Annotated in this window: 54 protein-coding genes and 1 other RNA gene (2 of these 55 only partly in view); 34 read left to right on the forward strand and 21 right to left on the reverse strand. The window is 65.1% G+C overall.

The window, feature by feature from the left end; all coding sequences use genetic code 11:
- Both EN857_RS12670 and EN857_RS12675 read left to right on the forward strand, forming a co-directional pair.
- On the forward strand, positions 1-518 hold the 3' portion of the coding sequence (locus EN857_RS12670) for an ATP-binding cassette domain-containing protein (protein WP_127286431.1). 280 nt of this gene lie to the left of the window's left edge; only the last 518 of its 798 coding nucleotides appear in the window; its start codon lies off the left edge, out of view; the stop codon is at positions 516-518.
- Entirely contained in the window at positions 515-1,561 is a 1,047-nt protein-coding gene (locus EN857_RS12675) for an ABC transporter permease (RefSeq protein ID WP_127286430.1), read from the forward strand. The genes EN857_RS12670 and EN857_RS12675 overlap by 4 nt, the downstream gene beginning before the upstream one ends.
- Before the next feature lie 9 nt (positions 1,562-1,570).
- Here the strand turns inward: EN857_RS12675 and EN857_RS12680 are convergent, their stop codons facing one another.
- From EN857_RS12680 to EN857_RS36155, 3 genes are all read right to left on the reverse strand, one after another.
- Complete coding sequence (locus EN857_RS12680) at positions 1,571-4,264, reverse strand: UvrD-helicase domain-containing protein (protein WP_135858700.1); 2,694 nt, start codon at positions 4,262-4,264, stop codon at positions 1,571-1,573.
- Between the two features lie 120 nt (positions 4,265-4,384).
- On the reverse strand, positions 4,385-5,671 hold the full coding sequence (locus EN857_RS12685) for an FAD-dependent oxidoreductase (protein ID WP_245493381.1): 1,287 nt from the start codon (positions 5,669-5,671) through the stop codon (positions 4,385-4,387).
- 236 nt (positions 5,672-5,907) lie between these two features.
- A complete protein-coding gene (locus EN857_RS36155; RefSeq protein ID WP_127393396.1) occupies positions 5,908-7,548 on the reverse strand; it encodes a helix-turn-helix transcriptional regulator in 1,641 nt (546 codons plus the stop codon).
- A gap of 251 nt (positions 7,549-7,799) precedes the next feature.
- On the opposite strand from EN857_RS36155, the gene EN857_RS12695 reads away from it, so the two are divergent.
- Positions 7,800-10,112, forward strand: coding sequence for a glucose/quinate/shikimate family membrane-bound PQQ-dependent dehydrogenase (locus EN857_RS12695; protein ID WP_128346394.1), 2,313 nt, complete (start codon positions 7,800-7,802; stop codon positions 10,110-10,112).
- 8 nt (positions 10,113-10,120) lie between these two features.
- On the opposite strand, the gene EN857_RS12700 is transcribed toward EN857_RS12695, so the two are convergent.
- Positions 10,121-10,558, reverse strand: a complete 438-nt coding sequence (locus tag EN857_RS12700; protein ID WP_127394066.1) for a hypothetical protein — start codon at positions 10,556-10,558, stop codon at positions 10,121-10,123.
- A 305-nt stretch (positions 10,559-10,863) separates the two neighbouring features.
- A complete protein-coding gene (locus EN857_RS12705; protein WP_187331273.1) occupies positions 10,864-11,094 on the reverse strand; it encodes a hypothetical protein in 231 nt (76 codons plus the stop codon).
- A 51-nt stretch (positions 11,095-11,145) separates the two neighbouring features.
- On the opposite strand from EN857_RS12705, the gene EN857_RS12710 reads away from it, so the two are divergent.
- Positions 11,146-12,033 carry a dienelactone hydrolase family protein gene (locus EN857_RS12710; protein WP_128346393.1) on the forward strand — a complete coding sequence of 296 codons (888 nt, stop codon included), beginning with the start codon at positions 11,146-11,148 and terminating at the stop codon, positions 12,031-12,033.
- Between the two features lie 2 nt (positions 12,034-12,035).
- Here EN857_RS12710 and EN857_RS12715 read toward each other — a convergent pair whose 3' ends face one another.
- Positions 12,036-12,980, reverse strand: a complete 945-nt coding sequence (locus EN857_RS12715) for a DMT family transporter (protein ID WP_128346392.1) — start codon at positions 12,978-12,980, stop codon at positions 12,036-12,038.
- A gap of 90 nt (positions 12,981-13,070) precedes the next feature.
- Between EN857_RS12715 and EN857_RS12720 the strand changes: the two genes are divergently transcribed.
- On the forward strand, positions 13,071-13,556 hold the full coding sequence (locus tag EN857_RS12720; RefSeq protein ID WP_127393619.1) for an Lrp/AsnC family transcriptional regulator: 486 nt from the start codon (positions 13,071-13,073) through the stop codon (positions 13,554-13,556).
- 100 nt (positions 13,557-13,656) lie between these two features.
- Here the strand turns inward: EN857_RS12720 and EN857_RS12725 are convergent, their stop codons facing one another.
- Both EN857_RS12725 and EN857_RS12730 read right to left on the reverse strand, forming a co-directional pair.
- Positions 13,657-13,854, reverse strand: a complete 198-nt coding sequence (locus tag EN857_RS12725) for a hypothetical protein (RefSeq protein WP_126053941.1) — start codon at positions 13,852-13,854, stop codon at positions 13,657-13,659.
- A 146-nt stretch (positions 13,855-14,000) separates the two neighbouring features.
- The gene (locus tag EN857_RS12730; RefSeq protein ID WP_127393620.1) at positions 14,001-14,486 is read right to left on the reverse strand and encodes a thioesterase family protein; all 486 of its coding nucleotides are present in this window, start codon (positions 14,484-14,486) and stop codon (positions 14,001-14,003) included.
- 102 nt (positions 14,487-14,588) lie between these two features.
- Between EN857_RS12730 and EN857_RS12735 the strand changes: the two genes are divergently transcribed.
- The 3 genes from EN857_RS12735 (at position 14,589) to EN857_RS12745 (ending at position 20,631) form a co-directional block, all read left to right on the forward strand.
- Entirely contained in the window at positions 14,589-16,007 is a 1,419-nt protein-coding gene (locus tag EN857_RS12735) for an FAD-linked oxidase C-terminal domain-containing protein (protein ID WP_127393621.1), read from the forward strand.
- A 2-nt stretch (positions 16,008-16,009) separates the two neighbouring features.
- Complete coding sequence (locus tag EN857_RS12740; protein ID WP_127393622.1) at positions 16,010-16,507, forward strand: hypothetical protein; 498 nt, start codon at positions 16,010-16,012, stop codon at positions 16,505-16,507.
- Between the two features lie 125 nt (positions 16,508-16,632).
- Positions 16,633-20,631, forward strand: coding sequence for an AsmA-like C-terminal region-containing protein (locus EN857_RS12745; RefSeq protein ID WP_135858739.1), 3,999 nt, complete (start codon positions 16,633-16,635; stop codon positions 20,629-20,631).
- 52 nt (positions 20,632-20,683) lie between these two features.
- Here EN857_RS12745 and EN857_RS12750 read toward each other — a convergent pair whose 3' ends face one another.
- Entirely contained in the window at positions 20,684-21,109 is a 426-nt protein-coding gene (locus EN857_RS12750) for a helix-turn-helix domain-containing protein (protein ID WP_127392570.1), read from the reverse strand.
- A 123-nt stretch (positions 21,110-21,232) separates the two neighbouring features.
- Between EN857_RS12750 and EN857_RS12755 the strand changes: the two genes are divergently transcribed.
- Positions 21,233-23,035 (forward strand): chloride channel protein, encoded by a 1,803-nt coding sequence (locus EN857_RS12755; protein ID WP_135858702.1) that lies wholly within the window; start codon positions 21,233-21,235, stop codon positions 23,033-23,035.
- Here EN857_RS12755 and EN857_RS12760 read toward each other — a convergent pair.
- The 4 genes from EN857_RS12760 to EN857_RS12775 form a co-directional block, all read right to left on the reverse strand.
- Entirely contained in the window at positions 23,032-23,259 is a 228-nt protein-coding gene (locus tag EN857_RS12760; protein ID WP_127283640.1) for a ribbon-helix-helix domain-containing protein, read from the reverse strand. The genes EN857_RS12755 and EN857_RS12760 overlap by 4 nt on opposite strands.
- Positions 23,260-23,268: 9 nt before the next feature.
- Entirely contained in the window at positions 23,269-23,466 is a 198-nt protein-coding gene (locus EN857_RS12765) for a DUF4169 family protein (protein WP_127392572.1), read from the reverse strand.
- Between the two features lie 18 nt (positions 23,467-23,484).
- On the reverse strand, positions 23,485-24,018 hold the full coding sequence (locus EN857_RS12770; RefSeq protein ID WP_127283642.1) for an SspB family protein: 534 nt from the start codon (positions 24,016-24,018) through the stop codon (positions 23,485-23,487).
- A 118-nt stretch (positions 24,019-24,136) separates the two neighbouring features.
- Positions 24,137-24,826: a TetR/AcrR family transcriptional regulator gene (locus EN857_RS12775; RefSeq protein ID WP_127392573.1), complete on the reverse strand. Its 690-nt coding sequence runs from the start codon at positions 24,824-24,826 to the stop codon at positions 24,137-24,139.
- 206 nt (positions 24,827-25,032) lie between these two features.
- Between EN857_RS12775 and EN857_RS12780 the strand changes: the two genes are divergently transcribed.
- Positions 25,033-26,238, forward strand: coding sequence for a multidrug effflux MFS transporter (locus EN857_RS12780; protein ID WP_127283644.1), 1,206 nt, complete (start codon positions 25,033-25,035; stop codon positions 26,236-26,238).
- Positions 26,239-26,421: 183 nt separating this feature from the next.
- On the opposite strand, the gene ssrA is transcribed toward EN857_RS12780, so the two are convergent.
- Positions 26,422-26,782: a transfer-messenger RNA gene (ssrA, locus tag EN857_RS12785) on the reverse strand.
- Between the two features lie 157 nt (positions 26,783-26,939).
- On the opposite strand from ssrA, the gene EN857_RS12790 reads away from it, so the two are divergent.
- Both EN857_RS12790 and EN857_RS12800 read left to right on the forward strand, forming a co-directional pair.
- Positions 26,940-27,251, forward strand: a complete 312-nt coding sequence (locus EN857_RS12790) for a DUF2853 family protein (protein WP_127283645.1) — start codon at positions 26,940-26,942, stop codon at positions 27,249-27,251.
- Positions 27,252-27,616: 365 nt separating this feature from the next.
- Positions 27,617-28,411, forward strand: coding sequence for a thymidylate synthase (locus EN857_RS12800; protein ID WP_127283646.1), 795 nt, complete (start codon positions 27,617-27,619; stop codon positions 28,409-28,411).
- A gap of 186 nt (positions 28,412-28,597) precedes the next feature.
- Here EN857_RS12800 and EN857_RS12805 read toward each other — a convergent pair whose 3' ends face one another.
- Positions 28,598-28,804 (reverse strand): molybdopterin-binding protein, encoded by a 207-nt coding sequence (locus EN857_RS12805; protein WP_127311556.1) that lies wholly within the window; start codon positions 28,802-28,804, stop codon positions 28,598-28,600.
- 166 nt (positions 28,805-28,970) lie between these two features.
- Here EN857_RS12805 and modA point away from each other — a divergent pair, with 166 nt between their 5' ends.
- From modA to EN857_RS12825, 4 genes are all read left to right on the forward strand, one after another.
- Positions 28,971-29,765: a molybdate ABC transporter substrate-binding protein gene (gene modA / locus EN857_RS12810; protein ID WP_128346612.1), complete on the forward strand. Its 795-nt coding sequence runs from the start codon at positions 28,971-28,973 to the stop codon at positions 29,763-29,765.
- Between the two features lie 16 nt (positions 29,766-29,781).
- Positions 29,782-30,486 carry a molybdate ABC transporter permease subunit gene (gene modB, locus EN857_RS12815; RefSeq protein ID WP_127394346.1) on the forward strand — a complete coding sequence of 235 codons (705 nt, stop codon included), beginning with the start codon at positions 29,782-29,784 and terminating at the stop codon, positions 30,484-30,486.
- Positions 30,483-31,595: a molybdenum ABC transporter ATP-binding protein gene (gene modC, locus EN857_RS12820; protein WP_135858704.1), complete on the forward strand. Its 1,113-nt coding sequence runs from the start codon at positions 30,483-30,485 to the stop codon at positions 31,593-31,595. Before modB ends, modC begins: the two co-directional genes overlap by 4 nt.
- Before the next feature lie 79 nt (positions 31,596-31,674).
- Complete coding sequence (locus EN857_RS12825; RefSeq protein WP_127283649.1) at positions 31,675-32,016, forward strand: winged helix-turn-helix domain-containing protein; 342 nt, start codon at positions 31,675-31,677, stop codon at positions 32,014-32,016.
- Positions 32,017-32,040: 24 nt separating this feature from the next.
- On the opposite strand, the gene cobF is transcribed toward EN857_RS12825, so the two are convergent.
- The gene (cobF, locus tag EN857_RS12830; RefSeq protein WP_127283650.1) at positions 32,041-32,814 is read right to left on the reverse strand and encodes a precorrin-6A synthase (deacetylating); all 774 of its coding nucleotides are present in this window, start codon (positions 32,812-32,814) and stop codon (positions 32,041-32,043) included.
- A 220-nt stretch (positions 32,815-33,034) separates the two neighbouring features.
- On the opposite strand from cobF, the gene EN857_RS12835 reads away from it, so the two are divergent.
- The 6 genes from EN857_RS12835 (at position 33,035) to EN857_RS12860 (ending at position 38,651) form a co-directional block, all read left to right on the forward strand.
- Entirely contained in the window at positions 33,035-34,063 is a 1,029-nt protein-coding gene (locus EN857_RS12835; RefSeq protein ID WP_127283651.1) for a DUF4424 domain-containing protein, read from the forward strand.
- A complete protein-coding gene (locus EN857_RS12840; protein WP_127283652.1) occupies positions 34,063-34,581 on the forward strand; it encodes a dihydrofolate reductase in 519 nt (172 codons plus the stop codon). The genes EN857_RS12835 and EN857_RS12840 overlap by 1 nt, the downstream gene beginning before the upstream one ends.
- Before the next feature lie 147 nt (positions 34,582-34,728).
- Positions 34,729-35,844 carry an FtsH protease activity modulator HflK gene (hflK, locus tag EN857_RS12845; RefSeq protein ID WP_127283653.1) on the forward strand — a complete coding sequence of 372 codons (1,116 nt, stop codon included), beginning with the start codon at positions 34,729-34,731 and terminating at the stop codon, positions 35,842-35,844.
- Positions 35,844-36,797: a protease modulator HflC gene (locus EN857_RS12850; protein ID WP_127283654.1), complete on the forward strand. Its 954-nt coding sequence runs from the start codon at positions 35,844-35,846 to the stop codon at positions 36,795-36,797. The genes hflK and EN857_RS12850 overlap by 1 nt, the downstream gene beginning before the upstream one ends.
- Positions 36,798-36,803: 6 nt before the next feature.
- Complete coding sequence (locus tag EN857_RS12855) at positions 36,804-36,989, forward strand: DUF2065 domain-containing protein (protein WP_127283655.1); 186 nt, start codon at positions 36,804-36,806, stop codon at positions 36,987-36,989.
- A 144-nt stretch (positions 36,990-37,133) separates the two neighbouring features.
- Positions 37,134-38,651 carry a DegQ family serine endoprotease gene (locus EN857_RS12860; protein WP_127283656.1) on the forward strand — a complete coding sequence of 506 codons (1,518 nt, stop codon included), beginning with the start codon at positions 37,134-37,136 and terminating at the stop codon, positions 38,649-38,651.
- Positions 38,652-38,696: 45 nt separating this feature from the next.
- On the opposite strand, the gene EN857_RS12865 is transcribed toward EN857_RS12860, so the two are convergent.
- Positions 38,697-39,269 (reverse strand): GNAT family N-acetyltransferase, encoded by a 573-nt coding sequence (locus tag EN857_RS12865; protein ID WP_135858707.1) that lies wholly within the window; start codon positions 39,267-39,269, stop codon positions 38,697-38,699.
- A complete protein-coding gene (gene serB / locus EN857_RS12870; RefSeq protein WP_127392108.1) occupies positions 39,266-40,153 on the reverse strand; it encodes a phosphoserine phosphatase SerB in 888 nt (295 codons plus the stop codon). The genes EN857_RS12865 and serB overlap by 4 nt, the downstream gene beginning before the upstream one ends.
- Between serB and miaA the strand changes: the two genes are divergently transcribed.
- Together miaA and EN857_RS12880 are read left to right on the forward strand one after the other, a co-directional pair.
- Positions 40,143-41,108 (forward strand): tRNA (adenosine(37)-N6)-dimethylallyltransferase MiaA, encoded by a 966-nt coding sequence (miaA, locus tag EN857_RS12875; RefSeq protein ID WP_127392110.1) that lies wholly within the window; start codon positions 40,143-40,145, stop codon positions 41,106-41,108. The two genes, serB and miaA, sit on opposite strands and share 11 nt — an antisense overlap.
- Positions 41,109-41,235: 127 nt before the next feature.
- Positions 41,236-42,027, forward strand: coding sequence for a GGDEF domain-containing protein (locus tag EN857_RS12880; protein ID WP_127392107.1), 792 nt, complete (start codon positions 41,236-41,238; stop codon positions 42,025-42,027).
- 161 nt (positions 42,028-42,188) lie between these two features.
- Here EN857_RS12880 and EN857_RS12885 read toward each other — a convergent pair whose 3' ends face one another.
- A complete protein-coding gene (locus EN857_RS12885) occupies positions 42,189-44,018 on the reverse strand; it encodes an ATP-binding protein (RefSeq protein ID WP_127392109.1) in 1,830 nt (609 codons plus the stop codon).
- Between the two features lie 152 nt (positions 44,019-44,170).
- Here EN857_RS12885 and EN857_RS12890 point away from each other — a divergent pair, with 152 nt between their 5' ends.
- The 3 genes from EN857_RS12890 to EN857_RS12900 are packed head-to-tail and all read left to right on the forward strand — an operon-like array spanning position 44,171 to position 45,654.
- Positions 44,171-44,737 (forward strand): XRE family transcriptional regulator, encoded by a 567-nt coding sequence (locus EN857_RS12890; RefSeq protein ID WP_127392106.1) that lies wholly within the window; start codon positions 44,171-44,173, stop codon positions 44,735-44,737.
- 4 nt (positions 44,738-44,741) lie between these two features.
- Positions 44,742-45,050, forward strand: a complete 309-nt coding sequence (locus EN857_RS12895) for a hypothetical protein (RefSeq protein WP_127392105.1) — start codon at positions 44,742-44,744, stop codon at positions 45,048-45,050.
- A 52-nt stretch (positions 45,051-45,102) separates the two neighbouring features.
- Positions 45,103-45,654 (forward strand): GNAT family N-acetyltransferase, encoded by a 552-nt coding sequence (locus EN857_RS12900; RefSeq protein ID WP_127392104.1) that lies wholly within the window; start codon positions 45,103-45,105, stop codon positions 45,652-45,654.
- On the opposite strand, the gene EN857_RS12905 is transcribed toward EN857_RS12900, so the two are convergent.
- Positions 45,625-46,512: a LysR family transcriptional regulator gene (locus EN857_RS12905; RefSeq protein WP_127392103.1), complete on the reverse strand. Its 888-nt coding sequence runs from the start codon at positions 46,510-46,512 to the stop codon at positions 45,625-45,627. The genes EN857_RS12900 and EN857_RS12905 overlap by 30 nt on opposite strands.
- 97 nt (positions 46,513-46,609) lie before the next feature.
- Here EN857_RS12905 and EN857_RS12910 point away from each other — a divergent pair, with 97 nt between their 5' ends.
- The 3 genes from EN857_RS12910 to EN857_RS12920 all read left to right on the forward strand — a co-directional run bounded on the left by EN857_RS12910 (position 46,610) and on the right by EN857_RS12920 (position 49,803).
- Complete coding sequence (locus tag EN857_RS12910) at positions 46,610-47,776, forward strand: gamma-butyrobetaine dioxygenase (RefSeq protein ID WP_245478194.1); 1,167 nt, start codon at positions 46,610-46,612, stop codon at positions 47,774-47,776.
- Positions 47,773-48,363 (forward strand): HD domain-containing protein, encoded by a 591-nt coding sequence (locus EN857_RS12915; protein WP_127285085.1) that lies wholly within the window; start codon positions 47,773-47,775, stop codon positions 48,361-48,363. Before EN857_RS12910 ends, EN857_RS12915 begins: the two co-directional genes overlap by 4 nt.
- A 294-nt stretch (positions 48,364-48,657) precedes the next feature.
- Entirely contained in the window at positions 48,658-49,803 is a 1,146-nt protein-coding gene (locus tag EN857_RS12920; protein WP_127392102.1) for a PcfJ domain-containing protein, read from the forward strand.
- A 69-nt stretch (positions 49,804-49,872) separates the two neighbouring features.
- Here the strand turns inward: EN857_RS12920 and EN857_RS12925 are convergent, their stop codons facing one another.
- Positions 49,873-51,675 (reverse strand): NAD(P)/FAD-dependent oxidoreductase, encoded by a 1,803-nt coding sequence (locus tag EN857_RS12925; protein WP_127392101.1) that lies wholly within the window; start codon positions 51,673-51,675, stop codon positions 49,873-49,875.
- 260 nt (positions 51,676-51,935) lie between these two features.
- Here EN857_RS12925 and EN857_RS12930 point away from each other — a divergent pair, with 260 nt between their 5' ends.
- The 4 genes from EN857_RS12930 to EN857_RS12945 all read left to right on the forward strand — a co-directional run.
- The gene (locus tag EN857_RS12930; protein ID WP_127392100.1) at positions 51,936-53,087 is read left to right on the forward strand and encodes a DUF6600 domain-containing protein; all 1,152 of its coding nucleotides are present in this window, start codon (positions 51,936-51,938) and stop codon (positions 53,085-53,087) included.
- A 259-nt stretch (positions 53,088-53,346) separates the two neighbouring features.
- On the forward strand, positions 53,347-55,128 hold the full coding sequence (locus tag EN857_RS12935; RefSeq protein ID WP_127285088.1) for an acetolactate synthase 3 large subunit: 1,782 nt from the start codon (positions 53,347-53,349) through the stop codon (positions 55,126-55,128).
- 84 nt (positions 55,129-55,212) lie between these two features.
- Positions 55,213-55,785 carry an acetolactate synthase small subunit gene (gene ilvN / locus EN857_RS12940; RefSeq protein WP_006204962.1) on the forward strand — a complete coding sequence of 191 codons (573 nt, stop codon included), beginning with the start codon at positions 55,213-55,215 and terminating at the stop codon, positions 55,783-55,785.
- 146 nt (positions 55,786-55,931) lie between these two features.
- On the forward strand, positions 55,932-56,215 hold the start of the coding sequence (locus tag EN857_RS12945; RefSeq protein ID WP_127392168.1) for a LysE family translocator. The gene runs 313 nt beyond the window's last position; only the first 284 of its 597 coding nucleotides appear in the window; the start codon lies at positions 55,932-55,934; its stop codon lies off the right edge, out of view.

The following is a 56,215-nucleotide window of genomic DNA, read 5'->3' on the forward strand; positions in this document are numbered from 1 at the left end:
AGCAGACGATCGTGCGCAACATCTTCATGGGTCGCGAACTGACCAGCTGGATGGGCTGGCTGAAGGTCAACAAGGAGATCGAGGAGGCGAGCCGGCTGATGCGGGAGATCGGCTTCACCTCGAAAGTGTTCACGCCGCACTCGATCGTCGGCCAGCTTTCGGGCGGCGAACGCCAGGGCGTGGCGATCGCGCGCGCCATCTACAAGCAGGCGGAGCTGATCATCCTCGACGAGCCGACGACGGCGCTGTCGCTGACCGAGACCGCCAAGGTCTTCCACTTCGTGCGCCAGGTGCGGGCGAGCGGCCGGTCGATCCTGTTCATCGGCCACAACATCCACCACGTCTTCGACATTGCCGACCGCTTCGTGGTGCTCGACCGCGGCAAGGTGGCGCTGACCGCCGACCGCAGCCAGATCAAGTCGGCGGAAGATCTCATCAACTTCATGGAAGACGTGGCGCATCCGGGCGGCCTGCCCGGACTGCACGAGGCGGGCGAAGCGGAGCAGGGAGCGCGATGAGCAAGGCCATGGAACCCGATCTGCAATCTCCCCTGGGAAGAACAAGCGGCCAGGCAGGCAAGGAATGGAGCCATCCATCCGACCACTGGCTGCGCGGCTTCGTCATCGACAACCGCGCCGCGCTCGGCACGCTCGGCGTGTTCATCTTCATGATGGCGGTGTTCATCATCGCCAATCCGACGGTGTTCACCACCTGGTATCTCTACAGCTCGGTACTGACGACGCTTCCCGTTGCGCTGTTCGTGGTGGTGCCGCTGGTCTTCGTCGTCACCTGCGACGAGATCGACCTGTCGTTCCCGGCAACGATGGGTTTTGCCTCATGGGTCTTCGCACTGGTCGTGCAGGCCGGCTATGATCCGTTCCTCGGCATCGCCGCCGCGCTGGTCACCGGCACGCTGCTCGGCTTCCTGGTCGGATCGCTGGTCGTCTATGGCGGACTGTCGTCGCTGATCGCCACGCTCGGCATGAATTTCCTGTTGCGCGGCCTGATCCAGATCATCAACGAGGGCAGGTCGATGGCGCTGACCGGCCTTGCCGACAGCTCAGCCTACAAGATCTTCTCGAGCCAGCTCTGGGGCATCCCGGTGCAGGTCTTCTGGGCCATCGCCTTCGTCGTTTTCTCGGCGCTGCTCTACAACCGCCACCGCTTCGGCGCGCAGGTGAGGGCAGTCGGCGACAATCCGGACAGCGCCAAGCAGATGGGCATCGACGTCAAGCGCGTCAAAGTCAAGGTGTTCGTCTTCACCGGCATCGGGGCGGCGATCGCCGGCACCTTCTCGGTGATGATCAACTTCACCTGGTGGCCGACGGCCGGCGACGGCTATCTGCTGCCGGTGCTGGCCTCGGTGTTCGTCGGCGGCACGCCGACCTGGGGCGGCATCGGCACGGTGGTCGGCGGCGCGATCGGCGCGGTGACCGTGTCGTTCATCCAGACCGGCGTGGTGGCGGCGGGGCTGAGCGGCTTCTACGTGCAGTTCTTCAACGGGCTGATCATCATCTTGTCGCTGCTCGGCCATAAGTGGAACCAGGCGAGGTATCGGTGAGGGAATTGCTCACACGCCGGTGACAAAGCCGTCCAGCACGCGTTTCTGGCCGGCCTTGTCGAAGTCGATGGTGAGCTTGTTGCCTTCGATTGCCGCAATGTTGCCGTTGCCGAATTTCTGGTGGAAGACGCGGTCGCCGACGCTGAAGGCCGACGGCTTGTCGGCGACGGACTTGGCGACCAGTTCGCCGTCGATGGTGCGACCTTTGACGCTGGTGCGGCCGGCGCCGTAGCCGCTGTCGGTCTCGCCATAGCCGATGCGCTCGACCTGGTGGCCGGAGCGCGTGCCCCAGTTGCGATCGGTGGCCTCGGTGCGGTTGGCCTGCGCGCGCTGCCAGCCCGGCGTCGAATAGGTGTTGGAGAAGGATTTTTCCTCGCCGATATTGTCGAAGCGCGAGGCGCCGTAGGGGTTCTGCCGGCTGCCGCGTCCGGAGGCGAACGAGCCGCCGCCGTAGCTGTTGCCGTAGCCGCCATATGAGTTGCCGCTCTCGGCGACCTCGACATGGGTTTCCGGCAATTCGTCGAGGAAGCGCGACGGGATGGTCGATTGCCACAGGCCGTGGATGAGGCGATTGGAGACGAACCAGATGTGCAGGTTCTTCTTGGCGCGTGTTAGGCCGACATAGGCGAGGCGGCGCTCCTCCTCGAGGCCGGAACGGCCGCCTTCGTCGAGCGCGCGCTGGTGCGGGAACAGGCCTTCTTCCCAGCCGGGGAGGAAGACGGTCTCGAACTCGAGACCCTTGGCCGAATGCAGCGTCATGATCGAGACCGCATCGAGCGACTCGCTCTGCTCGGCCTCCATGACCAGCGCGACATGCTCGAGGAAGGCGCGCAGCGATTCGTACTCCTCCATGGAGCGGATCAGCTCCTTGAGGTTTTCCAGCCGCCCGGGCGATTCGGCCGAGCGGTCGTTCTTCCACATGTCGGTGTAGCCGCTCTCCTCCAGGATGGTCTCGGCGAGCTCGGTGTGCGGCGTGGTCTCCAGCGCCTTTTGCCAGCGCTCGAAATTGGCCGCGACCTCGCGCAGGGCGGCGCGCGGCTTCGGCTTCAGCTCGTCGCTTTCGGCGAGGTTGCCGGCGGCTTCCAGCATCGGGATGCGGAGCGCCCGCGCCGTGTCGTGGATCTGGCGGATGGTGGCTTCGCCGAGCCCACGCTTCGGCACGTTGACAATGCGCTCGAAGGCGAGGTCGTCGCCGCCGTTGGCGACGACGCGGAAGAAGGCAAGCGCGTCGCGGATTTCCATGCGCTCGTAGAAACGCGGGCCGCCGATGACGCGGTAGCTCAGGCCGAGCGTGATGAAGCGTTCTTCGAAAGCGCGCATCTGGAAGGATGCGCGCACAAGGATCGCCATGTCGTTCAGATTGTGCCGATTCCCTTGTTTATCGGGGCGCTGATAGGCCTCGATGGTCTCGCCGACGGCGCGCGCCTCTTCCTCCGAATCCCAGGCGGCGTGGACATGCACCTTGTCGTCCTCGGGGTCGTTTCGGTCGGTGAACAGCGTCTTGCCGAAGCGGCCTTCGTTGAAGGCGATGAGATGCGAGGCGGCGCCGAGGATATGCGCGGTCGAGCGATAGTTGCGTTCGAGCCTTATGATGGTGGCGCCGGGGAAATCCTTGTCGAAGCGCAGGATGTTGTCGACCTCGGCACCGCGCCAGCCATAGATCGATTGGTCGTCGTCGCCGACACAGCAGATGTTGACGGTGGCCGGGCGGGAATTCCCCTTGAGGGGAGAGTGGCCGGGCGAAGCCCGGTCGGGTGGGGTCCTCGCGGCAGTGCTCGACGCCCCTGTGCTCGATGACCGGGCGGTGCCTTCTGCGGCGACCCCCTCCGCCCGCTTCGCGGGCACCTCCCCCTCAAGGGGGGAGGATTGCGGCCGCTGCGCCAGCAGGCGCAGCCACATATACTGCGCGGTGTTGGTGTCCTGGTACTCGTCGACGAGGATGTATTTGAAGCGCCTGTGGTAGTCCTTCAGCACATCCGGATAGGCGCGGAAGATACGGATCGGATGGCAGAGCAGGTCGCCGAAATCGCAGGCGTTCAGGGTCTGCAGCCGCTCCTGATAGGCCTTGTAGAGCTCGCGCCCCTTGCCGTTGGCGAAGCTGCGGGCGTCGCCCTCCGGGATGTCGGCGGGGCCGAGCCCCTTGTTCTTCCAACCGTCGATCATCTGGGCGAACTGCTTGGCCGGCCAGCGCTTGTCGTCCAGCCCCTCGGCCTGGATGAGCTGCTTGATCAGACGCACGACATCGTCGGTGTCGAGGATGGTGAAATCGGATTTCAGCCCGGCGAGCTCGGCGTGGCGGCGCAGCAGCTTGACGCCGATCGAGTGGAAGGTGCCGAGCCACGGCATGCCCTCGATCTTTTCGCCGACGAGTAGGCCAATACGGGTCTTCATCTCGCGTGCGGCCTTGTTTGTGAAGGTGACCGCGAGAATCTCCCATGGATTCGCTTTATGGGTTGAAAGGATGTGGGCGATGCGGGTGGTGAGCACGCGCGTCTTGCCGGTGCCGGCGCCGGCCAGCACCAGTACCGGGCCTTCGGTCGTCTCGACCGCCAGCCGCTGCTCGGGGTTCAGGCCCTTCAGATAGTCGGGCGCGCTGTTCTGGCCGCTGCGGGCGGCCATGGCGCGCGCGGCTATGCCGGACGGGGCCGCGGGCCGCGCATTCGGTTCGTCAAAAAAGGGCATGTCTTCCGAAAAGCCGGACATTGCCCCCGAATGTAGTGATTCGGCAGCGAAAGGCCAGAAGTGTCTATGTTTTGTTCTGGTTTGGCGACACGATTGCCGGGCGTGGTGGCTTTTCCAGCGCCGGCAAGCGCCTCGAAGCCCTTATCCGGCGGCTGCCCGCATGCGCTCGCCGATCTTGTCGGCGACGTAGCCGGCATCGCGTGCCGCGCCGTGGATCATGGTGGAGGAGGTCGAGTGCTGGAAATGCAGGCCGCAGACATACAGTCCCGGTTCGCCTTCGACGGCGCCGCGATACTGCTTCACCCGGCCGGTGTCGTCGAAGATCGGCAGCTTGATCCAATCGAGCCCGGCCCGGAACCCGGTGCACCAGATGATGTTGGCAACGTCGAGAAGCTGGCCGTCGTCGAGCAGCGGCTTGCCGTCGCGGGCACTGGCGACGCGGGCGACCCGGCGGACGCCGGCGGCGTCCAGATCCTGCGGCTTGACCCGGATCAGCGGCAGGCCATGCGACAACTGCTCCGGCTTGGCCTTGCGGCCCATCGGCGTATCGACGGTGAGCAAACGGTGGAAAACGATGCGCAAGACCACCGGCAGGACCAAACGCATCGCGAAGTAGCCATTGTAGGCGACCGGGATGTGGCCTGGATGGCGGCCCGACAGCCACACTTGATGCGTTCGCGCGACATCCATGGCGATTTCCGCACCGGAATTGCTGGCGCCGACAAGAAGCACGCCACCTGCCTTGAGCTGTTCCGGGTTCTTGTAGGCAACCGAATGCAATTGCCGGATCGACGGATCGAACGACGCCGCGAAATCCGGGATCTTCGGCTTCTGATAGCTCGAGGCGGCGGCGACGACGTGCTTGGCGATGTAGCGGGTCTGGCCTGATGTGACGATGTAGCGCTCGCCGGAACGGGTCACCTCGTCGACCTTGACGCCAGTGCGCACCGGCAAGGCAAACCTCCGCGCATAGGCCTCGAGATAGTCGGCCATTTCGTCCTTGGTCGGGAATGAATAGCGCGCGGCGGGGAAGGGCATGCCGACCAGACCGTCGAAGCGTGCCGGGGTAAACAGGCGCAGCGAATCCCAGCGCGAGCGCCAGATGTCGCCGACGCGTTCGCGGCCCTCCAGGATGACGAACTTCACTCCCTTGCGGGCGAGGTGATAGCCGACGGAAAGACCGTTCTGGCCGGCGCCGATGACCACGACGTCGACATGTTCTTCCCTGAGCGCAGGCCGCGTTTCGTCGCCTGATGATGGATCGCTGCCGATTGCCTGCAGAGCATCGGCCTCCAGGTGCATGAAGGCCGCTCCCGGTTCCAGCAACGCGCCGGCGCGTGCCCTGGTTTCGGCGATGCGAATGTTGTGACGACCGCGCAGGGTCATTGCCTGCATCGCGGCCGGTCCGGATGTCGAAGTCGGGTTCATGATCGCTCCATTTGGTTCGTCACTGGCGGACCAAAAATAAGGGAACGGCGCCGCGGCGCTTCGGGGAGACACCTCACGAGTCAGAAAAATGCGATGGGGATTTTTCCCCATGCCGCTAGAGCGTTTCATCGTTTCACGGAAACGCCGAACCGCTCAATCTCTTTGCTTTGACGTAATTCCGAACGGAAACCGTTTCACACTTTTCTGGAATTGCTCGAGGTCAGAAGGTCGTTGCGTCAGAGCAGGCCGTTCTGAAAGCCGTAGGCTGTGGCAGCCGCGCGCGAGTTGACCGCCAGCTTGTCGAATATGTTGCTGAGATGCCGGTCGACGGTCTTTTCGCTGAGACCAAGGTCGGTTGCTATCGTCCTGTTGGTCTTGCCGGTGGCGACAAGGCCAAGAACTTCGATCTCGCGCCGGGTCAGCCCATGCGAAGGCAAGCTCGTCGGCCGGGTCAGTGCGGCGACCCGGGCGAGGTCGGGCGCGGCGCCGAGGCCGGCAAAAACCGTACGGGCGGCATCGAATTCGAGCTCGGTGCCGTCTTCGTCGCCAAGCATGCGGCAGGCCTGCCCGGCAAGCACGCGCAGCCGCGCCTCGAGATAGGGAGCGCCGGCACGCTGCCAGGTCGTCAGCGCGGCGCGGAAATGGCCGAGCGCGGTCGCGGCGCTGCCTTCGTGCAAGTCGATCTCGCCTCTCGCCTGCGAGGCCATCGCCGCCAGGATGTCGGTCGCGAAACGGCTGGCGATCGCTTCCAGCTCCTGGCAGGCGTCGCGTGCCTCCTCGATTGCGCCGGCGGCGATCATGATCTCGACCAGAGCCGGCAGCAGGCGGGCGCGGCCGAGTGGAGCCTTGGTCGTGGCGAGCACGCGGCGAAGGGTTGCCGCAGCCTGTTCGGCCCGGCCCTGCGCCAGCCGCAGCAGCGCCATGCCGGGCTGCGGTTCGAGCCCGAGCCGGCTGGCAGTGCGGTAGAGGTCCTCGGCGGCGGCGAACTCGCCGCGCAAGCGATGGATTTCGGCCTCCTGGTAGGCCGCGCCCGCCGCCGCCTCGCTGGCCGTGGTATGGGCCAACGACGTCGTCGCGCGGCGTGCCTCGGCGATCGCATCCTGCCAGGCGCCGTTCAATTCCATGATCTCGGCGCGGTGCAAAAGGCAGACGCCGTTGAACTGGACAAGCTGCGGCTGAGTTCCGCACCAGTTCGACAGCGCCTCGGTCCATTCGCGCGAGCGGTCGAGCGCATAGACCTGCCGGCATGCGGCGATGAGGTTGCAGTAGATCAGGCCGGTGACGATGGGCGAGAGCTTTCCGTCGACGGCCGGCAGCATGGCCTCGTCGAGCGAGGCGATGCCTTCGTCGATCCGGCCCTGCCGTACCAGCGCACGGCCGAGATAGCATCTGGCGAAGGCGACGAGGTCGATATCGCAACAGCGCTCGCCGATCGCCAGGGCCTGGCTCGCCAGCGGCGCGGCGGCCGGATCGTTACCCGTCATGAGTTCCTTCTGGGCCGCCAGCAAGATCAGATAGCCATGCGCCGCGCATTCGCGACCGAAGCCGTCGGCCAGGCGCTGGGCCTGCTGGATGCAGGCCGTCGCGTGGCCTTCCTCGCCGAGGGCGAGAAGGCGGAAGCCGCGAAAGAACGCCCAATACGCCGCCCGGTCGTAACGGCCCGCTTCGACATAGGCCTCGAACAGGCGGTCACCGGCGACCTGGCTGTCCTGATCGCGGTCGAGCATGGCGGCCGACCAGAGCTGCCGTTCGAGATCGTCCGGGCCCAGCGGCGCGATCGCGTCCGTAGCCTGCAGAAGCGCGAACGCATCCGCCCATGCCCGCTGCGCGTAAGCGTGGCGGGCCTTTTCAAGCAACGAGGCGGCGTCGGCCTTCATCGGCAAAGCATAGCATCGCCCGATTGCCGGCAGAAGAATGGCGACCGCCAGGCTTCGTCATTTCGACGTGAACGGACAGGACCGAGCAATGCCCGCGACATCGTTGGATATTGTCCTGCTAATTTGACACCTCGCGCGAGCGGGCAGAAAACTACGGCGGCGAGGTGAAACAGACTCGAAAGCGCGTTACGGTTGCATTTGGCGACGGCGGTTTCCGGACGCTCGCCTGCTGCGCCTGAAGGAGTGTCGTCATGGCAACCATCCTCACCGCCGTAATCCTTGCTCTCATCGGTCTGGTTCTTGGCGGCGGCGGCATCCGGTTGGCGATGCTCGGCGGCAGCTGGTACTACGTCATTGTCGGCCTTGCTTTCCTAATCACCGCCTGGCTGCTGTTCCGGCGCAGGTCGACAGGACTTTGGCTCTATGCGGCGATCGTGATCGGCACGCTGTGCTGGGCGGTCTGGGAAGCCGGCTTCGACTGGTGGGATCTGGGTCCGCGCGGCGGCGTCATCGTGCTTTTGGCGCTGTGGCTGCTGACGCCTTGGGCGAGGCGAGGGCTCACCGGTCCCGATGGACGCGCGCCGCTGATCCTGGCGGTGCTGGCCTCGCTGGCCGTGGCCGGCTATTCGATGACCGCCGACCCAAAGGACATTGCCGGCGAGCTCAGCGCCGACAAGGTGACGCCGACGGCCGATCTCGGCGGCAACGTGCCGGAAGGCGAATGGCACTTCTACGGGCGCACGCCCTTCGGCCAGCGCTATTCGCCGCTCAACCAGATCACCGTGGACAACGTGGCTTCGCTGCAGCCGGCCTGGACCTATCGTACTGGCGACGTGAAGGGTCCGGACGACATCGGCGAGACGACCTATCAGGTGACGCCGCTGAAGATTGGCGATGCGCTCTACATCTGCACGCCGCACAATTTCGCCATCGCCATCGATGCCACGACCGGCAAGGAGAAATGGCGCTTCGACCCGAAGATCAAGCTCGATCCGAACCGGCAGCACCAGACCTGCCGCGGCGTGTCCTATTATGCCGACGGCAAGGTCGCCGCCGGCCAGCCATGCCCCGCGCGCGTCTATCTGCCGACCTCCGACGCGCGGCTGATCGCGCTCGACGCCGCGAACGGGCAGGTGTGTGCATCCTTCGCCGAGGGCGGCACGCTGAACCTGCTCGCCAACATGCCGTATCCGAAATCGGGCTACTACTATTCGACCTCGGCGCCGCTCATCGTCGGCGGCAAGATCATCGTCGGCGGCGCGGTCAACGACAATTATTCCACGCAGGAACCGTCGGGCGTCATCCGCGCCTTCGACGTCGACAGCGGCGCGCTGCTGTGGAACTGGGATTCCGGCAATCCGGACCAGACGACGCCGCTGCCGGCCGGCCAGACCTACACCAACAACTCGCCCAACATGTGGTCGACGCCGAGCGCCGACGAGAAGCTCGGCCTGCTCTACGTGCCGCTCGGCAACCAGACGCCGGACCAGCTCGGCGCCGGGCGCAGCGCCAATGTCGAGAAATTCTCGTCCTCGATCACCGCGCTCGACCTCAACAGCGGGCAGGTGCGCTGGGTGCGGCAGACCGTGCATCATGACCTTTGGGACATGGACGTGCCGGCGCAGCCATCGCTGGTCGACATCACCACGTCGAGCGGCGTCGTGCCGGGGCTGGTCGGGCCGACCAAGCAGGGCGATCTTTACGTGCTCGACCGGCGCAGCGGCGAGCCGATCATTCCCGTCAAGGAGGTGCCGGCCCCGGGCGGCGCGATCGAGGGCGACCACACCTCGCCGACGCAGCCGGAATCGGACCTCTCCTTCAATCCGAAGCCGCTGACCGGCGCCGACATGTGGGGCATCACCATGTTCGACCAGCTGGCCTGCCGGATCGAGCTCAAGGGCCTGCGCTATGAGGGCCGCTACACGCCGCCATCCGAGCAGGGCTCGCTGGTCTATCCCGGCAATTTCGGCGTCTTCAACTGGGGCGGCGTGGCGGTCGATCCCGTCCGGCAGGTGATGTTCGGCATGCCGACCTATCTGGCGTTCAAGTCGCAGCTCATCCCGCGCGACCAGGTGCCGCCGCCGGACGAAGGACGCGGCAGCGAGCAGGGGCTTAACCGCAACGAGGGCGCGCCTTACGCGGTGGTAATGGGGCCGTTCCTGTCGCCGCTCGGCATCCCTTGCCAGGCGCCGCCCTGGGGCTATGTCGCCGGCGCCGATCTCAGGACCGGCAAGATCGCCTACAAGCACCGCAACGGCACCGTGCGCGACATGACACCGTTGCCGCTGCCGTTCAAGGTCGGCGTGCCGGGCATTGGCGGGCCGATGATCACCGCCGGTGGCGTCGCGTTCCTGGGGGCGGCTGTCGACGATTATCTGCGCGCCTATGATCTGACGACCGGCAGGCAGCTTTGGAAGGCCAGGCTGCCGGCCGGCGGCCAGTCGACGCCGATGACCTATACGGTCGCCGACGGCCGCCAGTTCGTGGTCATCGTCGCCGGCGGCCACGGCTCGGTCGGCACCAAGCCGGGTGATTATGTGATGGCTTACGCTTTGCCGAAGTGAAGGCCTGTTCAGAGCCCGAGGTGGCCTTTGAGGCCCGGCACCGAGCCAAGCACCTGATTGGTGAGATCCGGGCCGGCGGCGGCTTCCGCTTGCTGGACCAGCGTGGCGCCGGCCTTTTGAATCTGCGCCATGTCGAGGCCGGAGGCCCTGAGCGCGGCGATGCCGTTGATCAGCGCGCCGGTCTTCTCGCCGAGCACGCCGCCAAGCGCCCCCTGCAGCGACGACAGCAGGCCGCCGCCCGAGCCGCTGGAAGCACCTGCGGCCATGACATCATATTTCCGGGCCAGCGCATCCGCGCCGGGGATCCTGGCAAAGAAGCTCGAGGCGCTGGTGCCGTCCGCCTCGTGCTCGAGCACCGAGAAGATGGTGCCGACGACCTTTTCCGTCACCGCCTGGTCGAGGCCGGCCTTGGCGGAGACGGTGTTCACGATGTCCTGAACGTCCATGGTCTTCCCCTCGGTGTTGGCGCTTAGTTGCCGGATTTCGCGCGGCCGGGCCGGCGTTGCTCGCTTCTGACTTTGACCGCCTCCCGGCTGAGGGCCGCGGATCGCAGCGCCAGGAGGGCCGCGCTGGCCAGCATGAGCGCGCTTGCGACGATCGGAGGGGACAAGGTCATGAGCGTTGTTCCTTCTCTTCAGGCATCGCCGTGGCAGGCGAAGCCGATCTCAGCTTCCCCTTATATTGTGGCAACGCCATCAAGATTTGCCGAAATGACCAAAATGTGATGGGGCCCTGGACGGGCCGCCCCGCCTCAGGGCTTTGGTGCCGAGACCAGCAGGTAGGCCTTGGAGACAGCGCCGAAATAACCGGCGATCAATCGGCAGACGAGGGCGGTGCCGAGGCTGGACTTCAGGCTCATGGCGCCCTTGCGCCGTTCCGAGGCCGGCCATGCGATGAGGCTGCGGCGGAAGCCGCCGAGGCAGTCGTCAGTCCTGTCTTCCACCTCGACGTCCTCAAAGCCGACGGCTTCGAAATGGACCAAGCGCCTTCCAACCCTATCTTGCCCGGTGGGGGGACAGTCGAGGAATGAGCCATGACCACAGCCGCCGCCGAGCCCGTCATCACCCAGGCGATGATCGATGCCTATGATGAATACACGCATCTGACGCTCGACCGGCGCCGTTTCATGGAACAGCTGACGAGGCTTGCCGGATCTGGCGCGGCAGCCGCCGCCATCGTGCCGTTGCTGGCGGCGAATCCCGCCCGGGCGGCGATCGTCGCCGAGGACGATCCGCGCGTGAAGGGTGAGGACATCACCTATCCCGGCAGCGGAGGCGAGATGAAGGGCTATCTGGTCGAACCGGCCGACCGGTCCGGCAAGCTCGGCGCCGTCATCGTCATCCACGAGAACAGGGGGCTCAACCCGCACATTAGGGATGTTGCGCGGCGGGTGGCGCTGGAAGGGTTCGTCGCGCTGGCGCCGGACTTCATGTCGCCGCTCGGCGGCACGCCTGAGAATGAGGACAAGGTGCGCGAACTGTTCGCGACGCTCGATCCCGCGCAGGTCGCCGCCAACGCCGTGGCGACGGTCACGTTCCTCAAGGGCTACAAGGACGGCAACGGCAAGGTCGGCGCCGTCGGTTTCTGCTGGGGCGGCGGCGCAGTCAACACGCTTGCCGTCAATTCGCCGGATCTGAGCGCAGGGGTCGCCTATTACGGCATGCAGCCGAAGCCCGACGACGTGCCGAAGATCAAGGCCGCGCTGCTGCTCCACTATGCCGGCCTGGATGCGCGCACCAATGCCGGCATCGATGCCTTCAAGAAGGCGCTCGACGCGGCGCATGTCGAGTACGCGGTCTATGTCTATGAGGGCGCCAACCATGCTTTCAACAACGACACCTCGGCGGCTCGCTACGACAAGAGGGCGGCCGACCTCGCCTGGGGCCGGACGGTCGCTTTCCTGAAGGAGAAGCTTGCCTAGCCTTATGGCGCTCGTTCTGGGGCCGGCTTGTGCAAGGCGACGCCGGCCACCACCAGCGCGATGCCCAGGCAATCGCCGAGGCTCGGAACCTGCCTCAGCACGATGATGCCGATCAGTGTCGCGCTGAGCGGCAGCAGCGACAGCATCAGCGCGAAGCTGGCGCGCGGCAGCCGCGCCATGGCGAGTTGATCGCAGATATAGGGGATGACCGAGGAGCAGATGCCGACGCCGATGGCGGTGATGAGCAGCGACGGCGCGGAAAAGGCCGGCAGCGCCTCGGTGAGGCCGATGGGCAGCACGACGAGGAAGGCGATCGTCATTGCCGCGCCCAAGCCGGCAATGCCGGCGCCCGCGCCGGACGCCGCGACGCGGTGGCCGAGCACGATGTAGCCGACGAACAGAGCGCCGTTAAGGAAGGCCCAGAACAGGCCGACCGGGTCGCTCGACCATTTGACGTCGATCAACAGCAAGGTGCCGGTGACGGCAATGGCGAGCGCCGCGAGGTTGCGCGGACTGCGCAGGCCGACGAGCGCGACGGCGATGGTGCCGACAAACTCGATCGCCGCGACCAGCGAGATCGGCAGGCGGTCGAGCGCGAGATAGAAGGAACAGTTCATCACCGCCAGGCAGGCGCCGAAGGCGACGAGCAACAGCCGTGTCGGCCGGTCGGCGCGGGCGAAGACTCTCCATGGCCGGGTCAGCGGCGCGAAGACGAGGGCGGCGGTGGCGATGCGCAGCCAGGCCATGCCGAGCACGCCGACCTTAGCGAAAAGCAGCACCGCGAAGGCCGGCCCAAGATAGTGGAACACGGCGCTGACGCCGAACCACAGATGTGGCGGCAGCTCCGTCGCCAAGGTGGAAAGGGCAGGGCCGGCAAGGCTTTGGCTGGCGCTGTCTGGCTTGTCGAGGGCGGGGCTTGCCGCCGAGGCTTGCGCTTGATTTCTCATGCGATCACTATCGCAGGCGGATCGCGCGGTTTATATGGATGTCCGTTGGCTCTTCAAGCCAAGTTATTCTTGAAAGCAAGGCAGACTACCTTGAAACGCCTTCGAAACGAAAACGTGGACCTCGATGCCGCCGACCTGAAGCTCCTGCGCCTGCTGGAAAAGGACGCGCGCACCAGCACGGCCGAACTGGCGCGCGCCGTCGGCCTGTCGGCGCCGAGCGTAGCGGAGCGGATCAGAAAGCTGCAGGAGAACGGCGTGATCGAGGCCTGCACGGTCAGGATCAATCCGGCCGCGCTCGGCATGAAACTGTCGGCATGGCTGCGCATCCGGCCGGTGCCGGGTCAGCTTGCCGTCGTCGCCGACATCATCCGCGACCTGCCGGAAATCGTGCAGTGCGACCGGGTGACCGGTGAGGACTGCTTCATCGCGCTGGCGCATGTCGGCTCGGTGGCAGAGCTCGAACGGGTGATCGACAGGATCATCCCTTACGCGATGACCAACACGGCGATCATCCAATCGTCGCCGGTGGCGCCCCGCTCGCCGCTGGAGCGGTTCGGCGCCTCTCAGAATCGCTGACTCGCTCCAACTATTTGTTTTGACGCAATTCCGGACGGAAAACCGCTACGCACTTTTCCTGGAATTGCTCCAGAGGCCGCAACCAGGGATCGGCAGTAGGTCAGAAATGCCCGCGCTTCAGCCGCGCCTGCTTGAGGATGGCGCGCCAGCGGATCATGTCGAAGGGGATCGGCTCGTTGTTGTTGGCGATGTGGAAGATCTCGTTGTTGACGTTCTTGAGCGAGCGCCAGAAATCATAGTCGGTGATGCGCGGATCGGCCGCCAGCCGTTCCACCTCGACCTTGATGTCGGTTTTCATGCACGTTCCTCGAACCGCCTCTGCCCGCCGCCCCGCATCGCCAACCCGATACGGTGGTTTTCAAACGCTCCGCTGAGTCGTTCAACGACTCGATCGGCTTGTTCACGTTAAAACCTTGGTAAGGTTAACGTGCGCGCTGGGGCGCTTCAAGCGCTCTTGCGTTTGATGCCGATCGAGCGGCCGGCGCGCTCCGGCATCGGCAGCGCGGCGTGGGCAGCGCGCATCTCCTCGACCCTGGCAAGAACATCGGCGGGGAAGGGCGCCACTTTCGGCCCGGACATGTCGACATGCAGCGAAAGCGTCTCGGAGGTGGCGGCCAGCCAGCCGTCGACATGGCGGATCTCCTGATAGGCTCTCAGGCGCTTTTCGTCATGGTCGATGAGCTGGAAGGAGACCTGGACCTTGTGCTCCAGATGCAGCTCCTGCACGTAGCAGACATGGACTTCCGCCGTGTAGATGGTGAGGCGGCGCTCCTTGGCGTAGTTCGGCCCCATGCCCATCATCTCGAAGGCGTCGTCCGAGCAGCGGTCGAACAGCACGTTGTAATAGGCCATGTTGAGATGGCCGTTATAGTCGATCCAGTCCTTCTCGATATCCATGGCGCGGGAAATGAAGGGGGCGGGCATCGACATCTTGTTTTCCTTTCCTGATCGCTGGACAGGGCGTGGGTCGTGAGACTACGCATCCTTAGCCGCACAGCAAGGGCGGCGGCTGGTCCATTCGCGGAGTGAATCATGGCTTTGAGCGACCTCAATCCCGTCGAGCGCAACGAGGAGGGCATTGCCGCGGTTCTCGGCATCCTCAAGCAGACGCTCGGCGAGCGCTTCCAGACCGGCCAGGCTGTCCGCTCCCAACATGCGCACACCACCACTTACATCCCGACGCAGGCGCCGGACGGCGTCGCCTTCGTGGAAAGCACGGCCGAGGTGCAGGAGATCGTGCGCGCCTGTGCCGCGCACCGGGTGCCGGTGATCGCCTTCGGCGTCGGCTCCTCCCTCGAAGGCCACACCAACGCGCCGGGCGGCGGCATCTCGATCGACACCTCGCGCATGAACCGGATTCTCGCGGTCAATCCCGAGGATCTCGACTGCACCGTCGAGCCAGGCGTGACGCGCGAGGACCTCAACCGGCACCTGCGCGACACCGGCCTGTTCTTCCCGATCGACCCCGGCGCCAATGCCTCGCTCGGCGGCATGGCGGCCACGCGGGCCTCCGGCACCAATGCCGTGCGCTATGGCACGATGCGCGAGAACGTTTTGTCGCTGACGGCAGTCATGGCCGATGGCGAGGCGGTGACCACCGGCAAGCGGGCGAAGAAAAGCTCGGCCGGCTACGACCTGACGCGGCTGCTGATCGGCTCGGAGGGCACGCTCGGCGTCATCACCGCGCTGACCTTGAGGCTGCAGGGCATCCCGCAGGCGATCTCGGGCGGCGTCTGCCCGTTTCCCAGCCTCGAGGCGGCCTGCAAGACGGTGATCGCGACGATCCAGATGGGCATTCCGGTGGCGCGCATCGAACTGGTCAATGCGCTGCAGATGCGGGCGATGAAGAACTATTCCAAGCTCGACTACCCGGAAGGCCCGTGCCTGTTCGTCGAATTCCACGGCAGCGATGCCGGTGTCGCCGAGCAGGCCGAGACCTTCGGCATGATCGCCGAGGAGAATGGCGGCGGACCGTTCATGTGGACCAGTGTTGCCGAGGAGCGGACGAAACTGTGGAAGGCCAGGCACGACGCCTATTGGTCGTCGCTGACCTTGCGGCCCGGCGCCAAGGGGCTGTCGACCGATGTCTGTGTGCCGATCTCGCGGCTTGCCGAATGCGTCACCGAGACCGAGGCCGACATTGCCGAGATGGGCCTGATCGCGCCGATCGTCGGCCACGCCGGCGACGGCAACTTCCACGTGCTGGTGTTGATGGACGTCGACAACCCGCAAGAAATCGCGCTGGCGGAGAAATTCGTCGCGCGGCTCAACATGCGCGCCATCGCCATGGAAGGAACCTGCACCGGCGAGCACGGCATCGGCCAGGGCAAGATCGGCTTCCTGCGCCACGAGCTTGGCCATGGCGTCGACATCATGCGCACGATCAAACAGGCGCTCGATCCGCTGAACATCATGAACCCTGGCAAGATCTTGCCCCGTGTTGGTCACTAGTCATGTCGGCGGCCGAGGCCCTGCTGCCGGTCGAGATACCGCCGTCATCGGCCGGCGCGCCATTGCCGCATGTCTTCGCGGATGAAGAGCGATTGCTGATTGCCTATCTCGCCAACGTTCCGGATCCTTCGTTCGATGGCACGAACCCGCGCTCGGTTTCGCCCGCGACAGGCGATGAATCCGTCGCAATCCTGACGGTGGAACCATACCTGGCGCTTCAATTCGGTCCGCCGAACGATGAAGCCATCAGCGGGCATCGGCTCTATGGTCTCGGCCTGCAGCCATATTCTGCGTTCGAAGTCTTCAACTCGTACTGGATAGCCTCCCTGGAAAAGGCCAATCGGGTTCATCCATCCCACATGCCTGAGCTGTTTTCGGACTATCGGCATTTCATCCTGACGTTCCACGACTCGACCATCGAGTTCGTTGCGAAGAAATTCCTGATCAGCCTTTGCAAGGGTGCGGTCTTGTCCGCCCTGATGGAAGCGGCGCGGCATTGACGCGGCGGACTGTCCCCCCAGCCTGCGCCGTTGTCCCTGCTTGCCGAGGACGCAGCCGAATTGCCTCTTTATCGACACGCTGATGCGGGTACAGTGCGGCTGACTTTCAACGATCGCTGGTGCTGATGCTCGCACGCCTGTTCGTGATCTTCGGTGGCCTGTTCGTGCTGGTGCTGTGCGCGGCGCTGGTGGTGCCGTATTTTATCGACTGGGCGGGCTACCGCGCCGATTTCGAGCGCGAGGCGAGCGCCATCCTCGGCCGCAAGGTCACCGTCGAGGGCGATGCGACGGCCAGGCTGCTGCCGTTTCCTTCGGTGACCTTCTCCAATGTTTCGGTTGCCGGCGGTCCCGAAGGCCAGCCGGCAATGACCGTCGAGACCTTCTCGATGGATGCGGAGCTGGCCCCCTTCCTGCGCGGCGAGGTGCTGATCTTCGACATGCGGCTGGTGCGTCCGAAGGCGACGATCGACATCGCCGCCGACGGCACGGTCGACTGGGCGATGCGGCCGACCTCGCCCTTCGACCTCAACCAGATCGCGATCGAGAAGCTGACGGTGACGGAAGGCGAGGTCGCCTTGCGCCATGCCGCCGGCGGGCGCAGCCACCTGATTTCCGAGATCAATTCGACCGTCTCGGCAAAGTCGCTCGCCGGCCCATGGCGGATGGATGGAACGCTCAAGCTCGACGGCCTGCGCACCAATGTCACCGCCTCGACCGGCAGGGCCGAAGGCAATGGCCAGATGCGGCTGCGGCTGAAGGCCGATCCGGACGCCTATCCGCTGGTCATCGAGACCGACGGCAATGCCGGCCTCGTCAAGGGCGCCGTCGCCTATTCCGGCCAGTTCAAGATCTCCGGCAACGACAGGAATTCGGCCGAGCTGCGCGGCACCGATGGCGAGACGGTGAAGGTCTCGGCCGGCAAGCCGGACCCGGGCTTCCGCCTCAACGGCAAGTTCTCGCTCGATCACCAGAAGCTCGCCTTCGACGAGTTCCGCTTCGAAACGGGACCGCTCGACAATCCCTACACCGCCGACGGCAAAGCCTCGGTCGAGCTCGGGCTGAAGCCGCACTTCTCGATCGAGGCCAACGGCGCGCAGGTGCAGTTCGACGAAGCCGTCGGCGCCGCTGCCGTCGACGGCGTAACGCTCGACCAGCGCGTCAATGCGCTGGAGCAGGCGCTTCTGCATATGCCGAAGCCGACCATGCCCGGCACGGTCGAAGTGAGACTGCCGGCCGTGGTCGCCGGCGACACGACGGTGCGGGACGTGCATCTCTCGGCCGAACCGGCCGAAGGCGGCTGGTCGGTGAAGTCGATTGCCGCGACCTTGCCCGGCCGCGCCACGCTCGAAGCCAACGGCATGCTCAGCGTCGAGGATCATTTCGGCTTCACCGGCTCGCTGCTGCTTGCCGTGGCGCAGCCTTCGGGTTTTGCCGCCTGGCTGTCCAAGGACGTCGACGAGGCGATCCGCCGATTGCCGGCCGCCGGCTTCAAGGCCAGGGTCGATCTCAGCGAGAAGCGCCAGGCCTTCAGCGATCTCGAACTGATCCTCGGCAAGGCCCGGTTTTCGGGCCGCATCGATTCCAGCCAGCCGGACGACGCCAGGCCCTCGGTGCTTATGCGGCTGGAGGGTGGCGAGCTCGACGTCGACGGGCTGGCGGCATTCGCCTCGATCTTCGTCAGCGACAAGGGCGCCAACCGGTTTTCCGATCGCGACCTCGACTTCCAGATCAAGGCCGGGCCGGTGAGCGCCGGCGGCCTGACGGCCGACACCGTCGACACGGCGCTGCGGCTGCGCAAGGGATTGCTCGAGATCGACCGGCTGTCGCTCAGCGGGCTGGCCGGCGCCTCGATCAGCGCCACCGGGCGGATCAAGGATTTCCCGGAGAGCCCGACCGGCAAGCTCGACGCCTCGGTGGTCGCCGTCGACCTCAAGCCGCTGGTCGACGTGGCGGCGCAGCACTATCCCGACAATGAGCTGCTGAAAGGACTGGCGGCCCGCGCGGTCGCCTATCCAGAACTGCTCCAGGATGCTCGCATCGATGTGGTGACGAGTGCGGCCGACAATGGCGACGGCACGACGGGACTGGCGGTGAGCGCGCAAGGCAAGGCCGGCGGCTCGGCCTTTTCGGCATCGCTTTCCGGCAAGGGCAAGGCCGACAGCCTTGCCCAGGCGCCGGTGATGCTGACCTTCAACGCCAGGAATGCCGACGCCACCGCGCTGTTGGCGCTCTACGGCCTGCCGGCATTGCCGCTTGGCATGCTCGGCCAGGCGACCACCGATGTCTCCGCCAAGGGCACGCTCGACGGTGGCCTGGCGACGAGCTTCAACCTGACCGCCGACGACTTCAGGGCGAGCTTCGAGGGAACGGTCGCCGATACGCAGCAAGGCGCGTCGGCCAAGGGCAAGGTCAGCCTCGAAGCCTCCGACATCGAGCCCTGGCTGATGACGACCGGCGTTGGCCTGCCGGGCATGGGAACCGGCACCTCGGCCTCGCTCGCCGCCGACGCCGATTTCGGCAACGGCCTCCTGGTGCTGAGCGGGCTCAGCGGCGCCGTCAACGAGGCGTCGGTTTCCGGCGACGTCAATGTCGACGTCAAGGACGGGCTGCCGCATCTGGCCGGCGCACTGGCGCTCGACGAGCTCGACCTCGATCCGATGGCGGTCGCGCTGTTCGGCGACCAATCCTTCCAGGCCGGCAAGGGCAACTGGCCGACGGCGCCGTTCAGCCAGAAGTCCAGCCTGCCTTTCACCGCCGACCTCGACCTCACCACCGCGGCTCTTGCTGCCGGTCCCTTCGCCACCGCCTATGACGCGGCGCTGTCGCTGAAGCTCGACCAGGAGGGCATCCGGGTTTCCGATCTCAAGGCCAAGCTTTTTGGCGGCGCTTTGACCGGCCTGTTCGAGCTGAAGAACAATGACGGCACCGGGCTCTTCTCCGGCCAGATGAAGCTTGCCGGCGCCGATCTTCCAGCCCTGCTGCCAAATGCCGGCCTGAGCGGCAGCGGTGACGTCTCGACGGCGCTGTCGACCAGTGGCAAGTCGCTCGATGCGATGGTTGCGGCCTTGTCGGGTTCCGGCACGGCGGCGCTGAAGGGACTTACCGTGGCCGGCATGAACCCCGATGCCTTCGCCGCCTTCATCGACAAGGCCGATGCCATCGGGCGCGATATCGATGCGGGCAAGACCGCCGGCTTCGCGCTCGAGATCGCCGGCAACGGCAGTTTTGCCGCCAAGGACACCGATATTGCCTTCACCATTGCCGGCGGCATTCTCAGGGCGCCGCCGATCAGCCTCGACAATCCGTCAGCGTCGCTGTCTGCCGACGTCACGGCAGACCTCAACACCAGCACCGTCACAGCCAGGGGCGCGATCACCTACAGGCCGGGCGACGAGGCGCTGGTCGGCTCCGAGCCGGCGGTGAATTTCAGCGTCGATGGGCCGCTCGGCGCCGCCGAACGCCAGTTCGACAGCGAGCCGCTGGCGCAGTTCCTGACGCAGCGCGCGCTGGAGAAGGAACAGCAACGGGTCGAGGCCATGCAGGCGGCGCTGTTGGAGAAGCAGCGGCTGCGGCGCGAGGTGCGCTACTACGCAGCACTCCAAACCGAACGCGAGCGGGCAGCCGAGGAATTGCGCCGGCAGGAGGAAGAGGCGCGGCTGAAAGCCGAAGCCGAAGCGAAGGCCCTGGCTGAAGCGGAGGCGCAGGCCAAGGCCGAAGCTGAAGCAAAGGCACAGGCCGAGGCGGACGCGAAAGCCCAGGCCGAAGCCGAGGCAAAGGCACAAGCCGAAGCTGATGAGAAGGCCAAAGCCGAGGCTGAGGAAAAGGCGCAGGCCGAGGCGGACGCGAAGGCCGATGCCGAAGCAAAAGCCAGGGCACAACAGCAGGCGGCCGACGATGCGGCCAAGGCGCAAGCCGCGGAACAGCGGCGAAAGGCCGAAGAGGCTTTGCGCATCGCCTCGGAAGAAAAGGCCAAGCGGGACGCCCAACGCAAGGCCGCCCAGCAGGCCCCCAAGCTCGACGGGTCGCTCCCCGGCGTCAATGACGGTTCGGCTCCACCACCGGCTAAGCCCAAGTCCAACCCGTTCACGATCGACAATCTGCTGAAGTCGCTGGACGGAGGGTGACGGCGGACCGAGGCCGGCCAGCCAGGCCATCCTCGGACCTTGTCAGTTGCGATCACCGATCCTGCCGACTGAGCAGCCGCATTAGCATCGGCTCGATGCGTCCGAGCTCGTCGAGATGCGCCGCCGACAGTTCGGCGAGGCAGTCATCGGCGCGCTCGGTGAGCCGCAAAAGCACACGGCGGTGGTCATCCTTGTCCTGGTCCCTGGTGACAAGCCCGGCCTCGCACAGGCGGTCGACCAGTTCCACGGCGCTGTGGTGGCGGATGCGCAAGCGTTCGGCCAGGTCGCCGACCGTCACCGGTCCCGCGCCCGGAAACCCCTTGATCGCCAGCAGCGCCTGGTGCTGGCGCGGGGTGAGACCCGCCTCATTGGCCTGGATCTGGCTGAACTCGAGGAACCGTCGGATCAGGTAGCGGAATTCGGACAGCCGCTGATAGTCGGCCTGGCTGATGGCGGGGCGTGAGTTTTGCGAAGGCATCGTGGCCGACCTTTGTTCGTTTCCGGCAAAAGCTCAAACTGTTTTTCGTCGCAAATCGGCCTTGTGCATTTATATCGTGTTACGATAGATAGCGACCCGACAACCAGAAAGCCGGGCTCCCAAATGAAATCCGCTCATGCCGGAAACGGCCATCTCCGCGACTTCACCACCGACGCGCGGGTGCTTCTCATCGCGGCAATCGCCGTCGTGGTCGCCACGGCGGGGCTGTTTGCCGGCATTGCGCTGCTGAAGCTCATCCGGCTCGCCACCAACATCGCCTATTTCGGCCAGTTCTCGCTCGCCGAACTCAGGCTCGAGGATACGCCGCTTGGGCTTGCCGCTGTGATCGTGCCGGTGATCGGCGCGCTGATCATCGGCTTGATGGCACGCTTCGGCAGCGAGAAGATCCGCGGTCACGGCATTCCCGAGGCCATCGAGGCGATCCTGCTCGGGCGCTCGCGGCTCGACGCCAAGGTGGCGATCCTGAAGCCGTTGTCGTCGGCGATCTCGATCGGCTCGGGCGGGCCGTTCGGCGCCGAAGGTCCGATCATCATGACCGGCGGCGCCATCGGCTCGCTGATCGCGCAGATGCTGCCGGTCAGCGACAATGAGCGCAAGACGCTGCTGGTGGCGGGGGCGGCGGCCGGCATGACCACCGTGTTCGGAACGCCGATCGCCGCCATCATGCTGGCGGTCGAGCTGCTTCTGTTCGAATGGACGCCGCGCAGTTTCATCCCCGTCGCGGTGGCCGCCATCGTCGCCGAAGTCGAGCGCACTTTGCTGCATCTGCCGGAGCCGATCTTCCCGTTCGAGGGCAGTATGGCGGCGTCATTCCAGGGGCTTGGCGGCTGGGTGCTGATCGGCATCTCAGCCGGGCTCCTGTCGGGATTGCTGACGCAGATGGTCTATGCCTGCGAGGATGCATTCCAGAAACTGCCCATCCACTGGATGTGGTGGCCGATGCTCGGCGGCCTGGTGGTCGGTATTGGCGGGCTGATCGAGCCGCAGGCGCTCGGCGTCGGCTATGACAACATCGCCAACATGCTGGACGGAAAAACGCTGGCGGCCGCCGCGTTCACGCTGCTGGTGGTGAAGGCGATCATCTGGTCGGTGGCGCTGGGCTCGGGAACGTCCGGCGGCGTGCTGGCGCCCCTGCTGATCATGGGCGGGGCGATGGGGGCTGCTCTTGCCGGCATCCTGCCCGAGGCGACCCCCGGCTTCTGGCCGCTGCTGGCGATGGCCGCGACCATGGGCGGCACCATGCGCGCGCCGCTGACCGCCACCTTCTTCGCGGTCGAGCTGACCGGCAACACCCATATACTGGTGCCGCTGATCGCGGCCTGCGCCACGGCGCACGCGGTCACCGTGCTGTTGATGAAGCGCTCGATCCTGACCGAAAAGGTGGCGCGGCGAGGGCACCATCTGGTGCGCGAATACCGTGTCGATCCGTTCGCGCTGACCACGGTGCGCGAGGTGATGACGACAGAAGTCGAACGCGTGCCGGCAACGATGACCTTGCATGGCGCCGCCGCCTTCCTGACCGCGCCAGAGACGCGGCACCCGAGCTTTCCCGTCGTGACCGGGGAAGGGCACGTGCTTGGCGTCATCGATCCGCCGGCAATCCTGCGCTGGCGGCGCGCCGGCAAGCACCGCAAGACGACGCTTGGCGAGTTGCTGGCCGGCAGCACGGTGACGCTTGCCTATCCCGACGAATATCTGGAGGGCCTGTCCGACAAGCTGCTGACGGCAAACATCTCGCATCTTCCCGTCGTTACGCGCGAGGATGCGCGCCTGGTCGGCTATGTCGGCTGGAAGGATCTGATGCGGGTCCGGTCGAAAAAGCAGGCGGAGGAACGTGACCGTTCGGCCTTGCTCTCCTTTGGCGCCCGGCGCCGGAAACAGGGCAGCGCGACGGGCCCTGTCTAAGCCACTCCAGCACCGCGCTTGGCCCAATCCAGCACATAAAGCCTGAGCGCGGAGGAGAGGTTGGCGTCGCGCGGACGGGTTTCGTCGATCTCGGCGACGAGAGCGGCAAGCGTCAGCTTTCGCGCCGCCGCGATCGTGACGAGGTCGTCGTAGAAGGGCTTTTCGAGTGAATAGCTCGTGCGATGGCCGCGGATGGTCACGGAACGCTTTTCGACCGGGCTCACGTGAGGCGCTCAGCTCTCGTTTGGATCACCAGGCTCTTCGCGGCGATGGCCGGCGATGAAATGCTCGGCCTTGTCGGCGGCCAGGCGATCGCGGTCCCGATCGGCCTTGGAGCGGCCATGCAGGGCACGGTTCTCGCCGGCCTGCCGCTCCTTCTCGGTCCGCGCCTTTTGCTTGCGGACCTGGCGGAGATTGACGACGTCGCCCATGCCGCACCGTCCGGCGTGTTATTTCTTGCGGAAGGCGTCGAGAGACACCACGTCGGCGCTCTTGCCGGCGTCCGCGGCGGCGGGCTTCTTGTCGGCCTCGGCGGCGGCCTTCTTCTTCGTCTCCGGTTTCTTCTCGGTGACGACGGCCAGCGGCTCGGGCGCGGGCTGCGCCGGTTCGTCGTCGGCCGCGCCGTCCGTCTTGACGTCGAATTCGAGCTCGAAATTGACCGAGGGATCGTAGAAGCCGCGGACGGCGGAGAAGGGGATCTCGAGCTTTTCCGGCACGTCGGAGAAGGACAGCCCGACCTCGAAGCCGGTGTCGGACACTTTCAGGTCCCAGTACTGGAACTGGATGACGATGGTCATCTGCTCCGGATAGCGCTCGCGCAGCCGCGACGACACGCGCACGCCCGGCGCGCCGGTCAGGAACGTGATGAAGAAATGATGATTGCCCGGAAGGCCGGTGCGCGCGACTTCGGCCAGGACCTTGCGCATGACGCCGCGCAACGCCTCCTGGGCCAGAATGTCGTAGCGGATGTGGTCGTCGGCCATGTGACGGTCGGGTTCCGTTGAATCGTCCGCATAGCTGTAATCAAGCTTGAGCGCGGCGTAAACCGCATATAGATCGCGGTCTCCCGGAAGCGAGGCTCTTTGCCGACGATTTGATGGCTCAGGCGCCGACGAGCGCGCTCTTTCTGGGCGCGTGGGAGGCGGCCTTGTGGCGGCCGAAGGCGCGCAGGAAGGTGCGCACGCCATTGCCGGCGGATTGCAGCACCTCTTCCTCCGTCGGCGTGCCGCCGAGCATGAAGCTTATCTGCAATTCGGCGTTGACGAGGGCAAGGAATTGGCGCGCCGCCACGTCCGGGTCGTCGATCGACAGGTGGCCGGCATAGGCGAGGCGGGCAAAGCGGGCGGCAAGCGCCGACCAGGTTCGCCCCGGCCCCTGTTCGCGCCATTCGGCGAAAAGCTCGGGATAACGTTCGCCCTCGGCCTGGATCAGCTTGCGCAGGAACCTGCCGTCACGGTTGCAGATGCAGTTGCGGTTCATGCGCACGGCAAAGCCGACAAGATCGGCTTCGAGGTCGCCGGGCTGGTCGGGGAAGGTGGCGATGGTGGCGAAGATGCCGGCGTTGCAGCGCTCGGTGAGGTCGCGCACGACGGCGATGAAGAGCTTTTCCTTGTCGCCATGGTGGTTGTAGACGGTCTGGCGCGATACGCCGGCCTCGGCGGCGATCAGGTCGATATTGGCGCCGGCAAATCCCTCGCGGCAGAAAACCGAAGCAGCGGCTTCGACAACCGAAATGCGCTTTGCCTCATGGCTGCGTGGCGGGAAAGTGTCAGGAGAGGCGCCGGGCTTCATAAAAATCTATATAGCGGTGATTGACGATTTGGACAAGAGTGTCTAATTTTGTGGACATAGAACAAAGGCATTTCGCTCCGGATGGACGAATAGGTTCGCTCAAGAGACGAACAAGTTCGCTCTGGGTGTCGGAATGTCACGGGATGGAACGTCCTGGGTTAGACGCCGCCTTCGCGGTGGCAGCCAGATCCGAAAGAAGCCTTATCATGAGTCCCAAATTCCTCCGCATCGCGGTCGTGCTCGGCCTGTTGTCCGCCATCGGCCCGTTCGCCATCGACATGTATCTTCCTGCACTGCCGTCGATCGGCGAGGATCTGCACGCCGGCACCTCGGCGGTGCAGATGAGCCTGCTGATCTTCTTCCTGTCGATGGGGTTCGGCCAGATCCTCGTCGGTCCGATCTCCGATATGGTCGGCCGCAAGCTGCCGCTCTATGGCGGCCTCGCGCTGTTCATGATCGGCGGCATCGGCTCGGCGATGGCGCCGACCATCGAATGGCTGATCGCCTTCCGCTTCCTGCAGGGCCTCGGCGCCAGCGCCGGCATGGCCATTCCGCGCGCCATCGTGCGCGACCTGCACACCGGCAACGAGGCGGCCAAGCTGATGTCATTGCTGATGCTGGTGTTTTCGGTGTCGCCGATTCTCGCGCCGTTGACCGGCAGCCAGATCATCGAGAGCTTCGGCTGGCGCGCCGTGTTCTGGACCGTGACGGGTGCGGCGGCGCTCGCCACCATCCTGCTCGCCACGTCGCTCAAGGAGACGCGCTCCGTCGAGGAGCGCGCCGGCTCCTCCTTCGGCACGGCGTTGTCCGGCTACCGCTACCTGATGGGCGACCGCAACTTCCTCGGGCTGGTAGCGATCGCCGGCTTCGGCATCGCCAGCTTCTTTGTCTATCTGTCGAGCTCGTCCTTTATCCTGATCGACCACTACGGCCTGTCGCCTTCGGTCTACAGCGTGTTCTTCTCGATCAACGCGGTTGCCTTCATCGGCATGTCGCAGCTGACCGGGATGCTGGCGGACCGCTTCGGCCTGAAGCGCGTCGTCTGGGTGGCGGTGACCGGTTATGCGACGACGATGGTGGCGCTGTTCGCGATCATGGCCTCCGGCGTCGACCGGCTCGACGTGATGGCGGCGCTGCTCTTCGTCGGCTACGGCTTCCTCGGTCTGGTCATCCCGACCACTTCGGTGCTGGCCATGGAAGAGCATGGCGAGATCGCCGGCACCGCCTCGGCGCTGATGGGCACGCTGCATTTCGCCATCGGCGCGCTGGCCATGGGTGTCGCCGGGCTGTTCTTCGACGGCACGCCGCTGCCGATGGTGGCCGGCATCACGCTCTGCGCGGTGATCTCCTTCTCGCTGGCCAAGCTCACGCTCGGCCGCGTGCGGGAGACGGTGGAAGCGCCGGCCGAGTAAGCAACGCTCGAAATCGCAACAAAAAGGCCGGGCTCGCCCGGCCTTTTTCATGTTTTGCATAAACCGGCCGCATCGGCAACGAAGCGCAATCGCTCCGCGATGGGAACGAGCAAACGGCACCAGGTCGTAGCCCCGTGCCAGGCGCAAAAAAAATGCCGCTGCAGAAAAATGGAAGAGGGGAGAAGTGGAGGTTTCTGTTGCCAGGTACCTCCGAACCCCGCCTAGAAGTGCGAACCTCTAGGGCTTGATTTGAAGCGTTCGCACTGCATTACGCAGCGAGACGAGCTTCCGCATAGTTGTCGTTGGCAACTATAAGTTTAGCCCGATGACGGTGGTACAATGCCGGGCAAAAGTACGATCTTTACACCTTCGTCGATCCTATTTCGCCCCCAGCAAAAGCCGCTCTTTCGACAAGAGCGGTTTTTGGTGGAGGCGCCGGGTACCGCCCCCGGGTCCGAACGGCTTATTGCATCGCCTGTTTATCGCCATAGTCGGTCAAGCCGACGAAACGAATATAGGGGCCGATCATGGAAATTGAAAGGCCGAATGGGACTTTGTCCCTATCTCAAAATGGGTTGACTTGCCGGCGCGCTCAACCGAAGCTTTGCACCGGTGAGGAGTTGCTACCTAGCGCACAGATTGCGTAGAGCGCCACAAGCCTCATCGACAGGATCCGTGGCGCCGACGAGGGGATTTTTCTGATGGCCGACTATCTCGCGGATGTGAAGAAGTACGACGCCGGCGCCAGCGCCGACGCGGTCGAGAAGATCGTCAAGCACCTGGGCATCGCGCTGAGGAACCGCGATTCATCGCTGGTGTCCTGCACGGACCCGAAGGAACTGGAACGCGTCCGGGAGAACTGGGCCGCCAAGAAGCTCGGCGTCGCCGACGCCAAGAAGGCCGATGGTGCGATCGAGAAGGTCTGCAAGGCGATGGCCGCCGACAACACCAAGAGCCGGGTGACGTTCTACTACCTTGTGGCGAAGGACCTGGGCAAGCTCGGCTCCCTCTGAGATCGGGCGTCGGCTTGCAGAGGCCGGCGCCGCAAGGGCGGTCGCTCCAGATTTGAATTTGCACCCACTGGGCGGCAGTGCCGCCCCTCACCTGCCTGCCGGCATCCTCTCCCCGTATAGTGACGGGGAGAGGGGACGCGGTCATTGATGGTTTCGCCAATCACCGGCGTTGCGAGAAGGGCAGCGGCGTGCGGCCAGCCTCTTACTCCCTGTCACTATACGGGGAGAAATGCCCGGCAGGGCAATGAGGGGCGGCGCAACCGCCCGGAAAGAATGGTGGCAAAGCAATGCTTGTGCCGTATTGATGTGTTCGGCCAGCTGTCTGGTAGCTATAATGCCCGCACTCCCGAATCGAGGCCAAGCCGATGCGCCAGTATCTCGACCTTCTGAAGCATGTGCTGGAGAACGGCGTCGACCGCGGCGACCGCACCGGAACCGGCACCCGCGGGGTGTTCGGCTACCAGATGCGTTTCGACCTCTCACGCGGCTTCCCGGTCACGACGACCAAGAAGCTGCATCTGAAGTCGATCATCCACGAGCTGCTCTGGTTCCTGGCCGGTGACACCAACATCAAATACCTCAAGGACAATGGCGTCTCCATCTGGGACGAATGGGCGGACGAGAACGGCGACCTCGGCCCGGTCTACGGCAAGCAATGGCGCTCATGGCCGGACGGCCGTGGCGGCGAGATCGACCAGATCGCGGGCCTTCTGAAGGAGATACGCCGCAATCCCAATTCGCGGCGGTTGATCGTCTCGGCGTGGAATCCGGCCGAGGTCGAGGCGATGGCGCTGCCGCCCTGCCACTGCCTGTTCCAGTTCTACGTCTCGGAAGGCCGGCTGTCCTGCCAGCTCTACCAGCGCTCCGCCGACATTTTCCTCGGCGTGCCGTTCAACATCGCCTCCTACGCGCTGCTGACGCTGATGGTGGCGCAGGTGACCGGGCTGAAGCCCGGCGATTTCGTCCACACGCTCGGCGACGCACATCTCTACTCGAACCATTTCGAGCAGGCGCGCGAGCAGTTGCGGCGCACGCCGAAGCCGCTGCCGACGATGTGGATCAATCCGGAGGTGAAGGACCTTTTCGCCTTCCGGTTCGAGGATTTCCGGCTCGAGAACTACTTCGCCGACGCGACCATCAAGGCGCCGATCGCCGTCTAAGGTGTTGATATTCAGGCGATGCCGGCCCGCGACCGGCGGTTTCCTGCGCTTCCGGTGCTGACGTAAGTTAAGTACGCTCCGCTCCGGTTCTCGGAAACCGCCGTTCGCGGCTCGGCCTGACCTGAATCTAAACGCACCTTCGCCTCAATGTCGGGATTTGGAGTCAGACTCGTCCGACAATCGCCGTCAGTCGATGCCGACCATGACATCCGAGGCCTTGATCACCGCATAGGCCTGCTTGCCCTTTTCGAGCTTGAGGTCGGCAACAGCCTCGTTGGTGATCGAGGCGGTGACGACGGCGCCGCCGGTATTGATGCGGACATGCGAAGTGGTGGCTCCCTTGACGATCTCGACGATCGTTCCCTTGAGGATATTGCGGGCGCTGATCTTCATGGAGGGCTCTTTCGCTGTGTTGGCTGAAATCCATCGTAGGCTGGGAAAATCCTGTCGCACAACGACAGTGGCCGCGAAAGCTCTTTCCTTGTTATATTCGTGCGGATATATCGATCGGCAGGCTTTGAGCCGAATGGATTTTCAAACCCCCGGGGAGAGTTTCTTGCTGACGCGCACGGATTTCGGACTTAAGGCCTTCGCTGTTGGCGGGCTGACCGCACTTTTGATGGCCGCCGCACCTGCCGCCCATGCCGAGGACAAGGTGGTCGTCTTTGCCGCGGCCAGCCTCAAGGAGGCGCTCGATGGCGTCAACAAGGCGTGCGAGGCCGATGTCGGCGAGGCGGCGACCATTTCCTACGCGGCAAGCTCGGCGCTGGCCAAGCAGATCGAGGGCGGCGCGCCGGCCGATATCTTCATCTCGGCCGACCTCGACTGGATGAAGTATCTCTCGGACAAGAAGCTGACCAAGCCGGACACCGAGGTGAAGCTGCTCGGCAACCAGATCGTGCTGGTGGCGCCGAAGGATTCCAAGGTCGAGGCCAAGATCGACAAGGGTTTCGACCTCGCCAAGCTGATCGGCGACAGCAAGCTCGCCATGGGCGATGTCAAGGCGGTGCCGGCCGGCAAATACGGCAAGGCGGCGCTGGAATCGCTGGGCGTGTGGTCCTCGGTCGAGAGCAAGGTGGCGCAGGCCGAGAATGTGCGCGCGGCGCTGAAGCTGGTGTCGACCGGCGAGGCGGGGCTCGGCATCGTCTATGCCACCGACGCGCATGCCGAAAAGGGCGTGAAGGTGGTCGGCACCTTCCCGGAGGATTCGCATGCGCCGATCATCTACCCGGTTGCCCAGACCGCCGATTCGAAGGACAAGGATGCGCCGGCATTCCTGAAATGCCTCGAATCCGCCAAGGCGGCGGACCTTTTCAAGGCGCAGGGGTTCACCATCCTGGCGCCTTCCAACTAAGGCAGCGTCCCGACGCATGAACTGGCTGCTGGACCTCACTCCCGACGAATGGAATGCGGTCCGGCTATCGATCAAGGTGGCCACGGTGGCGATGCTCTTCAGCCTGCCACCGGGCATCTTGATTGCGCTGGTTCTTGCCCGGGGAAAGTTCTGGGGCAAGACGCTGCTCAACGGGCTGGTGCACCTGCCGCTGATCCTGCCGCCGGTGGTGACCGGTTACCTGCTTCTGCTCACCTTCGGCAAGCGGGGGCCGGCCGGCGCCTTTCTGGCCGAGCATTTCGGCATCGTCTTTTCCTTCCGCTGGACGGGTGCGGCACTTGCCTGCGGCGTCATGGGCTTTCCGCTGATGGTGCGGGCGATCCGGCTGTCGATCGAGGCGGTGGACCGCCGGATGGAGGCGGCGGCCGGCACGCTCGGCGCCAATCCGCTCTGGGTGTTCATCACCATCACGCTGCCGCTGATCCTGCCCGGCCTGATCGCCGGATCCATCCTGGCCTTCGCCAAGGCGATGGGCGAATTCGGAGCGACAATCACCTTCGTCTCCAACATCCCCAACGAGACGCAGACGCTGCCGTCGGCGATCTACACCTTCACCCAGGTGCCGGGCGGCGATGACGGCGCGCTCAGGCTGACGCTGATCTCGATCGTCATCTCGATGGCCGCGCTGGTGGCGTCGGAAGTGCTGGCGCGGCGCGTCGGCCGGCGGATGGACATCGAATGACGCTGCTCGTCGACATCGGCCACCGGTTTGGCGATTTCGAAATCGAAGCCAGTTTCGAAAGCGCCGGCCGGCTGACGGCGCTGTTCGGGCCGTCCGGTTCCGGCAAGTCGACGCTGATCAACCTGATCGCCGGGCTGATCCGTCCAGAGAAGGGGCGGATCGCCATCGACGGCCGCGTGCTTGTCGATACGCAATCCGACGTGTTCGTGCCGATGCACAAGAGGCGGATCGGCATGGTGTTCCAGGACGCGCGGCTGTTTCCGCACATGAGCGTCGCCGGCAATCTGCGCTATGGCCGCTGGTTCACGCCGGCCTCCGAGCGCTATGCCGACATCGACGCGGTGGTCGAGCTGCTCGGCATCGGCCATCTGCTCGACCGGCGGCCGGCCAAGCTCTCGGGTGGCGAGAAGCAGCGCGTGGCGATCGGCCGGGCGCTGCTTGCCAGCCCGAAACTGCTGCTGATGGACGAGCCGCTGGCTTCGCTCGACGAGGCGCGCAAGGCTGAGATCCTGCCCTATATCGAGCGATTGCGCGACGAGACGAAGATCCCGATCGTCTATGTCAGCCATTCCGTCGCCGAAGTGGCGCGGCTGGCGAGCGACGTGGTGGTGCTGTCGCAAGGCAAGGTCGCGGCCGCTGGCCCGACCGGGGCGATCATGCAGCGGCTCGACCTGTTGCCGGCGGAAGAGCGCGGCGAGGGCGGCGCGGTGCTGGACACCAGGGTGCTGCGCCATGACGAAAGCTTCGGCATGACGGTGCTCGGTTCGCCGGCCGGCGAAATCCGCGTGCCGCGCCTGGCACGGCCGGCCGGGACGCCAGTGCGGCTGCGCATCCGCGCCCGCGACGTCATGATCGCGACCGAAGAGCCGGTGGGCCTCAGCGCGCTCAATATATTGGCGGGAACGATCACCGCGGTCAGGCCGGGCGTCGGCCCGACGGTGGAGATCGCCATCGACTGCAATGGCGCCATCGTGCTGGCGCGCATTACCGAACAGTCGAAGCACACGCTGCGCCTTGCGCTCGGCCGCAGGGTCTTCGCGGTGATCAAGACGGTGAGCTTCGACAGCGCGACGACGGGACCAGGGCTGCCGGCCGAGGCCGATGGGTGACGAAAGGACAATGTCGCTATGTTGGTTTGGAATAGCGATTGGGCTGCCGAGCGGCTAATCTGATCGCGGAGGACAAGGGATGCCATCGCTGAGCTTGCGGATAAATCTCGATCCCGACGGGCGGATCGGGCCGGGCAAGATTGAGCTGCTGGAGCAGATCGCCGCCTTCGGCTCGATCTCGGCCGCGGCGCGCGGCATGGAGATGTCCTACAAGCATGCCTGGGACCTGGTCGAGGACATGAACCGGGTGTTTGGCAAGCCGCTGGTCGCGGCGCAGACGGGCGGCAAGAAGGGCGGCGGCGCGCAATTGACCGCGGTCGGCCTGGCGGTCGTCTGCCGCTTCCGGGCCATAGAACGGGCGGCAGCGTCCGCGGCGGCGCAGCATATGGAGGCCTTGCAAGCGGAGATCGATGCGGGCTGAGCGCCGCCCCGTTCCGGGTGGTCTCTATTCCTCAGGCTCGCCGGGCTTGCGCAGCAGATAGGTGTCCATGATCCAGCCCTTGCTTTGCCGGGCTTCCTCGCGGACCCTTTCGATCTCCGTGCCGACGTCGCCAAGGCGACCGGAGATGACGATCTCGTCGGGCGTGCCGAGATAGGCGCCCCAATGGATGACGAGGTTGTCGTCGTCCAGCGTGTTGAAGGCGCATTTGCCGTCGAGCATGACGACCGTGCTGCCGGCGTTGCCTGGCATGCCTTCCTCGGTCAGGCGGCGGCCGGTGGTGATCAGCACGGGGTCGCCGATGCGGTTCAGCGCCATTTTGTGGCTGGCGGCCAGCGCCTGGACGGCGGTGATGCCGGGAATGACCTCGAGCTCGAATTCGACATTGCGACGCTGCCGCACCCGTTCGAGGATGCGCAGCGCGCTGTCGTAGAGCGAAGGGTCGCCCCAGATCAGGAAGGCGCCGCAGCCATCTTCGGCAAGCTCGTCGCGGATCAGGCCTTCGTAGATTGCGGCGATCGCTTCATGCCAGTCGTCGACCGTCGTCCGGTAGGAAGGAGAGGGCTCGGCCCGCACCGGCACGTCGAATTCCACCCGGCGCGATTTCGGGTTGGTGACGAAGCGGTCGCAGATCTGCCGGCGCAACTGGGCGAGATCGTTCTTTGTCGCGCCCTTGTCGGGAATAAACAGGACGTCCGCCCGGTTCAGGCCGTTGATGGCCTGGACCGTCATGTGTTCGGGATTGCCGGCGCCGATGCCGATGACCAGAAGCTTGCGCATGGGCGCTCTCCTGCCCGATCGGGAAGCCGGTGTCCAGACAAGCGTGAAGCAAGCACCGGCAAGGCCGCCGAATGGCCATCGTTTGGTGGAAACGCCGAACTGCTCTAGCTATTTGTCTTGCGTAAGTCCGGGCGGAAAACCGCTACCCACTTTTCCTGGATTTGCTCTAGATGTGGGCGCGCATCCGGCCAGTGCCGGCTCTGCCGCCAAGAGGGGGTTCATGTTCCGCACTATCCTGACCGCAGCGCTGGCATTGTCGGTCGCGCCGGCATTGGCCAACGATTCGATCGCAGAACTCGGAACCGGGGGACTGATCCTGTCGCGCAGCGACGCCGTCGCCATGGAGAGCGAGGACCTCTTCATCTCGCAGGAAAAGGTCACGGTCGACTATGTCTTCCGCAACAACACCGACAAGGACGTCAGTGCCATCGTTGCCTTCCCGATGCCCGACATCGAAGGCGACCCGAACGAGATGCCGGCGATCCCCGAAGCGCAGAGCGATAATTTCCTCGGCTTCGAAGTGACGATCGACGGCGTCGACGCAAAGCTGCAACTCGAGCAGAAGGCCTTTGCGCTGGGTATCGACATCAGCGCCGACCTCAAGGCGCAGAACGTGCCGCTCTATCCGTTCGGCGACGCGGCCAAGGCGGCGCTGGCGAAGCTTCCCAAGGAGGTCGCCGAGGACTGGGAAAACCGCGGTATCATCATCGAGGATACCGCCGATGACGGCTCGGGGATGAAGACCGTCTACGCGCCGTTCTGGCAATTGCGCTCGACCTATTGGTGGCGCTCGACCTTCCCCGCCAACAAGGCGGTGCATGTCTCGCACCGCTACAAGCCGAGCGTCGGCAGAACCTCGTCGGTCAGCTTCTTCTATGACGGCCAGTTCCAGGGCCAGTACGCGACCTACAAGACCCGCTATTGCATGGACGATGGTTTCGAGAATGCGGTGCGCAAGGCGGCCAAGGACAATCCCGACGGCTACCCGCAATTTTTCGAAAGCAGGATCGCCTATATCCTGACCACGGGCGGCAACTGGGCCTCGGGCAATATCGGCGACTTCAAGCTGACCATCGACAAGGGCAGCCCGAAGAACTTGGTCTCCTTCTGCGGCGACAATGTCCGCAAGGTCGGACCGACGACATTCGAGATGACGGCGAAGGATTTCTATCCCGAGCACGACATCGACATCTTGCTGCTCGAGCAGGCGGATGACACGAGCGGCGGTGACAACGGGAACGGTGGCTGATGGATATCGCAATCTACGTCGCCATCGCCGAGAACGGCGTGATCGGGCGCGATGGTGGCCTGCCATGGCGGCTTTCCACCGATCTCAAGCGCTTCAAGGCCGACACGATGGGCAAGCCGATCATCATGGGGCGCAAGACCTATGAAGGCATCGGCCGGCCGCTGCCGGGCCGGCTCAACATCGTGGTGACGCGCGACAAGGCCTGGCGGGCCGATGGCGTCGAAACCGCGCATTCGCTCAGCGATGCCATCGCGCTTGCCAATGTGCGCGGACGCTGCATGGCCGGCGCCGACGAGATCTGCGTGGTCGGCGGCGGCGAAATCTACGCCCAGGCGCTGCCGCTGGCCGATCGGCTGCATGTCACCCACGTGCTCGCCAGCGTCGAGGGCGATGCGCATTTTCCGCCGATCGACCCGCAAGTGTGGCGCACCGTCGGCGCCGAGGACGTGCCGGCCGGCGAGAAGGACAGCCACGCGACCCGCTATACGGTCTACGAACGCCGTCGCGGCGCAAACTGAGGACGACAAAGGGTCGCTAGCGGCCCAAAACGGACGGCCGGCCAGCAGATCGCGTTGAAAGCGCGCCGTGGCGTCCCTATAGAAGTACGACATCGGATTTTGCGCCGTCAGGCCGGCGCTGAGGGAATCCCAAGCGAAAGGACATTCATGCCCTGGAACGACAAGAGCGGTGGCGGCGGCCCATGGGGCGGCGGCGGCAATCAGGGTCCCTGGGGGCAGGGGCCGAAGGGCCCCAGCGGTCCGCAAGGCTCGCCTCCCGACCTGGAAGACATCATCCGCCGCGGCCAGGACAGATTGCGGCGCGCCCTGCCGGGCGGCGGCGGCGCCAGCCCCGCGGTGTTCGGGTTGATCGCCGCGGCGCTCGTCGTACTGTGGGCATTCAAGGCGGTCTACACCGTGCAGCCTGACGAGGTTGCCGTCGAACTGCGCTTCGGCAAGCCGAAGGCCGAGCTTTCGGAGCCCGGCCTGCATTTCCATTGGTGGCCGGTCGAGACCGTCGAGACGGCCAACATCGCCGAACAGCTCGTCGATATCGGCGGCGGCGCGACCAACAGCAACAGCTCCGGGCTGATGCTTTCGGGCGACCAGAACATCGTCAACGTGCAGTTCTCGGTCGCCTATCAGGTCTCCGATCCCAGGGCCTATCTGTTCGACGTATCCGATCCCGACGGCATGCTGCGGCAGGTCGCCGAAAGCGCCATGCGTGAAGCCGTCGGCCGTCGGCCGGCTCAGGATATCTTCCGCGATGACCGCCAGGGCATAGCCGCCTCGGTGCGCGAGATCATCCAGACGACACTGGACGGCTACAAGGCCGGTCTCAACGTCAACGCCGTCTCGATCGAGGATGCAGCGCCGCCGCGCGAGGTGGCCGACGCCTTCGACGAGGTGCAGCGGGCCGAGCAGGACGAGGACAAGTTCGTCGAGCAGGCCAACCAGTATTCCAACCAGAAACTCGGCCAGGCGCGCGGCGCGGCCGCCCAGATCCGCGAGGACGCGGCGGCCTACAAGAACCGCGTGGTTCAGGAGGCCGAGGGTGAGGCGCAGCGCTTCATCTCGGTCTATGACGAATACGCCAAGGCGCCCGACGTGACGCGCAAGCGCCTCTACCTGGAAACGATGGAGCGGGTGCTGAAGGATTCGAGCAAGGTCATCGTCGAGCAGGGCAACGGGCAAGGGGTCGTCCCCTACCTGCCGCTTCCGGCATTGCAGCAGAAGGCGCCGGCGCCGGGCGCCCTGGGCGCCACGACGGGAGGAACCCAGTGATGGCCAACCGTCTCCCCATCATCGCCGTCGTCGCGGCGGTCGTCCTGTTCCTGATCTACTCATCGGTGTTCGTGGTCAACGCGCGCCAGCAGGCGCTGGTGCTGAGGTTCGGCGAGATCGTCGACGTCAAGACCGAGCCCGGCATCTATTTCAAGGCGCCCTTCGCCTTCTTCGATGCCGACAGCGTGCAGCTGATCGAGAACCGCGTACTGCGCTTCGACCTCGACAACATCCGCGTCCAGGTCTCGGGCGGCAAGTTCTACGAGGTCGATGCCTTCATTGCCTACCGTATCTCGAACCCGCGCGTCTTCCGCGCCGCGGTGTCCGGCAGCATCGAGCTTGCCGAGCAGCGGCTGAGGACGCGTCTCGACGCGGCGCTTCGCCGTGTCTACGGTCTGCGCGACTTCGAGGCCGCGCTGTCCGAGGAACGCGCCGTCATGATGCGCGAGGTGCGCGACCAGCTCAGGCCCGACGCCACCTCGCTCGGCCTCGAAATCGAGGATGTGCGCATTCGCCGAACCGATCTGACCGCCGAGGTTTCGCAGCAGACTTTCGACCGCATGAAGGCCGAGCGTCTCGCCGAGGCCGAGCGGCTGAGGGCACGCGGCAACGAGGCGGCGCAGCGCATCAAGGCCCGCGCCGACCGCGAAGTGGTCGAGATCGTCGCCGAGGCGCAGAAGGAATCGGAAATCCTGCGCGGCGAGGGCGAAGCCCAGCGCAGCGCGACCTTCGCGGCCGCCTATCAGCGCGACCCGGCCTTCTTCGAGTTCTACCGCTCGATGAACGCCTACGGCACGGCGCTCGACAACACCGGGACGACCATGGTGCTGTCGCCTGAGTCCGAGTTCTTCCGCTATTTCCGCGATCCGAACAGCATGGAAGCACCGGTAAAGCCAACGGCGCCGCAACCCGCGCCGGCCACGCCGCCGGCGCAACCCGGCACCGGCCAGTAGCGGCCGGTGCAGGATTTTCTCGCGGCAATGGGCCTGGTCCTCGTCGTCGAGGGCCTGGTCTATGGCGGGTTTCCGGGCTTGGCCAAGAAGCTCGCCACCGAGGTGCTGTCGATGCCGGAGACCGCGCTGCGCATCGCTGGACTGGCGGCGATCGCCATTGGCGTCGGCATCGTCTGGCTGGTGCGCGGCTGACGAAAATTTCTTGGTGCCGGCGTAACGGACGATTTATCCTCTGCCGATAGCCATAGCCGCAAACGTGCCGTATTTCTTGCCAACATGACGCAACGCGGCGTTTTTGCGGAAGCGCTTTCTTTCAGAAACACCGGGAGGCCCTCGATGACACCCAACACCCTTCTGCGCGTGGCCAGGCGGACGCTCGTCGCCGGCGCAGCGGCGCTGCTCGTCGGCACCTTCCTTGTCCCGTCCACCGTGACGCCGACCGTCGCCGCCGACGGACCGGCTTCGGTTGCCGATCTTGCCCAGGGCCTGCTGGGCGCCGTCGTCAACATCTCGACCTCGCAGACGGTGAAGGGCTCGGAAGGACCCGGCGCGGTGCCGATGCCGCAATTGCCCGAGGGCTCGCCGTTCCAGGACTTCTTCGACGACTTTTTCAAGAACCGCGGCGGCGACAAGGGCGGCGGCGCCCAGAAAGTGCAGTCGCTGGGCTCCGGCTTCGTCATCGACGCCGAGCAAGGCATCGTGGTCACCAACAACCACGTCATCGCCGATGCCGACGACATCGAGGTGAATTTCTCCGACGGCGTGACGCTGAAGGCGACGCTGGTCGGCACCGACACCAAGACCGACGTCGCGGTGCTGAAGGTCGACCCGAAGGGCCACAAGCTGACGGCGGTGAAGTTCGGCGATTCCACCAAGATGCGCGTCGGCGACTGGGTGATGGCGATCGGCAATCCGTTCGGCCTTGGCGGCACGGTGACGGTCGGCATCGTCTCGGCACGCAACCGCGACATCAATTCCGGCCCCTATGACGACTTCATCCAGACCGACGCCGCGATCAACCGCGGCAATTCCGGCGGTCCGCTGTTCAACAGCCTGGGCGAGGTCATCGGCATCAACACGGCGATCATCTCGCCGTCGGGTGGCTCGATCGGCATCGGCTTTTCCATTCCCTCGCAGCTTGCCTCGGGCGTCGTCGACCAGCTTCGCCAGTTCGGCGAAACGCGGCGCGGCTGGCTCGGCGTGCGCATCCAGCCGGTGACCGACGACATCGCCGAAAGCCTCGGCATGGCGACCGCCAAGGGCGCGCTGGTGGCCGGCGTCATCAAGGGCGGGCCGGTCGACAACGGCACGATCCTGGCCGGCGACGTCATCATCAAGTTCGACGGCAAGGACATTCACGAGATGCGCGACCTGCCGCGCGTCGTCGCCGAAAGCCCGGTCGGCAAGGCGGTGGACGTGGTCATCGTGCGCAAGGGCGTCGAGCAGACGGTGAAGGTGACGCTCGGCCGGCTCGAGGACGGCGAGAAGCTGGCCAGCGGCGAGGACGGCAGCAACACCGACCAGGACAATGGCGACAAGGCGCCCGCGGTCTCGACGGCGGCCGTGCTCGGCATGACCATCGGCGAGCTCAATGACGAGACTCGGACCAAGTTCGGCATCGCCGCCGACGTCTCCGGCGTCGTCATCACCGACGTCACCAAGGATTCGGCAGCGGCCGAGCGCGGCATCCAGCCCGGCGAGGTGATCACCGAGATCGCCCAGGAATCGGTGGCGACGCCCAAGGACGTCATGGACCGCATCGGCGCGCTGAAAGAACAAGGGCGCAAGAACGCGCTCCTGATGCTGGCGTCGAAGACCGGTGAGTTGCGGTTCGTGACGATCCGGATGGATTGAGTCCGGAAAATCGCGCAATCGACTGAGTTTCAATGAAAAGGGCGGCTAACGGGCCGCCCTTTTTCGTGCCTGCCAGTCATCGCGCGCCAGCCTGTAGAAGACATGCCGCTTGAGCGCCGGATGACTGTCCGGGATGTCGGGATGATCGAAGTCGCGCGCCGGATCGGCGCTCATGCCGAGGCGCTTCATGACGGCGGTGCAGCGGTGGTTGTCGGCCACGGCGAAGGAGACGATCTCGTCGCGGTCGAGCGTCTCGAAGCCAAAGGCGAGCCAGGCCTCGGCCGCCTCGGTGACATAGCCCTTGCCCCAGAATTCGGGCGCCAGCCGCCAGCCGATCTCGATTGTGTCGGAAGGCATGGACGGCACGTGATCGGTCTCCAAGAGGCCGACAAAGCCGATGCATTCGCCCGTCGCCGCGATCTCGGCGGCGGCAAAGCCAAAGCCATCCTCGGCGATCCAGCCGCGAAATTCATCCATTTTGGCATCCGTCTCGGCGCGGTCGCGGCGGAACGGAAAGAATTCCATCACCTGCTCGTCAGAATTGATGCGATGGAAGAGCTCGCGATCACGATCCTCCCAGTTGCGCAGGATCAGGCGCTCGGTGCGCATCGGTTTCATCCGGCAAACTCCTCCTGGCGATAGCCTTGCAGATAGAGCAGCGCCGTCAGGTCGCCATGGTCGATGCGGACCTTGGCATCCGCCGCCACCGAGGGCTTGGCATGCAGCGCGACGCCGGTGCCGGCCAGGCGGATCATGTCGAGGTCGTTGGCGCCGTCGCCGACGGCAAGCGCGTCGGCAGGGGTGAGACCAAGCCGGGCGGCGATCTCGAGCAAGGCGTCCGCCTTGGCGGCCCGCCCGAGGATCGGCTCGGCGACCAGCCCGTTGAAACGGCCATTCTCCTCGATCAGCCGGTTGGCGCGGTTCTCCTGGAAGCCGAGCATCGCCGCGATGCGGCTGGTGAAGACATTGAAGCCGCCGGACACGAGCGCCGTCCAGGCGCCGTTGGCCCGCATGGTGCGGACCAGCGCGAGGCCACCGGATGCCAGCGTCAGCCGGGTCTCGATGAGTCGATCGACCACGGCGGTATCGAGGCCTTTCAGCAGGGCGACGCGCTCGCGCAGGGCCGGTTCGAAGGCGATCTCGCCGTTCATTGAGCGCGCGGTGATCGCCGCGACGCGATCCTTGACGCCGATCTCGTCGGCCAGTTCGTCGATGCACTCCTGGTCGATCATCGTCGAATCCATGTCGGCGATGAGGATCTTCTTGCGCCTGCCATCGGCCGGCTGGACGATCACGTCGACCGGTTCCGGGGCGAGCGCGACGCGCAGGGCGGCGGCCGCTTCAGCGGCGTTCGCCGTTTCCGGCAGGACGAGATCGCAGGCGACGTCCTCCGCCAGCCAGCGAACAGCGCTTGCACCGACCGACCGTGAGGCCATATTCGCAAGCGTGGCCGAGACAGCGCGGCCTTCGGGATGGGACACAAGCGTGGCGATCAGCGGCATCGAGACTTCCGGACAGGCGGGCGAGGGCCGCGTGAAGAACGCGATCCTGATAGCCGGGCCGACCGCCAGCGGCAAGTCGGCGCTTGCGCTGGACCTCGCCGAGCCCCACGGCAGCATTATCGTCAACACCGATTCCATGCAGGGCTATTCGGTGCTCGACGTGCTGACGGCACGGCCAAGCCCCGCGGACCTCGCCCGTGCGCCGCATTTTCTCTACGGCCATGTCCATCCGTCGGTCGCCTATTCCACAGGCGCCTGGCTGCGCGACGTGACGAAGCTGATCGACGATGGCGTGCTCGCCGAACGGCCGGACGGCACGTTCGTCGAACGGCCAGTGATTTTTGTCGGCGGCACCGGGCTCTATTTTCGCGCGCTTGCCGAAGGGATTTCGGATATGCCCGAGATTCCGCCGGCGATCCGCGACCGCTGGCGCTACGAACTCAAGGAACAGGGCGCCGAGAGGCTGCACCGCATCCTGATGCGCGAGGATTCGGCGGTCGGCATGCAGCTCAGGCCGACCGACGGCCAGCGCATCGTGCGCGCGCTGGAGGTGCTCGACGCCTCGGGCCGTTCCATAGCCGAATGGCAGGCGGCGCGGGGCCGGCCGCTGATCGACCGCGACAGCGCGCGGTTCCTGGTCATCGAACCGGATCGCGCGGAGCTGGTCGGGCGGATCGAGACGCGGTTCGACCGCATGCTGGACATCGGCGCCCTGGACGAGGTCAGAGAGCTATTGGCGCTCAACCTCGATCCGGATCTGCCGGCGATGAAGGCAATCGGCGTGCGCGAGCTGCAGGCGGCGATGGCTGGGCAATCAAGCTTCCCCGAAGCGATCGAGCGCGCCAAGATTGCGACGCGGCAATATGCCAAGCGCCAGGCGACCTGGTTCCGCCATCAACTGGGTCCGGAATGGCGGCGATTGCATGCGGCCGACGCTGCGATGGCCGCGATCTGATGCCCCGCCGCTAATGCAATCACGAAAGTAAAACAAAAACCGGACATTCTCGCTCAGGTTGTCCGGATTAACCCTCCGTAAGGCCCTGCATGGCATAAGGTCCTTTGGGTAGTTCCACGGGGAGCAGATGCGTTTCCACAAGGCGGAATCCGCATTTTTCGTCTTTATTTTCGTGATCCTGGCGGCCGGCCTGGTGACGCTGCATGCCTATGGTTTGCTGCAGGCCATCGCGACCGATCTGGACTCGGCTTCCCGCGTTGAAAAGATCGTCTACCTCAACAAATTGCTGTTCGCGACCGGGGTGCTCCTGGCGACCGCGCTGTTCTTCGGCGTGTTCTTCATCTACCCGCTGATCCGCAGGCAGGCGACGGAAGAGGGCAAGCTGCGCGCCATGACGGTCTCGCTCAGCGCGCGTTCGGAAACGCTGGAGCACGCGGCCCTGACCGACGGGCTGACCGGCATGCAGAACCGGCGCTATTTCGATGACGCGCTGAAAGAATATCTCGAGGAGTTCCGTCGCATCGAGAAGCCGGTCGGGCTGATGATCCTCGATCTCGACCATTTCAAGCAGGTCAACGACACGCATGGCCACGATGTCGGCGACGAGGTGCTGAAGGCGGTCGCCGGCTGCCTGAAGGGCATGACACGCTATCACGACGTGGTGGCGCGGCTCGGCGGCGAGGAGTTCGCCGTGGTGACGCCGAACATGGACGCCGAACTGCTGGCCAAATTCGCCGAGCGCATTCGCAAGGCGATCGCCAACATGTCGGTGCTGTCCGGCAATGTCCGCCTCAAAATCACCACCAGCGTCGGCCTCGCCGTCTGGGACCGCAAGGAAACGGCCGAGGACTTTTATCGCCGCGCCGACCGCCAGCTCTATGAGGCGAAGAGGCAAGGCCGCAACCGCGTCTGCGCCTAAAATCCCGGAGCGAATTCATGAGGCCGGCCCTCTGACTCGGCCTTCTCGACTTCCGGTGCTCACGGACTCATGTCCGCTCCGGGTTCTCGAAAGCCGCGCCATTCAATCCGGCCTGATGAATTCTCTCTCGGGATTTCTCCGAACTTCCGAAGAAGAAGAGATCAATCGTTCTGCGGGCGCATGCCGAAGGTTGCGGGCTTGAGGCCGTAGCGGGTGTCGAAGTCCTCGTCCGGCTGCATGCGCGGGGCGGCGGGCTTGCGGTAGTCCGGGTCGCCGGCCTGGCGAGCGGTGTCGACGACTTCGGCGAAGGCCATCTGCTGCTGCGGCTTCGGCACGTTGCGCAGCCGTTCGACGATCGCGGCGAGATCGACGTCTTCGCCGGTTTCGGAGGGCACCGCCTGCTCGCGCGTGCCGGTGCCGGGGATGAGTTCCTGCGCCAGTTTCTCGAACTTCAGCCGCATCGTCGTCGCCACGCCTTCGCCGAAGGCGATGGCTTCCCGCTGGCCCATCGAGGACAGGAAGGCCAGCGTCGAGGCGGACGAATCGGCGATCGCCGAACGGATGATCGCCTGGTCCTGCTCGTTGGCCAGCCGCATGGCGAAAAAGGTCGAGCACTGCGACAGGATGGTCGGGTCGAGCTCGCCCGGACGCTGGGTGACGACGCCGAGATAGCAGCCGTATTTGCGGCCCTCCTTGGCGATGCGCGACAGCGCGTGCCTTGTCGGCGCGAAACCGAGGCGGGGATCGGCCGGCATATAGCGATGCGCTTCCTCGCACAGCAGCAGCAGCCGCAGCCGCCCCTCGCTCCACAGAGCGAGGTCGAACGCCAGGCGCGCCAGCACCGAGCAGACGGAATTGACCACCTCGGACGGCATGCCGGCCATCTCGAAGCAGGTCACCGGACGGCCGTGGTTCGGCACGCGGAAGATGTTGCCGATCGTCTCGTGGATGGTGTCCTCGATCAGGCGCGAGTTGAACATGAAGCGATAGCGGGGATCGGACGCCGCCGATTCGATGCGCGTCTTGAGCGATTTCAGCGTCGGGCGGTCGTTCTTGCTTTCGAGCATGCCCATGCGCTCGTCGATCTGCTTGATGAGATCGGCGATGCGGTAGGGTACCGGCGTATCGGCGGTCAGCGCGTCGCTGCCGCGCCGCAGATAGGTTCCGGAGCCCGGGTTGCGATAGAGGTTCTTGGCGGCGGGGATGAGATCGCGCAGCACATCGACTTCCTCGGGCTCCGTCTCGCGCCCGCGAAACAGCACCTCGGCGAACTCTTCCAGCCTGAACATCCAGAAGGGCAGGTCCAGCGTCTTGGAATCGACCCTGACGCAATATTCGGGCAGCGAGGCAGCGAACTCATTGTGCGGGTCGAGGATGAGGATGCGAAGGTCCGGCCGGGCCTCGATCGACTTGCGCAACAGCAGCGACACGGCGGTGGACTTGCCGACGCCGGTGGTGCCGACGATGGCGAAGTGACGCGCCAGGACATCGTCGATGGCGATGTTGGCGTCGATCGCCTCGTCCTGAGACAGCGTGCCGATGGTGATCGAATGTCGGCCGGCGAGATCGTAGACCGCCTGCAGGTCGCGGCTGCGGATGCGGTGCGCAATGGCGCCGATATGCGGATAGGTGGTGATGCCGCGGTCGAAGACGGGCTTGGCGCCGGGCTCGGCGCCGTCGCGCACCTCGCCGATCAACTCGATGCTGACCTCGATCGGGTTCTGCCCCTCATTGCTCCAGGCGCGGTCGGACTTGCCGATCGCGTAAACGAGGCCGACCGTTCGCGTCGAGCCGAGGTTGATCGAGATCATCTTGCCGACGGTCCACAGGCCGGTGATCGCGCCTTCGATATCGTCGGCATAGGCGCCAATGGTGGCGCGCGCGCCATCGCATTGCACGACATTGCCGAGAATGCGCTTGTCGCTCTGCTCCCTGTTGCGACGCTCCTGCGAGGTCGCTTCTCCAACGGAGACTTCGCGTTCGACAAACATAGATGGCATGATCCCCATTCCCTCGGGATGCAACCTACACAGATGAGGTTAAGCCGGGGTGAGGTCGGATGGTGTAGGCGCCGTTAAGCCGACCGCGAAAATTCGATCGAACGCCGTCTTTCATTCCATGTCGAGTTCGCTATATTGAACGAATGAATGATATAGCGAACGACATTTCATCCAGCCTCGGCAGCCGGATACGCTCGGAACGGACCTTGCGGGGCTGGTCGCTGGCGGAGCTCGCGCAACGTTCCGATGTGTCGAAGGCGATGCTCAGCACCATAGAGCAGGGCAAGACCAGCCCGACCGCGGCGCTGCTGGTGCGCATCGCCGCGGCCTTCGGCATGACGCTGTCGACGCTCATTGCCAGGGCGGAACTCAAGGGCGGCGGCCTGCTGCGCGAAGGCGAGCAGCCGGTGTGGCGCGATCCGGACACCGGCTATCTCAGGCGGCATCTCTCGCCGGCTTCCGACATGCCGCTCGAACTGATCAAGGTACGCTTGCCAGCGGGGCAGAGCGTCAGCTTTCCGGCGGCGTCCTACGCCTTCATCAAGCAGCAGATCTGGCTGATCGGCGGGAGGCTCGATTTCACGGAAGGCGACGTCGTGCACAGTCTGCGGCCCGGCGACTGCCTGGCGCTCGGCGCGCCGTCCGACTGCACCTTCCATGCGCCGGGACCGGACGCCGCCGACTATCTCGTCGCGCTGGTCAGAGGCTGACGGCATGGCTCGACGTCCCCGACGCTCGCACAATGGCGGGCCGCCGCTCGACGACTATGACGGCCCGCCCTGGGGCAAGGGCGACGCCTACATTTTCCTTGCCTGGCAGGCGGCCCACGCCAAAGCCTGGAAGGCGCCCAGCCGCGACGTCATGCTGATGCGGCTGGAGCGAGCCGAGCGGCTCGGCCTGACCTATGAGGAATACACGCTCGAAATCCTCGAGCGCGGCCGGCATCTCGGCGAAGACGACACCGAGCGGATCGCCGAAATCCGCCGCGCAAGGAAGCGAAGGCGGTTCAGCCATCTGGCGTGACACAGCTCTTCGCCGCGTCGCAGACATTCATTCCAAGGGACACTCCGCCAACATGACTTCCACAGAAATCAACATCCTGCGCCAGGACGCCGAGACGGAAAAACTGCTGGCCGCGCTTCTGGTCGAGACGGTGGCTGCCGGCGGGTCGGTGAGCTTCATGCACCCGCTGGCGCAGGATGCAGCGGAGGCCTTCTGGCGGAAGTCGCTTGCCGCCGCCGCGCTGGGCGAACGGGTGGTGCTGGGCGCATGGGATGGCGATGTCCTTGCCGGCACCGTCACCTTGCTGCTCGACTTTCCTCCCAACCAGCCGCACCGGGCCGAGATCGCCAAGCTGATGACCCGCGTCGATCGTCGCGGCCAAGGCGTGGCGACCCGACTGATGCGGGCCGCGGAAGACATCGCCGTGGAGCGCGGCCGCACCTTGCTGGTTCTGGACACGGCAAGCGAGGAGGGTGCCTCCGGCCTCTACGAGAGGCTCGGCTTCACGCTGACCGGCGAAATCCCCGACTTCGCGCTGAAGCCGCATGGCGGATTGACCGGCACGCTAATCTACTGGAAACGGACCGGCGCAAGCCTACAGAGCGCCGATTCCGGCAAGGCGTGACAGCAGCCACAGACGAAAATCCTGCTCGGCCTGGGTCAGCCCCGCTGCCGAAGCGCGGGTCAGGAAATGGCCCGAGCTGCTGGAGAGCTCGAAGCCGGAAAGCGCCACAAGCGCCTTTCCGGCAAGCGCGGTATCGATCAGCGGCCTGGAGCCCAGCAGGGCGCCGGCGCCGGCCTTGGCCGCCTCCATGGCGGCAACGAAACTGTCGAAGCGGTGCGAACGCCCGGTATGTCCCGGCACGCCAGCAGCGCTAAACCATTCGGCCCACATCTCGCGCGCGCCGGCGACCAGAAGCAAGGGCAGGGACGTCCAGTCCGCATTGCCGGCCAGGGCCGGAGAGGCGACCGGCACCAGCCGCTCGACGGTCAGCCTGTCGGCCTCGCGCCCGGGGAAGTTCCCGTTGCCGAAGCGGATGTCGAGCGTCGAGCCCGGCTGGTCGTAGTCGGCGGGACGATGAATGGTCACCACGTCGAGCTGGATCCGCGGCAGGGCTCTCGCCAGGTCGGGGAGCGCAGGCACGAGCACCAGCAAGGCAAAGGAGATCGGCACCCGCACCGTGACGGTCTGGACGGCGCGCGGCTCGAACAATTCCGTGGTGCTGTTGCCGATGGTGGCGAAGGCCGACTGGATGTGGGGAAGATAGGCGGCGCCCTCCGGCGACAGCGCCACACCGCGGGCAAGACGCACGAACAGCCTGGTTTTCAGCCGTTGCTCGAGGGAGCGAATGTGCTGGCTGACAGCCGCCTGCGTCAGGCCGAGTTCGGCCGCCGCGGCGGTGAAGTTCGAAAGCCGCGCCGCCGCCTCGAAGCTGCGCAACCAGTCGAGCGGAGGCAAGGCGCCGGCAATTCTTCCAGCCATTAGAATTCTATAGCCATAGTCTGCAAAATCATAATTTGAGTTATGACTACGAAGTCAGCATCATGCAACCCGAAACCCTGCGGATGCCGTGGGAAAGATGGAGCTGCTGGACATGCTGACCAAGGCGCTGATCGGCGACGACGGACGAACGGTCGAACTGAGCTGGGACAACGGGATGCGCACCCGCTTTCACGCCATGTGGCTGCGCGACAATGCATTGGACGACAAGACGCGCAGCGCCGGCAACGGTCAGCGCCTGATCACCATTCTCGACATTCCGGCCGGGACGCGGATCGCGGCGGCTTCGGTCAAGGGCGGCGCACTGGAGATCAGCTTCGTCCCCGAGCAAAAGACCGTCAGTTTCCCGGCAGGCTGGTTGTACGCGCATGCCTATGACCGTGTCGAACTGCGCAAGGGAGGCTGGACGGCCGACGTGGTTCAATGCTGGACAAGGGCGACGATGCAGAATTCGGTGCCGCGCGCGGCATATGCGGCCGCCAGCCACGATCGCAGCGTGCTCAGGGAATGGCTTTCGGCAGTGAGGACTTACGGCTTTGCGGTGATGGATGGCCTGCCGGCGGAGTCGGGGGCGCTGTGCAAGGTGTCCGACCTGTTCGGTTACATCAGGGAGACCAATTACGGGCGCTGGTTCGAGGTGCGCGCCGAGGTCAATCCGAACAATCTCGCCTACACCAATCTCGGCCTGCAGGCGCATACCGACAATCCCTACCGCGATCCGGTGCCGACGCTGCAGATCCTGGCCTGCATCGAGAACACCGTCGAGGGCGGCGAATCTACCGTAGTCGACGGTTTCGCGGTGGCGGCCGCGCTGCAGGCCGAAGATCCGCACGGGTTCCGCCTGCTGAGCTCCTATCCGGCACGCTTCGAATATGCCGGCTCGTCGGGCGTGCGTCTGCAAGCCAAGCGCCCGATGATCGAGCTCGGCCCGGATGGCGAACTGCTCTGCATCCGCTTCAACAACCGCTCGCTGGCGCCGACGGTCGACGTGCCGTTCGCCGAGATGGACAAATACTACGCGGCCTATCGCCGGTTCGCCGAGCTGATCGAGGATCCCGGCTTCGAGGTGACCTTCAAGCTGGAGGCTGGGCAGGCCTTCATTGTCGACAACACCCGCGTCATGCATGCGCGCAAGGCGTTTTCCGGCTCGGGCAAGCGCTGGCTGCAGGGCTGCTACGCCGACAAGGACGGGCTGTTGTCGACGCTGGCGGCGATCGAGCACGATTTCAGGGAGGCGGCGGAATGAACGGGCAGGCGCTGAACAGCGGCAACATCGTCGAATTCATCGCCGACATTTTTGAGCGACGCGGTGCCGAATCCTATCTCGGCGAGCCCGTCACCATGTCGGAGCACATGCTGCAGGGCGCGTGGCTGGCCGAGCAGGACGGCGCGCCGGACGAACTGGTGGCGGCGGCATTGCTGCACGACATCGGCCACTACACCAGCGAGTTCGGCACCTATTCGCCCGACGATGTCGAGGACAAGCATCACGACGAGGCGGGCGGCGAGGTGCTGGCGCCGTTCTTCCCGCCGGTCATCGTCGAATGCGTGCGGCTGCATGTCTCGGCCAAGCGCTATCTGTGCGCCACCGACCCGACCTATTTCGGCAAGCTCTCGCCGGCCTCTGTCCACACGCTGTCGCTCCAGGGCGGGCCGATGAGCGCCGAGGAGGTGGCCGAGTTCCGCAGGAACCCGTTCCATGAGGAGGCGGTGCGCGTCCGCATCTGGGACGAGGGCGGCAAGGTCGCCAACATGAAGACGCGCGCCTTTCGCGACTACGCGCCGCTGCTGGAGCGGGTGGTGAGGAAGTTCGCGGCGGAAAAGGCCGCGTGATGCTCGGCGATAGAGGCCATTAAATCGCGATGCATTTCAGAGCTGAGAGTCCTTGCCGACAATAGTGGTTACCTGAAAGACTAGAGATGCTTCCGTGCAACACTCTGGCCGGCGATTGCAAGTCTTGAAAGAACGCCTCTTGCGTCAAATCTGCCGCGAGCCTAGAGAAGCCGCCCATTCCTAATCCGTCTTCCGAAGGAGACCTGTCAATGTCCCGGCAATCCAGATCGACACATTCCGTGCCGACGCTGGAATTGCGTGCGGCTGACAGGGGTCCAATTAGGAAGAACGGCCATGGCCAAGTCCATGATCCAGCTCAGGCAGGACGCCGAGCGCCAACGCATTGAAGCATATCAGGTAACGCTGCGGCGGGTTTCCGCCGTGCCGCGTCCCGCTCCGGATTTCGAGCGGGCGCTCGATGAAGCATGCCGGGGCTTTGCCCGCAGGGCCATCCGCGACGGCGCCTTGTGGCGCCCAAAGCTGAAGACGCGCGACCCTGCGCGGCTGCGGCTGGCGGCTGCCCGTTTTCTTTATGCGCGCTATCCGGTTTCGGCGGCGCTCGAGGCGATCTGGCTCGATAGCTCGGGGCTGAACGCCGACGAGGTCGCGCTTCGCAAGGCCTGGTACGTCGCGGCCGCGCGTGGCGACTCGCTCTACAAGGCGGGCGCCAATGCCTGGCTGTCGCGCAAGGAAGTGCATTGCTTCGTGAACGTCGTCGGCGATTTCACCTTCGAGGAGGCGTTCTGGCTGGCGATCGCCCGGTCCTGCACGGACGATCCCGGCCTGGCGGCCCGGCTCGCCCGGACGAAGATCGCGCGCACGCCACGCGGCGAGATTGCCTTCTGGCGCGAGGTGGCGCGGTTCTTCTGCGGACATCCCGCCTCGCGGGAGGAGATCGACGACCTGTGCGACTATCTTGGCGCCATGCATCGGCGCGATCGAGCCTACAGCCTGAAGGGGCGCACGCTTGTCTCGCTGCGCAGGCAGATGGTGGAATGGCACCGCGACATCGCCGCGATCGAGCGCATCGAGGCGATGCGCCGCCGCGCCGCCGGGAAAGGGCAGCAGGCGCAAGGCCCTGCGTGGGACGGCTCGCGGCTCGAGGACTGGGACTGGGAGCCGTCGGCCAAGGAGGCGAAGGCGCATGGCGAGCGGTTCTTCGTTCGCCAGCTGAAGACGGCCGAGGATCTGGTTGCCGAAAGCCGCGCGATGCATCACTGCGTCTCGCTGTATGCCGCCAAGTGCATCGCCGGCAACGCCTCGATCTGGGTGCTGCGGCGCAAGGCGCTCGGCAAGATCGAGCGCTTGCTGACGATCGAGCTCGACCCGCAAAACCGGGCCGTGCAGGTGCGCGGCTTCGGCAACCGCCTCGCAACGCTGGAGGAGCGCAAGATCGTCGAGCGTTGGGCCAAGGCGAGGGGCGTGGTGCTCCGGGCCTGAAATAAAAGCCCGCGCGGCCGAGAGGCCGCGCGGGCTACGCGTTGTTGTTCGCACAAGCGGCAGAGCGGCCTATCCCTTGTGGTGAACCTTCTGCAGCCCGTAGACCGGTGTCGCGATGCCTTCCTGCCGCGCCTTCAACTGCAGTGACAGGAACTGCGAATAGTGGCGTGACTGATGCAGGTTGCCGCCATGGAACCAGAGCGCCTCCTGTTGCGTCGGCTTCCACATGTTGCGCAGCTCGCCTTCCCAGGGACCGGGATCCTTGGTTGTGTTGGAGCCGAGACCCCAGCATTTGCCGACCTTGTCGGCCACCTCGCGGGAGATCAGGTCGGCCGCCCAGCCATTCATCGAGCCGTAGCCGGTGGCGTAGACGATCAAGTCCGCCGGCAATTCCGAGCCGTCGGAGAAGAGCAGCGAATGCTCCCTGATTTCCTTCACCTCGACGCCGCTCTTCAACTTGATCGAGCCGTCGATGATGAGGTCGGACGCGCCGACGTCGATATAGTAACCGGAGCCGCGCCTGAGATATTTCATGAACAGGCCGGACTCGTCGTCGCCCCAGTCCAGCATGAAGCCGGCCTCTTCCAGGCCCTTGTAGAACGCGGCATCGCGCTTCTTCATCTCGGCGTAGGCGGGAATCTGGAATTCGTGCAGGATCTTGTAGGGCAAAGAGGCAAAGATGAGATCCGCCTTGGCCGTCGTCAGTCCGCTTTGGACGGCCTTTTCCGAGTAGAGCGAACCCAGCCCGATTTCCATCAGCGTGTCGGATCTGGAGATGTGGGTGGTCGAGCGCTGCACCATGGTCACGTCGGCGCCGGCCTCCCAGAGTGCGGCGGCGATATCGTGGGCGGAATTGTTCGAACCGATGACGACTGCCTTCTTGCCGGCATAGGCGTCGGGGCCGGGATGCTTCGAGGAATGGTGCTGATCACCCTTGAAGCTGTCCATGCCCTTGAAGCTTGGCATGTTGGCCTTGCTGGACATGCCGGTCGCCAGCACCAGCTGCTTCGGCTTCAGCGCGATGTCCTTGCCGTCACGGTGGACGACGACGGTCCATTCCTTCGTCTTGTCGTCATAGGCGGCGCTCCTGGCCTCGGTCGAGGACCAGTAATTCAGCTCCATGACCTTGGTGTACATTTCCAGCCAGTCGCCGATCTTGTCCTTGGGCGAGAAGACCGGCCAGTTCCTGGGGAAGTCGATGTAGGGCAGATGGTCGTACCAGACCGGATCGTGCAGGCAGAGCGACTTGTAGCGCTTGCGCCAGCTGTCGCCGGCACGTTCGTTCTTCTCGACGATGATGGTGGGCACGCCGAGCTGGCGCAGCCGGGCGGCCAGCGCGATGCCGCCCTGGCCGCCGCCGATGATGAGCGTATGCGGCTGCGTCTTGAAACCGAGTTCGGCCGCTTCCTTCTCGCGCTCCTCCTTCCAGGTCGGCCGGTTCTTGCCATGGCCGTGCCTGGCGCCCAGCGGCCGGGCGAAGCCGGCCGGCTCTTCATGGCCCTTCAGCTCCGCCATGGTGGTAAGCAATGTCCAGATCTTGCCGTCCTTCAGCCTGATGTGGCCAAAGCCGCGCGCCACCGCCGTCTCGAAGCGGATCCAACCTTCCAGCACCCCGCCGTTCTCGCTGGCATCCTCGCCGTCGGCGATCGCCCAGTTCGAAGGCTTCGTCTTCGCCAACTGGCTCACAAGCATGTCGCGCACCTGGTCGCGGCCTTCCATGGTCTTGATGTTCCAGGTGAAGGCGACGAGATCGCGCCAGTAGCAGTCGTCCTGAAAGCAGGCGACGGCCTTGTCGATATCGCCGGCGGCAAGTGCCGCGCCGAACTGGTCGAGCAGGTCGGAAAGCTTCTTGTTCGGGGTCTTGTCGAGCATCAGTTCCTCCGGTCTTGGGATCGCTTCTTGATCGAGCGCTGGAGCCGGATCGCCCCGTCCGGCATGCGCAAGTATTTCGGCAAAACTGATCTCGCGTCATGCCCTCCAATAGTTTGGCGTGTTTTCAATGGTTTGTCCGGAGGTGGAGCGACGCTCCATTGGTCGCGCAATCGTGATCGGCTTTTGCCGCATTGCGGCCATGGCGTCTCAAGACAAGAGCAACGGGGGCGAATGGCGATGCAAGGAGCCAGGAGAGCGTCATGCAATTGTCCTCCATCCATCCATTCGCCCGGCGCGGGCTGGCAGCTTCCGTAGCCGTCACCTTGGCTTTGGGCGTGACTTTGGCCGGTCCATTGGCGGTTCCGTCCTATCAGGCGGCGCATGCGGCCGTGGTTTCCGTGACCGTCCGCGAGCGGCTCGCGACTTACGGCGGATGGCGGACTTCCAGCCGGTTCGGCGAGGTGTGGGTTCCCTCCGTCCGGCCTGAATGGCGGCCCTATACGGAAGGCAGATGGGTCTGGACCGACGAGGGCTGGTACTGGGAGTCGGCTGAGCCGTTCGGCGGCATCGTCTTCCACTACGGGCGCTGGGCGTACGATCCCGAATTCGGCTGGGTCTGGATCGCCGGCTACGAATGGGCGCCGGCCTGGGTGGTGTGGCGCCAGGGCGGCGACAACATCGGCTGGGCTCCGGCGCCGCCGCGTATTGCCGATGTCGCGTTCGACGAGGGCTGGTGGTGCTTCGCACCGGTGGCGGCGATCGGCGTGGCCGATGTCGTCAGCGTCGTGCGGCCAGTGCGTGAAAACGTGACCATCATCCGCAACACGACGATCATCAACCAGACTGTGATCGTCAACAACGCGCCGCGCGTACGGCTTGGCAACCAGGTCGTCGCGATCGATGCCGGGCCGCGCCTGCCTGAGCTTCCCAGGGCGGTCGTGACGTCGATCAAAGCGGCGAAGATCGTCCCGCCGCGCAAGGGCGACTTCTCCGAAGCCCGGCTCGATCCGTCGAAGGGCGAGGCGGTGAAGATGCTGGCCGGCAACGCTTCCCTGCCGGCGCAAGGTGCTGCGCCGGTTATCGCAGGCACGCCCGAGGCCGCCGGCCACGGGCCGAAGAAGCCCGCGGGCGTCAGGACGATCCGGCCCGCAGCGGCGATCGCCGAAGGGGAACCGAACACGGCCGACCGAAAGCACAAGAGGGTGATCGCCGGCGCCGGGCAGGTGGAGATCGGCGAGACATCCGACGGCAAACATGCGCCGCGCAGGAGGCTCAACCATCAGCAGATGCTGGCGATGCGCACACCGCATCATGGGCCGGCGAAGGCCGAGCCGCATCGCCCTTCCTTGGTGCAGGCGAGGAAGGGAGCCAAATGCGATCCGCTTGTCGCGCACTGCAAGCCGCCGCGCTGAAGCCATTTGGGACGGCACGCGAACGGTGGCGAGGCGGGAGCATTTTCCCGGTTGACAGGCCGGCTTTCCCGCCTCTACTGTCCGCCACCATGAAAACGGCACTCATTCTCGTAGGCAGGCGCGTGGGCAAGGCGGTGTAACCGCCGGGCGAAAACCTCCCATGCGCATCACACAGGCTCCCTCGGGGGCCTTTTTTATTGCCCGAAACACGACTAAACGACCAGCAACGCCCAAATGGCGACAGTACGGGACCAGACCGATGAGCAACGAGCGGAACGAGCGGCGCGAAATGACGGGCGCCGAAATGGTGGTGCAGGCGCTGAAGGACAATGGCGTCAAGCATGTCTTCGGTTACCCGGGCGGCGCGGTTCTCCCGATCTACGATGAAATTTTCCAACAGGACGAGGTCGAGCACATTCTGGTCAGGCACGAGCAGGGCGCCGGCCATGCGGCGGAAGGCTACGCGCGCTCGACCGGCAAGGCCGGCGTCCTGCTGGTGACGTCCGGCCCCGGCGCCACCAACGCGGTGACGCCGCTGCAGGACGCGCTGATGGATTCCATTCCGCTGGTCTGTCTGACCGGCCAGGTGCCGACCTCGCTGATCGGTTCCGACGCTTTCCAGGAATGCGACACGGTCGGCATCACGCGCCCCTGCACCAAGCACAACTGGCTGGTGAAGGACGTCAACGAGCTCGCGGCCACGATCCATGAGGCCTTCCATGTCGCGACCACCGGGCGCCCCGGCCCGGTGGTGGTCGACATTCCGAAGGACGTGCAGTTCGCCAAGGGCACCTATGTGCCGCCGCAGACAGCGCCGCGCACCAGCTACCAGCCGAAGGTCCAGGGCGACCTGGAGAAGGTCAAGGCAGCGGTCGAGCTGATGGCCAGCGCAAAGAAGCCGATCATCTATTCGGGAGGCGGCGTCATCAATTCCGGTCCGGAGGCGAGCCATCTGCTGCGCGAACTGGTCGATCTCACCGGCTTCCCGATCACCTCGACGCTGATGGGGCTCGGCGCCTATCCGGCTTCCGGCAAGAACTGGGTGGGCATGCTCGGCATGCACGGCACCTACGAGGCCAACATGGCCATGCACGATTGCGACGTGATGATCTGCATCGGCGCGCGCTTCGACGACCGCATCACCGGGCGGCTCAACGCGTTCTCGCCGAACTCGAAGAAGATCCACATCGACATCGATCCGTCGTCGATCAACAAGAACGTTCATACCGACGTGCCGATCCTCGGCGATGTCGGCCGGGTGCTGGAGGATCTGGTGCGGCTGTGGCGGGCGACCGCCAAGGCCGACAAGAAGGCGCTCTACCCGTGGTGGGAGCAGATCGCCAAATGGCGGGCGCGCGACTCGCTGGCCTACAAGCCGAACGCCGACGTGATCATGCCGCAATACGCCATCCAGCGGCTCTATGCGCTGACCAAGGACATGGACACCTACATCACCACCGAGGTCGGCCAGCACCAGATGTGGGCGGCGCAGCACTATCATTTCGAGAAGCCGAACCGCTGGATGACGTCGGGCGGGCTGGGCACGATGGGCTACGGCCTGCCGGCAGCGCTCGGCGTGCAGATCGCGCATCCCAATGCGCTGGTCATCGACATCGCCGGCGATGCCTCGGTGCAGATGACGATGCAGGAGATGAGCACGGCGGTGCAGTACGAAGCGCCGATCAAGATCTTCATCCTCAACAACCAGTATATGGGCATGGTCAGGCAGTGGCAGCAGCTGTTGCACGGCAACCGGCTGTCGCATTCCTACACCGAGGCAATGCCGGACTTCGTCAAGCTGGCCGAGGCCTATGGCGGCCACGGCATACGCTGCGACAAGCCGGACGAACTCGACGACGCGATCAAGGAAATGATCGCGGTGAAGAAGCCGGTGCTGTTCGACTGCCGCGTGGCGACTTTGGCCAACTGCTTCCCGATGATCCCCTCGGGCAAGGCGCATAACGAGATGCTGCTCCCCGACGAGGCGACCGACGAGGCGGTGGCCAATGCCATCGACGCCAAAGGCAGGGAACTGGTGTAGGCGACGAGCCAAGGCAGGGCTGGTCTAAGGAAGCCGTGCGCAAACAGAGAATTAGATCCAAGAGTTGAAATCGAGATTCACCCCATGAACGCACAGCTCCAACCGACCGGCTCCGCCTATTTCATCGCCAAGGAAACGGAAAAGCCGGAGAACCACACGCTCTCCGTGCTGGTCGACAACGAGCCGGGCGTGCTTGCCCGGGTCATCGGCCTTTTCTCCGGCCGCGGCTACAACATTGAGAGCCTGACCGTCTCGGAGACCGAGCACGAGAAGCATCTGTCGCGCATCACCATCGTGACGCGCGGCACGCCGCATGTGCTGGAGCAGATCAAGCACCAGCTCGAGCGCATCGTGCCGGTGCACCGTGTGGTCGACCTCACCGTGCGCTCGCACGAGCTTGGCCAGGAGCGGCCGCTGGAGCGCGAGCTGGCGCTGGTCAAGGTCGCCGGCACCGGCGACAGCCGCGTCGAGGCGTTGCGTCTTGCCGATGCCTTCCGAGCCAGCGTCATCGACGCCAACACAGAGCATTTCATCTTCGAGATCACCGGCAAGGGCTCCAAGCTCGACCAGTTCATCGCCATCATGAAGCCGCTCGGCCTGGTAGAGATCTGCCGCACCGGCGTGGCGGCGATGAACCGCGGCCCGCAGGGCATGTAGTAGGCCGGCGCCGAAGCGCCGGCAGGTCGTCATTTCCGTCCTGACCGTCTGGCCCGGTTGATGCTCCAGGGTGGCCTTTGCGCGCCCGGTATAAAAGGACAATTATACTGACCTATTCGACGCGATGACTTGTGTGGGAGGACGTCATGCCGCTTGAAACGTTCCTTGCGCTCCTGGTCTACGCCTTCGTCACCTCGATCACGCCGGGGCCGAACAACCTCATGCTGCTGGCTTCCGGCGTCAATTTCGGCATCGTCAGGACCGTTCCGCACATGCTCGGCATCAGCATCGGATTTCTGGTGCTGCTGCTTGCCGTCGGCTTCGGGCTGGGCGCAGTGCTGACGGCGTTTCCGGTGCTGCATACGGCGCTGAAGGTCGCCGGCGGCGTCTATCTGCTTTATCTCGCCTGGAAGATCGCCATGTCGCGTTC

Origin of the sequence: Mesorhizobium sp. M4B.F.Ca.ET.214.01.1.1, assembly GCF_004791545.1 — a bacterium.
Taxonomy (GTDB): Bacteria; Pseudomonadota; Alphaproteobacteria; order Rhizobiales; family Rhizobiaceae; genus Mesorhizobium; species Mesorhizobium abyssinicae.

Coding starts and splice junctions, on each gene's coding strand:
- EN857_RS12800 (WP_127283646.1), top strand. CDS start 27,617: ATGCGCCAGTATCTCGACCTTCTGAAGCATGTGCTGGAGAACGGCGTC.
- EN857_RS12780 (WP_127283644.1), top strand. CDS start 25,033: ATGAGTCCCAAATTCCTCCGCATCGCGGTCGTGCTCGGCCTGTTGTCC.
- EN857_RS12740 (WP_127393622.1), top strand. CDS start 16,010: ATGTCGGCGGCCGAGGCCCTGCTGCCGGTCGAGATACCGCCGTCATCG.
- EN857_RS12680 (WP_135858700.1), bottom strand. CDS start 4,264: ATGTCCGGCTTTTCGGAAGACATGCCCTTTTTTGACGAACCGAATGCG.
- modB (WP_127394346.1), top strand. CDS start 29,782: ATGAACTGGCTGCTGGACCTCACTCCCGACGAATGGAATGCGGTCCGG.
- EN857_RS12700 (WP_127394066.1), bottom strand. CDS start 10,558: ATGGACGTTCAGGACATCGTGAACACCGTCTCCGCCAAGGCCGGCCTC.
- modC (WP_135858704.1), top strand. CDS start 30,483: ATGACGCTGCTCGTCGACATCGGCCACCGGTTTGGCGATTTCGAAATC.
- EN857_RS12725 (WP_126053941.1), bottom strand. CDS start 13,854: ATGAAAACCGACATCAAGGTCGAGGTGGAACGGCTGGCGGCCGATCCG.
- hflK (WP_127283653.1), top strand. CDS start 34,729: ATGCCCTGGAACGACAAGAGCGGTGGCGGCGGCCCATGGGGCGGCGGC.
- EN857_RS12900 (WP_127392104.1), top strand. CDS start 45,103: ATGACTTCCACAGAAATCAACATCCTGCGCCAGGACGCCGAGACGGAA.
- EN857_RS12825 (WP_127283649.1), top strand. CDS start 31,675: ATGCCATCGCTGAGCTTGCGGATAAATCTCGATCCCGACGGGCGGATC.
- EN857_RS12695 (WP_128346394.1), top strand. CDS start 7,800: ATGGCAACCATCCTCACCGCCGTAATCCTTGCTCTCATCGGTCTGGTT.
- EN857_RS12930 (WP_127392100.1), top strand. CDS start 51,936: ATGCAATTGTCCTCCATCCATCCATTCGCCCGGCGCGGGCTGGCAGCT.
- EN857_RS36155 (WP_127393396.1), bottom strand. CDS start 7,548: ATGAAGGCCGACGCCGCCTCGTTGCTTGAAAAGGCCCGCCACGCTTAC.
- EN857_RS12715 (WP_128346392.1), bottom strand. CDS start 12,980: ATGAGAAATCAAGCGCAAGCCTCGGCGGCAAGCCCCGCCCTCGACAAG.
- EN857_RS12885 (WP_127392109.1), bottom strand. CDS start 44,018: ATGTTTGTCGAACGCGAAGTCTCCGTTGGAGAAGCGACCTCGCAGGAG.
- EN857_RS12865 (WP_135858707.1), bottom strand. CDS start 39,269: ATGAAACCGATGCGCACCGAGCGCCTGATCCTGCGCAACTGGGAGGAT.
- EN857_RS12915 (WP_127285085.1), top strand. CDS start 47,773: ATGAACGGGCAGGCGCTGAACAGCGGCAACATCGTCGAATTCATCGCC.
- EN857_RS12805 (WP_127311556.1), bottom strand. CDS start 28,804: ATGAAGATCAGCGCCCGCAATATCCTCAAGGGAACGATCGTCGAGATC.
- EN857_RS12895 (WP_127392105.1), top strand. CDS start 44,742: ATGGCTCGACGTCCCCGACGCTCGCACAATGGCGGGCCGCCGCTCGAC.
- cobF (WP_127283650.1), bottom strand. CDS start 32,814: ATGCGCAAGCTTCTGGTCATCGGCATCGGCGCCGGCAATCCCGAACAC.
- EN857_RS12770 (WP_127283642.1), bottom strand. CDS start 24,018: ATGGCCGACGACCACATCCGCTACGACATTCTGGCCCAGGAGGCGTTG.
- serB (WP_127392108.1), bottom strand. CDS start 40,153: ATGCCGCTGATCGCCACGCTTGTGTCCCATCCCGAAGGCCGCGCTGTC.
- EN857_RS12775 (WP_127392573.1), bottom strand. CDS start 24,826: ATGAAGCCCGGCGCCTCTCCTGACACTTTCCCGCCACGCAGCCATGAG.
- EN857_RS12880 (WP_127392107.1), top strand. CDS start 41,236: ATGCGTTTCCACAAGGCGGAATCCGCATTTTTCGTCTTTATTTTCGTG.
- EN857_RS12685 (WP_245493381.1), bottom strand. CDS start 5,671: ATGAACCCGACTTCGACATCCGGACCGGCCGCGATGCAGGCAATGACC.
- EN857_RS12905 (WP_127392103.1), bottom strand. CDS start 46,512: ATGGCTGGAAGAATTGCCGGCGCCTTGCCTCCGCTCGACTGGTTGCGC.
- EN857_RS12735 (WP_127393621.1), top strand. CDS start 14,589: ATGGCTTTGAGCGACCTCAATCCCGTCGAGCGCAACGAGGAGGGCATT.
- EN857_RS12790 (WP_127283645.1), top strand. CDS start 26,940: ATGGCCGACTATCTCGCGGATGTGAAGAAGTACGACGCCGGCGCCAGC.
- EN857_RS12765 (WP_127392572.1), bottom strand. CDS start 23,466: ATGGGCGACGTCGTCAATCTCCGCCAGGTCCGCAAGCAAAAGGCGCGG.
- EN857_RS12925 (WP_127392101.1), bottom strand. CDS start 51,675: ATGCTCGACAAGACCCCGAACAAGAAGCTTTCCGACCTGCTCGACCAG.
- EN857_RS12745 (WP_135858739.1), top strand. CDS start 16,633: ATGCTCGCACGCCTGTTCGTGATCTTCGGTGGCCTGTTCGTGCTGGTG.
- EN857_RS12850 (WP_127283654.1), top strand. CDS start 35,844: ATGGCCAACCGTCTCCCCATCATCGCCGTCGTCGCGGCGGTCGTCCTG.
- EN857_RS12840 (WP_127283652.1), top strand. CDS start 34,063: ATGGATATCGCAATCTACGTCGCCATCGCCGAGAACGGCGTGATCGGG.
- EN857_RS12710 (WP_128346393.1), top strand. CDS start 11,146: ATGACCACAGCCGCCGCCGAGCCCGTCATCACCCAGGCGATGATCGAT.
- EN857_RS12755 (WP_135858702.1), top strand. CDS start 21,233: ATGAAATCCGCTCATGCCGGAAACGGCCATCTCCGCGACTTCACCACC.
- EN857_RS12910 (WP_245478194.1), top strand. CDS start 46,610: ATGGAGCTGCTGGACATGCTGACCAAGGCGCTGATCGGCGACGACGGA.
- EN857_RS12675 (WP_127286430.1), top strand. CDS start 515: ATGAGCAAGGCCATGGAACCCGATCTGCAATCTCCCCTGGGAAGAACA.
- EN857_RS12935 (WP_127285088.1), top strand. CDS start 53,347: ATGAGCAACGAGCGGAACGAGCGGCGCGAAATGACGGGCGCCGAAATG.
- EN857_RS12730 (WP_127393620.1), bottom strand. CDS start 14,486: ATGTCGATGCCCGCCCCCTTCATTTCCCGCGCCATGGATATCGAGAAG.
- EN857_RS12750 (WP_127392570.1), bottom strand. CDS start 21,109: ATGCCTTCGCAAAACTCACGCCCCGCCATCAGCCAGGCCGACTATCAG.
- EN857_RS12835 (WP_127283651.1), top strand. CDS start 33,035: ATGTTCCGCACTATCCTGACCGCAGCGCTGGCATTGTCGGTCGCGCCG.
- EN857_RS12920 (WP_127392102.1), top strand. CDS start 48,658: ATGGCCAAGTCCATGATCCAGCTCAGGCAGGACGCCGAGCGCCAACGC.
- ilvN (WP_006204962.1), top strand. CDS start 55,213: ATGAACGCACAGCTCCAACCGACCGGCTCCGCCTATTTCATCGCCAAG.
- EN857_RS12890 (WP_127392106.1), top strand. CDS start 44,171: ATGAATGATATAGCGAACGACATTTCATCCAGCCTCGGCAGCCGGATA.
- EN857_RS12860 (WP_127283656.1), top strand. CDS start 37,134: ATGACACCCAACACCCTTCTGCGCGTGGCCAGGCGGACGCTCGTCGCC.